Below are 46,721 nucleotides of genomic sequence, written 5' to 3'. Positions count from 1 at the left end.
CCCAGATCTGCCTGCGTTCGGCTGCCGATAAATGATGCCAAAGCCTGACTGTTCTGCTCATGATGCCCACCTCCGTCCCGATTAGACGCTGGTGTTGCACCGACCGGTTGAGATCGCCGGAGGCCGAGTCAGGAAACCCCGCACGCTCACCGGGCCTGAAGGGGCGCAAGCCATAAGACACTGAGCCGCGTAAGCGGCTCCTCCTTTCCCGATGGACACCGCAGGCCGGAGCGACAAGGGCCGCACCCGTCGCCTCGTTCGCCGCCACGCTCACGCGCCGAGTGCGAGGCCGATAGGCGAGCCCTTGCTACCAAGCGGAACGCCTCAACGCCGAGCCCTGCGGAGCGCAGAGTTACACAGGTCGTTTCGTTACGGAGCGATGCGTTTCAACCGGTCGCGCGCGAGGCGCGCTCCTACAAGAGCGGGTGTCACGGTTTGATCGAGAGCATGGCCTGGGCGATGGCTTGCTCGTTGTCGCCGGGGCGCTGGGATAGCAGGGTCGCGGCGCCGATGCGATCTTCGTCGGTGCGGTTCTGGCCCAGTTTCCATTTGCCGTCGATGCGGGTGATGGGAATGCGGATGCCGACGATGGCGCGGTACATTTTTTCGAGGTAGTCGGCGGGTGCATCTTCCACGCGCCATGGCACCGGCTGGCTTGATTCGCGTTCGTTGCGTTCCGTCAGCCGGTCAAGGAGCCAGCGCAGGCGGCTTGCGTCGGTAAAGGTCTCGGCCACGCCGTATGCATGTACGGCGATGTAGTTCCACGTGGGAACCTCGCGACCGTGCTCAGCCTTGCCGGGATAACCGTTGGGCGAGATGTAGGCATGGGGGCCGGCGAACATGGCGAGTACTTCGCCGCCATGTCGCGTGATGTGGTCGTTGGGTCGGGCCACATGCGCATACAGCGTGCCCATCGGCCCTTCACCGGGCTCCAGCACGAACGGCAGGTGGCTAGCCTCGATGCCACCCTCGCCTGCCGTCACCAGTGCGCCGAAGGCGATCCGCTGGATCGCCTCGTGCAGTACGGGCAGGCGTTCCTCGGCGAAAGCGCGTGGCGTGTACATGGCTTACTGGCCGAACTTGATCTCTTCGCCTTCGTGACCGCGATCCCAGCCGCGCAGTTCGTCGCGGATGTGCGCGATGCGCTGGCGGCCGAGGGCGTTGCGCTCCTCGTCCAGCACCAGGCCGTCGAGCAGTTCGGCCAGGCGCTGTGCCGTGGGCAGCATGGCTTCCCAGGCGTCCAGCGCGTTGATCGGGCCCGGCAGCGCCATGAAGAACGACAAGCCCGGCGTTTGCAGGGTGGCGATGCGGGTCATGTCGAAGTTGCCCGGCTTCACGAGGTTCGCCACGCTGAAGATGGGGCCCTGCTCGGGGTGACCATCCACCAGACGGTGGTAGATGCCCATGTCGCCGAACTCCAGGCCCACCTTTTCGGCGGCCACCACCAGATCGGCGCCGCTGAACCTCACGCCTTCGCGCGAGACGACATAAAGGGTAACGATGCGTTCGACCGGTGCGCTGGTGGGACGGCGGCCGAGATCGGAGCGCGGCGGCGCCTTGGCCGGTGCCGGTGCGGCGACGGGAGCCGGCGCAGGCGGCGGAGGCGGTGCGGGCGCAGGTGCCGGTGCAGCAGGCGGATGAGCGGCAACCGGTTCGTCGAGATCGAACGGCAGGTCGAGATCGATGCGTGGCTCGGTACGCTGGGAGTGACGCGGTGCGGGCTCGTCGGGAATCACGGGAGCGGCGGACGCCGTGCGCTCGCCCACGAGCGAAGCGCCCAGGCGTTCCAGTTCGGCGCGCAGGTCGACGTCGAGCTCGCCCTGCTTCGGCGACGGGTTGAACAGCGGGTCGTTGGCGTCGTCGTCGCGGGCGCTGAAGGAATCGTGGCTGCTGAAGGATGCTTCACCCTCGGGCTCGCCACCCTCGCCGAATACCGGCTCACGGCGCTCGCGCGCACGTTCCGGTTGCTCCTGTACCGGCTTGCGGCGCCCCTGCTCCTTGCGCGGCTGGCCGAAAAGCCAGAGCAGCACGAGCACGACGATGCCGACGAAAAGCATCGGGATACCGACGGCGGGGTTCCAGGCGAGACCGATGGCGGGGGTCATGATGTGTACGGTTCCTTGGGTAGTGCTCAGGCGACTCCGGCCAGTTTCGACGCTTCGGCCAGATCCACCTGGACGAGGCGCGAGACGCCCGGTTCGCGCATGGTAACGCCGCAAAGCTGGTGAGCGGCTTCCATCGTGGCCTTGTTGTGGCTCACGAAGATGAACTGCACCTTCTCGCTCATCTCGCGCACCATCGCGGAGAAGCGACCGACGTTGGCCTCGTCCAGCGGTGCATCCACCTCGTCCAGCAGGCAGAACGGGGCGGGGTTGAGGCCAAAGATGGCGAACACCAGCGACACCGCCGTGAGGGCCTTCTCGCCACCGGACAGCAGCGTGATGTTGGACACGCGCTTGCCGGGCGGCCGGGCCATGATGGCGACGCCGGTGTCGAGCAGGTCTTCGCCGGTGAGTTCGAGATAGGCGTGGCCACCGCCGAACAGGCGCGGGAACAGTTCCTGCACGCCGGCGTTGACGCGGTCGAAGGTTTCCTTGAAGCGCTGGCGGGTCTCGCGGTCGATCTTCTTGATCGCGCCTTCGAGGGTCTCCAGCGCGGCGCCCAGGTCGGTGAGCTGCGAGTCGAGGTATTCCTTGCGCTGCGACTGTTCGGCGTGCTCCTGGATCGCGGCGAGGTTCACCGGTTCCAGGCGGGCGATCTTCTGCGCCAGGTCTACCAGCTGCTGCTGCCAGCGGTTGGGTTCGGCGTCTTCGGGTAGCTCGGCAAGCAGGCCTTCCAGTTCGAGACCCGAGGCCGTGATCGCCTGCGCGAGCTGTTCGGCGCGCAGTTGCAGCGCCTGCGCCGCGAGACGCTTCTCGGAGACGTTTTCGCGCACCGCGTTCATCACCTGCTCGATGCGCTGGCGTTCCTGGTCGAGGCGGCGGAATTCCGCATCGCAGTCTTCCACGGCGCGACGCGCTTCCACGAGCTGGCGATCCACCAGCAGGCGCTGGTCGAGATAGGTCTGGCGTTCTTCTTCCAGCTCCACGATGGGGTCGGAACCGGCGGCAAGCTGTTCGTCGATCTCGTCGCGACGGGCCACGACCTGACGCAGCTGGGCATCGAGACGCGCCAACGCCTGTTCCAGCGAGGTGAGCGCGGAGCGCTTGGACTCCATGCTGAGGGCCAGCTGGTGCGACTGGTCGGCGGCTTCGCGCGCATTGATGCGGGCTTCTTCGCGGGCTTCGAGCAGTTCACGGCGCTCGTTTTCGAGACCGCGACGTTCGTCTTCGCGATCGCCCATGTGGCCCACGGCCTCGTCGAGGCGGCCACGGGCTTCGCGGGTCTGCCCTTCCAGTTCGTCGAGCTGTTCGACGAGGGTGGACAGCTCGCCGCCGATCTTCTCGGCGCGGGCGCGGGCGGTTTCCATCTTGCCGCGCTGGCTCTGCAACTGGCCAGCCAGCTCGGAAAGGCGGCGATGCGCGGCGTAGAGATCGCGCTGGGCATCGTCGCGCTGGCGTTCGGTTTCGAATTTGCTGGTGCGCAGGTCTTCCAGCTGGCCGGTGCGTTCTTCGATGGTGGCTTCGAGGGTTTCGATCTGCTCGGCAAGCTGGCGCATGTCGCGCTCGCGGGCGAGCACGCCCACCTGATTGCCCTGCGCGCGCAGCACGCGGGCCCAGCCCGGCCCCATCCACGCACCATCGCGAGTGATTACGGACTGCGGCGACGACAGCGAACCCACGCGGGCGGCGGCATCCTCGACCGTATCGACGACGAACACGTTGCCCAGCAAGGCGACGGCTGCGACCGGGCCACGCACTTGCGCGGCCAGCGTGCCGGCAGCTCCGGGGCCACCCTGCGCGGAGGCGAACAGGGCCACGTCGGCCTGACCGAGACCGGCGAATTCGGGGACCAGCGCTTCGGGCGAATCCACCAGCACGCCGTCGAGCAGGCCGGCGAGCACGGTTTCCACGGCGGACTCGTAGCCGGCGTCGACCTGGAGCGATTCGCCCAGGCGGCGGGCGCTTTCCAGGCCCAGGCGCTTCAGCCAGCCCGTGGCGGCGGATTCTTCCTGGCCCAGTGCGGCGGTCTGCAAGGCTTCGAGCGAGGCCTGACGGCCACGCGCCGTCTGCAATTGCTGGCGCGCGTCGTTCAGGGTGGACTGCACCTGGCGCTCTTCGTCCTGCACGCGCTCGTGGGCCACCTTGTGCTGGTCGAGCACGGTGCCCAGTTGTTCCACGCGCTCGCGCTGGGTCTCGTGTTCGGTATCGAGCTGTTCGGCGGCCGCATCGAGCGAGGCCACGTCGGTGGCACGCTGCTCGGTTTCCAGCGCCTCGCGGCGACGGGACAGGTCGACCGCCTGACGGTCGAGGTAGGCCAGCTTGGTGCGCTCCACTTCCGCCGCACGGGTGGATTCGGAGGCGCCACGGGTATGCGTGTCCCAGCGCTGCTGCCAGTCGGCCAGCCGCGATTCGGTGGCGCGCTGCGCCTCGCCCGTTTCGTCCTGGAACTGTTGCAGCGATTCGAGCTTGGGTTCGCCCTCGGCCAGCGCCATGCGCAGGGTTTCCACCTGCTCGCGGTCGGTGCTGATATGACCTTGCAGTTCTTCGTGCTCGCGCTCGGTATCGGCGCGGGCACGGGTGAGGCGTTCGGCGAGGTCGCGGTTGTGGCGCACCTGCTGTTCGACGCGGGCGATCTCGGCGCCCACCTTGTAGACCTCGGCCTGCACCTGGTTCAGGTGTTCGCTGGCGCCGTGATGGCGATCGCGCACGGCTTCGAGCTGGGCTTCGACCTGGCGCTGGGAGGCGGTGTGCTTCTCGATTTCCAGCTCGGCCTCGCGCAGGCCGGAGCCTTCGCCCTGGCGCTGGCGGTCGAGGGTGCGGTATTCGAGGGCGCGCAGCTCCGCCTCGCGGCGGGTCTGTTCTTCCTTGAAGCCCTTCCAGCGCTCGGCGGCACGGGCCTGGCGGTTGAGGTGATCGAGCTGCTTGTCCACCTCGTCGCGCACGTCGCGCACGCGGTCGAGGTTTTCGCGGGTGGCCTTGATGCGGCTCTCGGTTTCCTTGCGGCGCTCCTTGTACTTGGAGATGCCGGCGGCTTCTTCCAGGTGGGTGCGCAGTTCTTCCGGGGCCGCCTCGATGATCTGGCTGATCATGCCCTGCTCGATGATCGAGTAGGAACGCGGGCCCAGGCCGGTGCCGAGGAACAGATCGGTGATGTCGCGACGACGGCAGCGTGCGCCGTTCAGGTGATAGGACGACTGGCCGTCGCGGCTGACGATGCGCTTGACCGAGATTTCCGCGAAGCTCGCGTACTCGCCCTGGATCGTGCCGTCGCTGTTGTCGAAGATGAGTTCCACCGCCGCCTGTCCCACGGGCTTGCGCGCGCTGGAGCCGGAGAAGATGACGTCGGTGAGGGAATCGCCACGCAGGCGGCTGGCCGCCGACTCGCCCATGACCCAGCGGATGGCGTCGATGATGTTCGACTTGCCACAGCCGTTCGGACCGACGACGCCGGTCATATTGGTAGGCAGGTGCAGCGTGGTGGGGTCTACGAAGGACTTGAATCCCGCCAGCTTGATGGTGGTCAGACGCATGTTTGGTTCCGTTGGGACGCGGCCGTGAGCTCCGGGCAGGAGCCACCCCCTGGCAGATCGGTCACTTTGCCAAAGGGGTCATCCGGGTGCAATACGCGAAACAACGCGAAAAAGGAATTATAACCTATTGATTGTAGGAGCGCGCCTGCGCGCGACCGCTTCACAGGTGAATCGGGTCGCGCGCAAGGCGCGCTCCTACAGGTTATTCGCCGGGGGCCTTGGCGTCGATCGACAGGGCGTGGATGCCGTCGGGCATCATGTCGCCCAGGGCCTGGTAGACCAGGCGGTGGCGCTGGATCGGGTTCTTGCCGGCAAAGGCCGGGCTGACGATGCGGGCAAAGAAGTGGCCCTTGCCCTCGCCCGAGTGCCCGGCATGCTTGTGGCCTTCGTCGATCACATCCAGCTCGACGGGGGCCAGCGCCTCCGTCAGCAGCTGCCGGATGCGCTCGACCTTCTGGGCCGTCACGGCAGGGTGACCCGGAACGGGCGGACGGTCACCTCGCGGTAGACGCCGGCCTCGACATACGGATCGACCGCGGCCCAGGCCTTGGCCGAAGCCAGATCGGAAAACTCGGCCACGATCATGCTGCCGTCGAAGCCCGCCTCGCCCGGGTCTTCCGAGTCGATGGCCGGAAACGGGCCGGCCAGCTTCAGTCGCCCTTCTTCCTGCAGCGCCTTCAGGCGTGCCACATGAGCGGGACGCGCGGCGAGGCGCTTCTCCAGCGAGTTCGGATGATCCAGCGCAACGATGACGTAGTACATCGGGGAAACTCCGGGTGACGAGGCCGATCAGGCCTCGGGACGCATGGTGGGGAACAGCAGGACGTCGCGGATGGACGACGAACCGGTAAGCAGCATCACGAGGCGGTCGATGCCGACGCCCAGGCCACCGGTGGGCGGCAGGCCGACTTCGAGGGCGCGGATGTAGTCGGCGTCGAAGTGCATGGCTTCGTCGTCGCCGGCGTCCTTCGCATCCACCTGGGCCTGGAAACGGGCTGCCTGGTCTTCCGAATCGTTGAGCTCGGAGAAGCCGTTGGCGATTTCCTTGCCGTTGATGAACAGCTCGAAGCGGTCGGTGATGCCCTTGTCGGTATCGCTCTCGCGAGCCAGCGGCGAGACTTCCACCGGGTGATCGGTGATGAAGGTGGGCTGCACCAGCGTGTGCTCGACCGTGGCCTCGAAGATTTCGAGCAGCAGCTTGCCCCAGCCATAGGACGGCTTGACCTGGATGCCCAGGCGCTTCGCGTGCGCGGCCATGGCTTCACGATCGCGCAGCTCGCCCGGCTTGATCTCCGGATTCAGCTCCAGCACGGCGTCTTCCATGCGCCAGCGGCGGAACGCCGGGCCCACATCGATGCTGGCACCGTCCCATTCGATGACCGTGCTGCCGATGACGTCGGTGGCGGCCGAACGGATCAGGCCTTCGGTGATGTCCATGATGTCGTGGTACGTGGCATAGGCCTGGTACAGCTCAAGCATCGTGAACTCGGGGTTGTGCCGGGTGGACACGCCCTCGTTGCGGAAATTGCGGTTGATCTCGTACACGCGGTCGAAACCGCCCACGGTGAGGCGCTTCAGGTACAACTCCGGCGCCACGCGCAGGAACAGCGGAATATCGAGCGCGTTGTGATGCGTGGTGAACGGACGCGCGGTGGCGCCGCCCGGGATCACGTGCATCATGGGGGTTTCTACTTCCATGAAGCGGCGCGGCGCGGCTTCGAGCCAGCGGCGCACGTGGCTCACGATCTTCGAACGCAGCACGAAGGTGCGGCGCGCTTCCTCGGTCACGATGAGATCGACATAGCGCTGGCGATAGCGCTGCTCCACGTCGGCCATGCCGTGATGCTTGTCGGGCAGGCCACGCAGCGACTTGGTGAGCAGGCGGATGGACTCGACCTTGATCGACAGCTCACCCGTCTTGGTGCGCATGAGCATGCCGGTGGCGCCGACGATGTCGCCAAGGTCCCAGCGCTTGAACGCGTTATAGGCGTCTTCGCCCAGCGTGCCCTGGTGGATGAACAGCTGGATGCGACCCGTGCCGTCCTGCATCTGCACGAAGCTGACCTTGCCCTGCCCGCGCATCAGGATGATGCGGCCGGCCACGGCCACCTGACGCGGCGCGGCTTCGATGGCCTCGGCGGTCCAGGTGTCCTTGTCTTCGTATTCGGCCTGCAGGTCACCGGCGAAGCTGTCCACCCGGAAGTCGTTCGGGTAGGCGATGCCCTGCGCACGCAGCGCTTTCAGTTTCTCGCGGCGCTCGGCGATGAGACGGTTTTCGTCGGCGGCGGTCGCGGGAGTGTCGGCGTGGGTGTTTTCGGTCATGGCCTGGGTAGCTGCTTTGGTAAGGAAACGGGGGCGCTCATGCGCCCCCGGAGGTGGATCACGCGTCGACGCGCTTGGAACCGGCTTCGAGGCCGGCCTTCAGGCTGGCTTCCACGAATTCATCGAGGTCGCCGTCGAGCACCTTCTGGGTGTCGGAGCGTTCGATGCCCGTGCGAAGATCCTTGATGCGCGACTGGTCGAGCACGTAGTTGCGGATCTGGCTGCCCCAGCCAATGTCCGACTTGGTGGCTTCCAGCGCGTCCTTCTCGGCGTTGCGCTTCTGCACTTCCAGTTCGTACAGCTTGGCTTTCAGCATCTTCATCGCGCGGTCGCGGTTGGCATGCTGGCTGCGCTCGGTCTGGCACGCCACCACCGTATTGGTGGGGATGTGCGTGATACGCACCGCCGATTCGGTCTTGTTCACGTGCTGACCGCCCGCGCCCGACGAACGGTACACGTCGGTACGCAGGTCGGCCGGGTTGATGTCGATCTCGATGTCGTCATCGACTTCCGGCGAGACGAACACCGACGTGAAACTGGTATGCCGGCGGTTGTCGGAGTCGAACGGGCTCTTGCGGACCAGGCGGTGCACGCCGATCTCGGTCTTGAGCCAGCCGTAGGCGTAGTCGCCTTCCACGCGGAAGGTGGCGGACTTGATGCCCGCGACTTCACCGCCGGAGACTTCCATCAGCTCGGCCTTCCAGCCGCGCGACTCGGCCCAGCGCAGGTACATGCGCAGCAGCATTTCGGCCCAGTCCTGGGCTTCGGTACCGCCGGCACCGGCCTGGATATCCACGAACGCCGCAGCGCTGTCGAGCTTGCCCGAGAACATGCGCTGGAATTCGAGCTTGCTCACGCGGGCGTCGACCTTGTTCAGGTCGTCGATGACGGATTGCAGGGTGTCCTCGTCGCCATCGGCGGCGGCCATGTCGAGCAATTCTTTCGAATCGTCGAGGCTGGCGCTCATCTCTTCGATGCCGGTGACGATGGTATCGAGCTGGGCACGTTCACGGCCCAGGTCCTGGGCGCGCTTGGGATCGTCCCAGACGCTGGGGCTTTCCAGCTCGCGGTTGACTTCTTCTAGCCGTTCTTTCTTGACGGCGTAGTCAAAGATACCCCCTAAGCGACTCGACGCGGCCCTTGAGGTCCGCGATCTGCGCGAGGATCGGATTGGTCTCGATCATGATTGGCTTGCCTGATGGTGCGGCGCGGGAGCGCGCCGACGAAACGCCCGATCTTAGCAAAACCAGACCCTCACTTGTAGGAGCGCGCCTCGCGCGCCACCTGCAGCGACCACCCCCTGTAGGAGCGCGCCTTGCGCGCGACCGGGCCAGAGCGAGGAGCCGACTGAACGGGAGATCATCGCCCTGGTCCGGTCGCGCGCGAGGCGCGCTCCTACAACAGCATCTTGGTCAGACCTCCAGGGCGTCCTTATGGACACCCCGGACCGCCCTGCCCGAGGGATCCGCCGCCGAGGCGAAGGCCGGGTCCCAGGCCAGGGCTGCCGGGCTGGAGCAGGCGATGGACTTGCCGCCCGGCACCGTGTTGGCGCAGGCCTCGCCGGGGAAGTGCCTCTCGAAGATCGTCCGGTAGAAGTACGCCTCCTTGGTGGCCGGGGTGTTGACCGGGAAGCGTGCAGCCGCTGCCGCGAATTCGCGGTCGGAGACCATCGACTCGGCATGTGCCTTCAGCCCGTCGATCCAGCCATAGCCCACGCCATCGCTGAACTGCTCTTTCTGCCGCCACAGGATCGAATCGGGCAGTGCCCCGTCGAAGGCCTCGCGGAGAATACCCTTCTCGATCCCCTTGCGCGCCACCATCTTCGCCTCGGCGTCGAAGGCCATCGCGGTTTCGAGGAATTCCGTATCGAGGAAGGGCACGCGCGCCTCCACCCCCCAGGCGGACATGGATTTGTTCGCGCGCAGGCAGTCATAGAAATGCAGGGCATCGAGCTTGCGCACGGTTTCCTCGTGGAACTCGCGTGCGGACGGTGCCTTGTGGAAATACAGGTAACCGCCAAACACTTCGTCGGAGCCTTCGCCCGAGAGCACCATCTTCACCCCCATGGCCTTGATCCGGCGCGCCAGCAGAAACATCGGCGTAGACGCGCGAATCGTGGTGACGTCGTAGGTCTCGATATGACGAATCACCTCGGGCAGCGCATCCAGCCCTTCCTCGAAGGTGTAACGGAATCCGTGATGCACCGTACCCAGCGCCTCGGCGGCGATCTCGGCCGCCTTGAGGTCGGGCGAACCTTCAAGGCCAATCGCAAAGGAATGCAGGCGCGGCCACCAGGCCTCGCCGCGGTCGTCGTCCTCGATGCGCTTGCGCGCGAAGCTTGCCGCCACGGCCGCCACCAGCGAGGAATCGAGGCCACCCGACAACAGCACGCCATAAGGCACATCGGTCATCATCTGGCGGTGTACGGCCGCTTCGAACGAGGCACGCAAATCCTTCGGTTCAATGCCGTGTCCCGCCGTCACGTCGTAGTCGCGCCATGCAGGGGTCCAGTAACGCACCGCTTCGCCACGCTCGCTGTCGTAGTAATGACCAGGCGGGAACGGCGCGACGTCCGCGCAGACACCAACCAGCGACTTCATTTCCGATGCAACGCAAAGGCGCCCTGCCCGGTCATGCCCCCAATAAAGCGGGCACACACCCAAGGCATCCCGGGCAATGAGATAGCGACGACGCTTCGCATCCCACAGTGCAAACGCGAAGATGCCGTTGAGCTTGCCGAGAAAATCGTTGCCGTGCTCGCGATAAAGCGCGTTGATCACCTCGCAGTCGGAGCCCGTGGTGAACGCGTAATCACTGGCAGCGCGCAGTTCTCGATGGTTGTAGATCTCGCCATTCACCGCGAGTGCCAGCTCGCCATCGAGCGAGCGCAGGGGCTGGGCGCCGCTGGCGGGATCGACGATGGCCAGGCGCTCGTGCACGAGGATCGCGCCATCATCCACGTAGACACCGCTCCAGTCGGGCCCGCGATGACGCTGTCGCTGCGATAACTCCATGGCCTGCACGCGAAGGGCGACCAGATCGTCGCCCGGGGCGAGGCCGAACATTCCGAAGATCGAACACATGGCCTTTCTCTCCTCAAGTAGGTGGATCAAAACGCGCAAAGAAAAAGGCCCGCCTGGTGAGGGCGGGCCTTTGGTGTTTTCGGTGGTTTCTGTTGCAACCGCCTACACGCCGACCCTCCCGATATTCCGGGCGTTATTATTGTTGGCGTTATTGGCGGCAATGCGAATCATGGGCCGACTAGACCATGATTCGCGCTGCGTTGCAACAGGGGCGTAGGCGCTTATTTGGCCGGATCGACAGGGGCGAGGCGCAGGTCCTGGAAGTCAAAGCTGAAGTCGGTGAGCGGCGAGACCGGCTCCATGCGCACCTCGCGGATCTTGCCGTCGGGATCGAGGGCGAAATTGACGAAGGCATCGCCGTTGAGCGAGCGGTCGTTCCAGTGCGCAATGAAAGTGTCATGCTGCCACGGCTCCAGTGTGCCGGTGAGCTGCGCTGTCTTCGTGAAGCGCATCACGAGCTTGCCGCCTTCCTTGTCCACCTTGACATCGCCGTACCAGGGATCGCGATACTTGCCTACGTAGCCATCCAGCGGCAGCGAGGGCTTCGCATTCTTCATGCGCGATGCCTCGTGCTTCTTCATGCTGTCGTCGGCGTTGGCCTCGGCTTTTTTCACACTGGCCGCATAGGCGGCGATCCAGTCGGTCTTCGGCGCATCCATGTAGGCGTCGAGCGCACGCATGGTCACCGCCTGGAAGGCCGCCCCGCTCTCCTGGTTGGTGAGCACCACCACGCCGAGGTTGAGGTCCGGCACGAGGGTAAGGCGCGAGACCATGCCCGGCCAACCACCGGTGTGCCACACGAGCTTGTGACCACGGTAGTCGGACACGAACCAGCCTTCGCCGTAACCGGAGAAGTTCGGCTTCGCCGACTTCAGTTCGGGCACGCTCGGCTCGGGGATGCGGATCGGCGTGATCAGCGACCACATTTCCTTCTGCCGCGCGGCAGAGAACAGGCGCTGCTCCTTGCCGCTGGCATCGGTATACGTGCCGCCGGCCAGCTGCATGTTCATCCATTTGCCGAGGTCGTGGACGCTGGTATAGATGCCGCCTGCCGTCTGGTTGTTGTTCCAGGACATCGGTGCGACCGGCTTCAGGTCCTTGAAGTCGAACTTGGCATGCCCGGTGGCGATATCGTCGCCCGGGCCGATGTGGGTCGGCGCATCGGAGCGCGATTCGGTCATGCCCAGGGGCGCAAAGATCTTCTGGTTCACGAAATCGTGCCAGGACATGCCTGACACCTTCTCGATCACGAGACCCGCCACGCCGAACAGGATGTTGTCGTAGGCGTACTCGGCGCGGAAGCTGTTCGTGATGGGCACGTTGCGCAGGCGCTGCGCCACCTCTTCCGAGGTGTACGACGTGGCCGGCCAGTACAGCAGGTCACCGGCGCCGAGGCTGAGACCGCTGCGGTGGGCCAGCAGGTCGCGGATGCGCATTTCGCGCGTCACGTACGGGTCGGACATCTGGAACCACGGCAGGCGATCCACCACCCGGTCATTCATGTCCAGCTTCTTCTCGTCGGCGAGGATCGCCAGCGAGGCGGCGGTGAACGCCTTGGTGTTGGATGCGATGGCGAACTGCGTATGCGCATCCACTTTCGCCGGCTCGCCGAGCTTGCGCACGCCCGAGCCCATTTCGAGTACGACCTTTCCATCCTTCACGATGGCCACGGCGATGCCCGGCACGTCGAACTGCTTGCGGGTGGCATCGACGTAGGCGTCGAAGTCGGCAAGCGCCTCGGGCTTTGCGGTGGAGGCGGTACCGACGGCCGGCGCCGTCGTGGTGTCCTGCGCCTGCGCGGCGAAGCCAACGATAAAGCTGGTGACGCCGAAGGCGAGGAGGTGGCGAAGGCGCGTCATGGCGGACCCCTTGGAAATGGAAGCCCGAACTATTCCACGCCTTGCCCTCCCGGTGAAAGGGTTCTGTCAGCCCTTGCTTTTCTGGCTGAAAACCACACTGCCCAGGATGATGATGCCCGCGATGGCCATGCTCGGCGACAGCGCCTCGCCCAGGAACAGCCAGCCCCAGCCCACCCCGAACAGCGGCACGAGATAGGTAGCCGTGGCCGCACGCGGCGCACCGATGCGCTGGATCAGGCGGAAGTAGAACGCATAGCCGAGGCCGGTGGAGAGCACGCCCAGCGCGATCACGCAGGCCCACGACTTCATCGGGATGGGCGCGGCCGGCCAGGTCAGGGCAGCGAGAGGTGCCACCAGGATCAGGGCGGCGAACAGGCTGCCGGCTGCCACTGCCGTGGGGGGCAGGTCGGACAGGTAGCGCTTGATGAGGTTGGCCGCGATGCCGTAGCACAGCGATGCCGCCACGGCCGCCAGCGCGGCGGGGGCGATGTTGTCTCCCGCAACGCGCCCGCTGACCAGGATCACCACGCCGATGAAGCCGGCGACCAGGGCGATGGCCTTGCGGGTGCCGATCTTCTCGCCGAAGAACATGAAGGCGATGAGCGCGGCGAAGAGCACCGTGGTGCTGTTGGCGATGGCACCGATACCCGCCGGAGCGCGCTCGGCACCCCAGGCAAACAGGCTGAAGGGAATGGCCGCGCTGAGCGCGCCCACCAGCAGCATCTTCCACACGTGGGACAGGCGGATGCTGTTGCGGGCACGCCACAGCAGGGGCAGCAGGATGACCGAGCCGAACAGCAGGCGGGTGGCGACCATCGGGAACGGGCCGAAGTCGTTGGCGGCCACGCGCATGAACAGGAACGAGCCGCCCCAGGTGGCGCCAAGCGCGATCAGTTCGGCTGGCGTGCGCCAGTCGCGATCTTCCACACCGGGAAGAGGGCTGGCAGGAGTACTGGTAGCGGACGACATGTGAACCTCATTTGTGGCTGAGGCTCATTTTCGCTGGAACCTTACGTCTGGCAAGCGCATTCTTTGCAAGCCAGCCATTCAAATGATTCATGCCTCCATGCGATCTGCCCTGTTACCCGCCCTCGCCGCTTTCGCCTCCGCCGCCCGGCACCAGAATTTCGCTCATGCCGCCGAGGAGCTTCACCTGACCGCCAGCGCGGTCAGCCATCACGTGCGCAAGCTGGAGTCCTCGCTGGGGGTCAGCCTGTTCCAGCGCCATGCCCGCGGCGTGGTGCTCACCCCGGAGGGTCGCCTGCTGGCGGATGCCGCCGGTTCGGCGCTGGCCGAGGTCGAATCGGTGCTGGACGGTTTGCGCCAGCATCGCCGGGACAATGGCGTGCGGATCAGCGTTCTGCCCTCGCTGGGGGCCAGCTGGCTGATGCCCCGGTTGCGCCGCTTCGTCGAAGCGCATCCCACCGTGCGGCTATCGATCGATACGGATCGTTCGCTGGTGCGTTTCGACGAGGGTGGGCCAGACCTGGGCATCCGCTACGGTCTTGGCCAGTGGCCCGGGCTGACCTCACGCTTTCTCATGGACGATTCGCTGCAACCGCTTGCCTCGCCGGAGCTGGCGGCGCGTGTGCGTACCCCTGAAGACGTGGGCACCCTGCCCCTGCTTACCGATATCGCACCGGAAGGGTGGCGTGAGTGGTTCCGTGCGGCCAATGTCCGCTATCCGCGCGGCGGCACGATGCACACGATCAGCGACTCGGCGGATGGGTTGAATGCGGCGGCCACCGGGCTCGGGGCGGTGCTGGCGCGCACGCGCCTGGCTTCGGCGCACATCGGCGACGGACGCCTGGTGCGCCTGCCAGGACCGGAGCTACCGACGCGCTACGCCTATTACGTGGTGCATTCGGCACACCGCCCGCCAACGGCAGCCGCCCTGGCCTTCATCGCATGGATCGAACGCGAAGCCCTGGAACCCCGCGCCTGATGTAGGGGCGCGCCTTGCGCGCGACCGTTCGGGGCGGAACCATCCAGCCATTCGCGACAACCGGTCGCGCGCGAGGCGCGCTCCTACAGGGGTTATTCGACGCCTACGAAGCCGCCGGTCTGGTGGGCCCAGAGTCTTGCGTAGAGGCCGCCCTTTGCGATCAGCTCCGAATGGGTGCCGCTTTCGACGATGGCGCCCTTGTCCATCACGATCAGGCGGTCCATGCGTGCGATGGTGGACAGGCGGTGGGCAATGGCGATCACCGTCTTGCCCTGCATCAGGGTTTCCAGGCTTTCCTGGATCGCCGCCTCGGCCTCGGAATCGAGCGCCGACGTGGCCTCGTCAAGCACAAGGATCGGCGCGTCCTTGAGCAGCACCCGCGCGATGGCGATGCGCTGGCGCTGGCCGCCGGACAGCTTCACGCCGCGTTCGCCGGCATGGGCATCGAAACCCGTACGGCCCTCGCCGTCTACCAGCGTGGGAATGAACTCGTCCGCCCGCGCCTTGCGCACTGCGGAGAGAATGTCTTCCTCGCTCGCATCGGGGCGTCCGTAAAGCAGGTTGTCGCGGATGGACCGATGCAGCAGCGAGGTGTCCTGGGTGACCACGCCGATATGCGAGCGCAGCGACTCCTGCCCCACGCGGGCGATGTCCTGTCCGTCGATATAGATGTGCCCGTCTTCCAGGTCGTAAAGACGCAACAGCACGTTGACCAGCGTGGACTTGCCCGCCCCCGACGGGCCGACCAGGCCAATCTTTTCGCCCGGCCGCACGATGAGATCGAGCCCGCCGATGACACCACCGGCCTTGCCATAGTGAAAATGGATGTCGTCGAAACGCACTTCACCCCGCTCCACGCGCAGCGGCTGCGCATCCGGGTGATCCACCACCGTGCGCTCGCGCGAGATGGTGGTGATGCCGTCCTGCACGGTACCCACGTTGTCGAAGATGCCGTTGACCACCCACATGATCCAGCCGGACATGTTGTTGATGCGGATCACCAGGCCCACGGCCAGCGCCACCTGTCCCGTGGACACCGTGCCGCGGGACCACAGCCACAACGCCAGCAGGCTGGTGCCTGCGATGAGAAAACCGTTGAGCGTGGTGATCGACACGTCCATCGAGGTGATCATGCGATTCTGGTTGCGCACCTTGCCGGTGAGCTCGACCATCGCCTCGCGGGCGTAGGCCTCCTCGCGGTTGGTATGCGCAAACAGCTTCAGCGTCATGATGTTGCTGTAGCCGTCGACGACCCGCCCCATGACCTTGGAGCGCGCCTCGGAAGCCAGCCACGAGCGCTGCTTAACCCGGGGCACGAAGAAAGCCAGCATGCCCACGTAGCCCGCGATCCATACCACCAGCGGCAGCGCCAGCCAGAAGTCGGCCTTGGCGAAAAGATAGATCGCCGTACCGGCATACACCGTGACGTACCACAGCGCATCCACCACCTGCACCGCCGACTCGCGCAGCGACGGTGCCGTCTGCATGATGCGGTTGGCGATGCGGCCGGCGAAATCGTTCTGGAAAAATGACAGGCTTTGTTTCAGCACGTAGCGGTGCTGCTGCCACCGGATCATGTTGGTCATGCCCGGGTTCAGCGACTGGTTCACCAGCAGGTCGTGCAGCCCGATGGAAAGCGGCCTCAGCACCACCACAACGAAGCCCATCCATGCCAGCGTCTTCCAATGGGTGGGGAAGAACCGGGCAGCCGGCGTGTTCTGGGCCATGTCCACCACGCGGCCCAGGAAGTCGAACAGCGCGACTTCGATGAGGGCCACCGCCAGGCCCACGAACAATGCCCAGGCGAAGATCTTCCATACCTGGCGCAGATAGTAGGCGTAGAAACGCAGCACACCCTTCGGCGGGGTGCCCTCGGGCGCCTCGCGGAAGATGTCGATGAGGGATTCGAACCAGCGATAGATCATGCGGGCATTGTATGCCCGCCTGCCGTCGCCGGCACGTGCAGGCTCAGGTAAGGGCCACCCGGCGCGCCAGCGCGCGGTCGGTGGCGATCAGCACCAGCCCCAGCACGACGAAAAGCGCACCCACCATCAGGCAGTCGAACAGCACCTGGGGATAGCCGAGCTGATCTACGTCGAGGAAGGGATACGGGTACTCGTGCACGAGCGCGCCGCGGGCGAAGGTCCACACGGCGAACACGAAGGGAAACAGCAGCCAGCGCGCGGCATGCCCCCACGACAGCGTGCCGTGCGGCAGCAGTGCCATCCACCAGGCCAGGTAGAGGAACGGCACCACGTAGTGCAGCGAACGATCCGCCAGCAGCTGCGCCCCCAGGGGATGCCACAGGCCCTGGAGCATGGCGGCGTAGACCAGGCAGGTAACCATGATCGACACCGCCGCCAGCCCGCGTGCCCCCGGCGTGCGCAGCACGCGCAGGGGCGCCCAGTTGCCGCCGATGACCGAGGCGGCCGACACCAGCCCCACCAGCACGTTCGACAGGATGGTGAAGAAGCTGAAGTAGCGGACGGTCACCTCGCCCAGCGGGCCGGTCCAGATGGTGAGCCAATACTGCAACAGCAAGGTAGGCCACGCCACCGCGGCGACGATCATGGCGAAGAGGTGGGATGCGGCGCTACGGGGTGACATGCGGTTATCAGCGGGGCCAGGTGTCGTTGGAACGGTCGCGATCGGGGATGCGATGGTCGGGGTCGATGGTGGCGGCGACGATGCGCCCCTTGCCCGGCACCACCACGCCGAACGAGGTGTGCTGCTGCCAGGTTTCCACGGGGATGCGGACGTCGCGGGTGCTCTTGTCGTCGAAGGTTACCCGCAGCATGGCCGGCATCACCAGTTGGTCGCGATTCTCGACGGTCACGGTGTTGCCGTCCACCCCCGTCACGGCCATGTCCAGCTGCCAGTTGTTGGCATACCAGCCGCGCCAGAACCAGGACAGGTCCTCGCCCGCCTCGCTCTCCATCAGGCGGAAGAAGTCGGACGGCGTCGGGTGCCTGTAGGCCCAGGTGGCGATGTACTTGCGGAAGGCCGGGTCGAAGCGCTCCGGCCCGATGATTTCCTCGCGCAGCAATACCAGGCCCAGGGCCGACTTGAAGTAGGTGGCCGGGTGGCGGTATTTCTCCTTGACCATGTCCGCACCCATCAGTAGCGGCGGCGCCTCGGGGTCGGCCAGCAACGGCAGGATCTCGTCGACCGGGTTGCCGCCCTTGGGCGCGTATTCACCGTCACGCTTGGGGGCGAACTCGCCACGGTTGAACGCATCGGCCTCGTACACGTCGATGAAGGTGTTGAAGCCCTCGTCCATCCAGGCGTCACGGCGCTCGTTGGTGCCCACGATCATCGGGAACCAGGTGTGGCCGATCTCGTGGGCCGTGACCATGTGCAGCTCCTTGGGCGAAGCTTCCATGGGGTCGAAGACCAGGCCCGGATACTCCATGCCGCTGGCGGCGGAGCCGCCCTCGTTCACTGCCACCGGATACGGATACGGGTACCACTTCGCCGAGAAGTGCTCCACGGAAGCCTTCATGTATTCCGTGGAACGGCTCCACGACTCCTTGCCCGAGCTTTCCACCGGATAGACCGACATGGCCAGGGCCTTGCGTCCTTCGGGCAGGTTGATGCGTGCGGCATCCCACACATAGGCAGTGGATGCGCCGAAGGCCACGTCGCGCGTGTTCTTCATGCGGAACTTCCAGGTGAGCGTGCCACCACGCTTCGGACGGCTGGCCGGGTCGGTCACCTCGGCGGGCGTGCGGATCATCACCGTGGCATCGCTGTCGCGCGCCTTCGCCAGGCGCTGCTGCTGGGTGGTCGTGAGCACGTCCTGCGGATTCACCAGCTCACCGGAGCCGGCGACGATCATGTCCGAGGGCACGGTGATCGCGTAGTCGAAGTCGCCGTATTCGAGGTAGAACTCGCTGTTGAGGTAGGGCGCCGTGTCCCAGCCACGCAGATCGTCGTAGACGCACATACGCGGATACCACTGTGCCATCTCGTAAATGTTGCCGTTCTTCGACGGCGCAAAGCCCGTACGGCCGCCGAAGTCACCGGGCAGGTCGTAGGAATATGCGATGGTGACCGACAGCTTGCCGCCATGTGCTGCCAATGGCTGCGGCAGGCGCACCTGCATGCGCGTATCGGAGACGACATAGCTGGCTTTCTCCACCTTGCCGCCCTGCTCCACCGTGACCGTGGCGATGCGATAGCCATCGGTGTGCCGGGTGGGCATCTTCTTGCCCGAGGTGAAGTTGCCGCGCGCGTCGGCGGTGAAGCGGTTCTCGTCCATCTGCAGCCACAGCACGTCGAGCGCATCGGGGCTGTTGTTGGTGTAGCGGATGGTGGCCTTGCCTACCAGCGTGTTCTTCACCGGGTCGAGGGTAGCGGCCAGGTCGTAGTCGGCATGGTTCTGCCAGTAAAGCGGGCCCGGCATGCCGCTGCCGGAGCGATAGGCCGTGACCGGCTGCGGCCAGGCGAAGGGGGCGAAGGTCTCGCGCGGGTCGTAGGTCGCGGCCGAGGCGCCGAGCGCCCCCGCGATGGCAAGAGCGGCGAGGGAGAGGCGGACTGCGGTTTTCATGGGGACACCCTGTAGACGACACCCCAGCGTACCCGTCATGCCGGAAGCGCCTACTGTGCCGAAAGTCAGGGAGCATGACGAAATTTTCGCCCCCGCTCCTGTACAAGGGCTCGATATTTTTCCGATTCATGCGCGATTGGAGCGATAATCCCGCCTATGGCTTGCATACCACCCGGCAAGCCGCATATTCCCCCCGTTGAATCCATCGAGGACCCCACGCATGAAAATCGGTTTGATCGGTCTGGGCCGCATGGGCGGCAACATCGCCCGCCGCCTCATGAGGGACGGTCACCAGACCGTCGTCTACGACAACAACGCTGACGCACGCGCCGCACTGGCGAAGGACGGCGGCGAAGCTGTCGAGTCGCTCGAAGGACTGGTCAAGGCACTGCCCTCGCCCAAGGTCGTCTGGGTGATGCTGCCGGCTGGCGAGATCACGGAAAACACCATCCAGACCCTGTCCGGCCTGCTGGGCAAGGACGACATCATCATCGACGGCGGCAACACCTTCTACAAGGACGACGCCCGTCGCGCCGAGGAACTGGCTGCCAAGGGCCAGCATTACGTCGACGTCGGCACCTCCGGCGGCGTGTGGGGCCTGGATCGCGGCTACTGCATGATGATCGGCGGCGACAAGCCCACGGTCGACTACCTCGATCCCATCTTCAAGACCCTCGCCCCGGGCGCTGGTGACATCCCGCGCACCGAAGGCCGCGAAGGCCGCGATCCGCGCGTCGAGAACGGCTACATGCATGCCGGCCCGGCCGGTGCGGGTCACTTCGTCAAGATGATCCACAACGGTATCGAGTACGGCATGATGCAGTCGTTCGCCGAAGGCTTCGACATCCTGAAGAACCGCAATGGCACGCAGCTGCCGGAACGCGAGCGCTACAGCCTCGACATGGCCGACATCGCCGAAGTGTGGCGTCGCGGCAGCGTGGTGTCGTCGTGGTTGCTCGACCTCACGGCATCCGCCCTGGCCAAGGGTCCGGAACTGGACAACTACTCCGGCTTCGTCAACGACTCCGGCGAAGGCCGCTGGACGGTGAACGCCGCCATCGAGGAAGCCGTGCCGGCCGAAGTGCTCACCTCCGCCCTCTTCGCCCGTTTCCGCTCGCGCCAGGATCACACCTACGCCGAGCGCCTGCTCTCCGCGATGCGCATGGGCTTCGGTGGACACATCGAAGGCCGTGGCACCCCGCCGAAGGAAGGCGAGCACTCCTGATGCCACTGTAGGAGCGCGCCTTGCGCGCGACCGGATGCATCGTCACCTCCGGTCGCGCGCAAGGCGCGCTCCTACAAAAAACAAAAAAAAAGGCCGCATCGTGAGATGCGGCCTTTTTCATTACGCCTGCGAAGAATTACTTCTTGGCAAACAGGTGCTCGACACCGGCGCGCTCTTCGCGCAGTTCCTTGTTGGTGGCGTCGATGCGTGCCTGCGAGAACGCGTTGATCTCCAGGCCCTGCACGATGGCGTACTTGCCATCCTTGACCGTCACCGGGTAGCCGAAGATCACGCCCGGCTCGATGCCGTACGAACCGTCCGACGGGATGCCCATCGAGACCCAGTCGCCCTCGCCCGTACCCAGGGTCCAGTCGCGCATGTGGTCGATGGCGGCCGACGCAGCCGACGCGGCCGACGAAGCGCCACGGGCCTTGATGATGGCCGCGCCACGCTGCTGCACGGTCGGGATGAAGTCGCCTTCGTACCAGCTCTGCTCGACCTGCTCCAGCGCCGGCTTGCCCTTCACCGTGGTGGTGTGCAGGTCCGGGTACTGGGTGGAGCTGTGGTTGCCCCAGATGGTGAGCTTCTTGATGTCGGTGGAGTGCGTGCCGGTCTTCTCGGCCAGCTGCGACAGCGCGCGGTTGTGGTCGAGACGGACCATCGCGGTGAAGCACTTCGGATCGAGGTCCGGGGCATTCTGCTGGGCGATGAGGGCATTCGTGTTGGCCGGGTTGCCGACCACCAGCACGCGCACGTCGCGCTTGGCGTGGTCGTTGAGGGCCTTGCCCTGCGGACCGAAGATGGCGCCGTTGGCTTCGAGGAGATCCTTGCGCTCCATGCCCGGGCCGCGCGGACGCGCGCCGACGAGCAGGGCGTAATCGACGTCCTTGAAGGCGACGTTGACGTCATCGGTGGCGACCACGCCAGCGAGGGTGGGGAACGCGCAATCGTTGAGCTCCATCACCACGCCCTGGAGGGCCGGCAGCGCCGGGGTGATTTCGAGCAGGTGCAGGATGACCGGCTGGTCGGGACCCAGCATGTCGCCGGCGGCGATACGGAACAGGAGGGCATAGCCGATCTGGCCGGCTGCGCCGGTCACGGCAACGCGAACGGGTGCTTTCATCTTTCGACTCCTCGGGGATATCGCTGTGGACTGACGATCAGGAAAGCTCGGCGAAGAACTCGACGATGCGGGCCATGCCCTTGTCGAGCGCCTCGTCCGGGCAGGAATAGGAAATGCGCAGCGAGCGCGGCTCGCCGAAGGCCGAACCCGGCACGCAGGCCACGCCCTTGGCTTCGAGCAGCGCGGCGCAGAAGGTGACGTCGTCCGTTATTTCCACGCCGTTGTGCTTCTTGCCGAAGGCGACGGAAATATCGGGGAACGCGTAGAAGGCACCCTGCGGACGCGGGCAGACCACGCCCGGAATGGACACCAGTGCGTCGTAGACGCGATCGCGCTTGGCCGCGAACTCCTTGCACATCTTCGCCGGAATATCCTGCGGACCCGACAGCGCGGCGATGGCCGCGGCCGTGGCCACTTCGGGCAGGCTGGTGATGTGGTTGGAATTGAGCGTGGTGACCGCCTTGGCCACTTCGGCCGGCGCGGCGATGAAGCCCACGCGCCAGCTCGGCATGCCGTAGGTCTTCGACAGCGAATCGGTGAACACCGTGCGATCGCGCAGTTCGGGACGAAGCTGCACGAAATTGTGGTAACCCACCCCGTCGAACACCATGGTGTTGTAGATGTCGTCGGTGATGATCCACGTATCTGGATACTTCACGAGCACATCGGCCAGCGCGGCGATTTCATCGCGCGTGTAGACCATGCCGGTGGGATTGGACGGATTGTTGAAGAGGAACACGCGCGGCTTGCGCTTGAGGGCCTCTTCGAGCTGCGCCGGCATGAGCTTGTAGTGCTGCTCGGGCGGGCACGGCAGGATGTTGATCTTCGCGCCGACGATCTCGGCGATGTCGAGGTAGCTGGTCCAGTACGGTGCCGGGAAGACGATTTCATCGCCTTCGTCGAGCATGGCCTCGGCCAGGTTGTAGAGGATCTGCTTGGCGCCCACGCCGGTGCTGATGTTTTCACGGCCGTAGCCGGTGAGACCCAGTGCCTCGATGTGCTTCAGGAAGGCATCCAGCAGCGCATCGGCGCCGCGGTTGCTGCCGTACTGGCCGGAGTCTTTCTCCAGGGCCTCGCGGGCGGCGGCGTAGACGTGCTCGCCGGGAAGGAAGTTGGGGACGCCGATGGAGAAGCTGACGATATCGCGGCCCTCCGCTTTCAGGCGCTTGGCCTTTTCGGCAATGACCATGATCGCACTGGGCTTGGCGCGGCCCATACGCGTGGCGAGCTTCGGCATCGGTTCCTCGGCTTGTGGGGGATGAAGCAAAGGTCCCCATTTTAGCACGCACATCGCCACCCCTGTAGGAGCGCGCCTTGCGCGCGACCGGGTTGGCGGGAACATTCCATGCGCTGCGACACATCCGGTCGCGCGCAAGGCGCGCTCCTACAGAAGCGGGCATGCCCTGGATAAACGAAAACGCCGCCCGGGGGCGGCGTTTTCTTGCCTCGCAAGCGGCGGAAGGATCAGCGCGCGTCGAGCACTTCGTTCCACTTGGCCACGTGGGCAGCCTGCTTTTCAAGCAGCGCATCGACGTCGCCTTCGACGATCACCTTCTCGATGGTGTCTTCCTGGCGAATGGCATCGACCACGGCCTTGTCTTCCGGACCCACGATCTCGCCGAACACGCTGTGCTTGCCGTCGAGCCACGGGGTGGGGCCGTGGGTGATGAAGAACTGCGAACCGTTGGTGCCCGGGCCGGCGTTGGCCATGGACAGGATGCCCGGCTTGTCGTGCTTGAGGCTGGCGTCGAACTCGTCAGCGAAGCGGTAGCCCGGACCACCACGACCCGAACCCTCGGGGCAGCCGCCCTGGATCATGAAGTCGGCGATGACGCGATGGAACGACAGGCCGTCGTAATAGCCACGCTTGGCCAGGTTGACGAAGCTCGCCACCGTCACCGGGGTCTTGTCGTCGTGCAGGCGCAGGTGGATATCGCCCTTGTTGGTCTTCATGGTGACGTTGATGGTCATCGCGGTTCCTGTAACTCGTTGAAAATCCTGTCGGCCACGACCATGGCCGACGCGGGGGACTGCAAAGGCTACCGAAGATGGCGGTCCGGACCCAAGACTTCAAGCAAGTAAATGTGATGAAACCTTCATGCGGGCGGCAAAGCCAGGGCACCGGGGGTCAGTGGGCCGGGGCCACGGGGCCTTGCATCGCGCACCGCCGCATCCTCCGGCAAGGCCCTGCCCTGTGCAACATGCGCCCAGACCCGGTCCAACGCAGCGTAGCCATAAGGCAGCAGGGGTACGAAGCGATCACCGAAATCGGGAAACGACAGGAACGCGTCGAAGTGCTGGGCATGGGGCACTCGCCAGTACACCGGCGCCCGTCCCGCCGCCCGCAACCAGCGCACGTAGGGGTCGGAAGCGAACGCGGCCGGAATCAGGCCATCCGCTGCCCCGTGCACGACGCATATCGGCAGGTCTTCGCGCGGCATCGCCACGGCCGTTTCCGCCACGGCCGCCTTCAGCATGGCGGCATCGTCCCCCGGCCCCTCCCACAGATGGCGCAAGGCCATCTGGCCGGGCAGAACGGGGTCCAGTGAGACATCCGTGCCACCGTCGAGCACGATGCCCGGTCCGGGCGGTAGTCCCGCGCCATCCGACCACCACGCCGCCCGGATGTCTGCCGCGCCCGGCAGGCCGGGCGGCGCCCGGTAGGCAAAGCCCAGCGGCATGTCGCCCAGGGCCCGGCGCAGGTAGGACGACGCATAGGGCACCGAAATGATCCGCCACAGATCCAGCGCCGTGGAAGACGCCGCCGCTGCGAAAGACTCTTCGCGCCAACCACGTTCCACCAGGCGATCCAGGGCCTCGTCGGCCAGTCGCGAGGGCAGCAGGCCCGACATTTTCCCGTGCGCGCGCAGGGATGCCGCCCGCACGGCCCATGCCGGAGGCTGGACCACGCCAGCACGGGCAAATGGCAGATCATCGAAGCGCGACGAGGCCATGGCCGCAGGCATCCACAGGCCCGCCTCCGTTCCGTAGTCGAAAAAAGGCCGCCCCTGCCCCGGCACGTGTACGTTGGGCTCAAGCGCCACCACGGCATCGAGCAGACCGTCCACATCGTCGCCCGCCGCACGCAGCACCGCGCCGCCACCATTGGACAGGCCGGTGGCGATGATCGTGGTGTTCGCTGCGGTAAACGGGGCGTCGTCGGGAAAGGCGCGATCCAGCATGGCAAGCCCGAAACGCGCCGCCTGGAGTACCTGTCGCCCCCAGTCGGCTTCCGGATGATCCCCGGAGTGTGCGTGCTTCACGCCGATGCCGGCATCGGCGGGTGGCGATGCCGGCTCGAACTCCAGTTCGGCTTCGCCCGCTCGCCGACGCGTACCGTCCAACGCCACGCCGGTACCGTCTGCCGTATCGAAATACCCGGCGCCAGCACCTTTATCCGTATAGGCAACGGCGCAACCCTTCGGCAGCCCCCAGCCACCCGCCAGCGCAATGGCACCGTAAATACCTCGCGAACCGGAGGAAGCCGTGACGACAAGGCAACGCTTCGACCGGTCGAATACGTCCGGCACCTGCACAAGCACTCGATGCGTCGAGTGCGCCCCGGCGATGCGGGCAAACGCCGTGTATTCGCGCCCCGGTACGGCGGGCACGGCGCCATAGACGCTACCGAAACCACCCAGTCGCCCCAGATCGGCAATGCCCTTCCAGCTCGACTGGATCGCACGACGACGCAGTTCGGCGGGAGTGGGGCTACCAGGGTTCGCGAAGGGCGCCAGCGTACCGGCAAGCCCGCGCAGACCGAGACCGGCGCTGAGCAGGTCGTCGTCGTGACGGTGCACGGTTTGAAGGATGTCGCCGGATACGTCGAGGGCTTCCATGGGGATTCCTGCTGACAACCCTGCGAAGATGCGCGACGCACACCGGACATGGCAAGTCGTGATCCGCGTACACGCCCGCTTGAGAACGCACTGCTATCCTCCCCGCGCCCGGCAGGAGCCGGATGAATCTAGGGGATACAGAGCAATGACTGCCCGCCGTACCGTCCTGCTGTCCGCCGCCATCGTCGCGGCCCTGGGACTGACCGCCTGCCACAAGGATGGCAACAACACACCCACCGCCGACCCGAAGGCGGTGGCCGCGGCACAGGCCGACATCTCGGCACCGGCCTGGCTGCGCCAACACCTTCCGGCCCAGACCGTGTCCTATGTGCGCATCCCCTCGCCGTGGGTGATGCTGGGTGGCGTGCCGACGGGGCGCGCGCTCGACGCTGCGTTGTCCACCAAGGCACACCTGGACCTGGTTGCGAAACTGCGCGAGAGCATCGCCCGGGACAAGATTCTCGCCGACCTGAAGATCGCCCCCGTGCTCGGCCTGCTGCTGGACGACCTGCGCTCTCCCGTGGAGGTGGCGCTGATCGACCCCGTCGGCATTCCCTCGCCAGCCTCGCGCGTGGTCGTCACCGCGGTGTTGGCCCAGCCGAGCGTCGATGCCGTCAACGCACGACTGGCCACGCTATCCACCACCACGCCGATCCTCGCCGCGCCGCTGGACGCCCAGGGCAACGGCACGCTGTCCAGCGGCGGCGCCGTGCGCTACGACGTGAAGACACGCCGCCTGTGGGTGACCCAGGCCACCAAGGAACCCAGCGACGCGGCTAAGCTCGACGAGCTGATCGCCAGCTTCGGCAACGCGGGCACGAAGGACTCGCCTGCCACGCTGGGCGAGCTTGAATCGCGCATCGACACCTCCGGCGAAGGCTTGTTCGGCTGGGTGACCGTGCGCGGCGTCGGCGCCGTTGCCGCCGCACAGGCCGGCGACAACCCGCTCGGCCGCCTGCCGGCCGACTTTGCCAGCAAGGCCGACGCCATTGCCTTCGGCGCCGGCAGCGTCGACGGACTGGGCCAGATCCGCCTCATCGTCCACGCACCGCAGGCCCGCGCCCTGCAATACCTTGCACCGGTCTCGTTCGCCCCGTCGATCAAGACCGCGGGCGAGCCACGCTGGGTGCTGACCTTCGCCGTGCCTGGCCCGGAGGCCTACAAGCGCTTCGAGGACAACCTGAACCTGGACTTCGGCAGCGACGCCGCCGGTAAATTCCATGCGCTCGACAAGCGGATGCAGGACCGTTACGGGGCCGCGCTGGCCGATTACTTCAAGTGGTTCGGACCCGAGCTGGTCGTGTTTGCCGACGACGCCGGCACCTTCTACGCCCTGCGTACCCGCGACATGAAAGCCTGGCGCGACCACATGGCGGCGATGGGCCCGCGCGGCTGGAAAACCGGCACCTCAAAGATTGACGGCACCGAGGTCCACTGGGTGACGGCGCCGCCCCAGGGCAGCGACGTCCTGCCTGCCGATGCGACACCATCGATGAAACCGCTGGCCGAGCTGATCGGTCGCATGGGTGGCAAGTCGTGGTGGCTGGAAGACGGCGACTGGATCGTGATGGCGGGCGTGCCGCAGGCGCTATCCGACCGCGCGGCCGCCAAGCCGGATACGTCCGTGGCCGACTGGCTCGCCAGCCGCCACTACCCGGGCAACCGCACCCTCGCCGGCTTCACGGCCACGACGCACGGCGCCCAGCGCGACGCCTACTACACCTACATCCAGATCCTGCAGATCCTTGCCTCGATGTCGGGCTCGGAGGCGGATATCGCCACCCTGCCCTCGGCCCATACGCTGGGCCTGCCAGACAAGGGCGTGCTGGGCACGGCCATCGAGGCCGACCAGGACACCCTCGCCCTGTCCTTCACCTACCAGCAGACGCCCTATGAGCTGGTGGATAGCGGCGGCGCCATGAGCATCGCGGTGACGTCGGCCATCCTGGCAGCCATCGCCGTCCCGCAGTACGAGAACTACACGATGCGCGCCCAGGTGAACCTCGCACTGGCCGCGGCCGATCCGGTCAAGGAGGCCGTTGGCAAGAAGCGCCTGGCCACCGGTCGCTTCCCGGCAACCAACGCCGCCGCGGGCCTGGGCAAGCCGGAAACCCTCGGCAACGATATCGCCGGCTCCGTCGAGATCGGCCAGGGCGGCTCCATCACGATCACCCTGGACGCCACCCCGCCGCACAAGGCCGACCAGAAGCTGGACTCGGGCCAGCTGGTTCTCACGCCCCGCGTGGAAGAAGGCCGGGTGGACTGGGCCTGCGAAGGCGACGGCATCGATCCGAAGTACCTTCCGGCCGCCTGCCGCGGCCCGGTGCTGGAACCCTGAACGGGTGCGGCCTGCGGCTCCGTGAACGGAGTCGCAGGCCGTCATGCGAAAATCGCCAAATTCCTTTATAATCGGCGGCTTCCCAAACCAAAGAGGCGATCCGGCTGCACGCCGGCGCATACCGCATGTCGATCGAATTCCTGCGCAACATCGCCATCGTCGCTCACGTCGACCATGGCAAAACCACCCTCGTCGACCAGCTTCTGAAGCAGTCCGGCACGCTGAACGAGCGTACCGTGCTCGCCGAGCGCGTAATGGATTCGAACGACCAGGAAAAGGAGCGTGGCATCACGATCCTTGCCAAGAACACGGCCATCACCTGGGAAGACAAGAAGAAGGGCGTCAAGAACCGCATCAACATCGTCGACACCCCGGGACACGCCGACTTCGGCGGCGAAGTCGAGCGCGTGCTGTCGATGGTCGACACCGTGCTGATCCTGGTCGATGCGATGGACGGCCCGATGCCGCAGACGCGCTTCGTCACCCAGAAGGCCTTCGCGATGGGCTTCAAGCCGATCGTCGTGGTCAACAAGGTCGATCGTCCGGGCGCCCGTCCTGAGTGGGTGGTCGAGCAGGTGTGGGACCTCTTCGCCAAGCTCGGCGCCACCGACGAGCAGATGGAATTCCCGATCGTCTACGCCTCGGCGCTCAACGGCTACGCCTCGCTCGACGAGAATGCCCGCGAAGGCGACATGACCCCGCTGTACGAAGCGATCATGCAGCACGCACCGAAGCCTGACGTCGATCCGGAAGGCGCCTTCCAGATGCGCATCAGCCAGCTCGACTACAACAACTTCGTCGGCGTCATCGGCATTGGCCGCATCCAGCGCGGCACCCTGAAGAAGGGCATGCCGGTTGCCGTGATCGACCGTGAAGGCAAGAAGCGCCAGGGCAAGGTTGTCCAGGTGCTCGGCTTCCTCGGCCTCGAGCGCATCGAGCAGGAATCGGCCGAAGCCGGCGACATCGTCGCCATCTCGGGCATCCCCGAGCTGACCATTTCCGATACGGTCACCGCGCTCGACACGCCGGAGGCGCTGCCGGCGCTGAGCGTCGACGAGCCGATGATCAGCATGACCTTCCAGGTCAACAACTCGCCGTTCGTCGGCAACAAGGACCTCTCGGGCGGCAAGTTCCTCACCAGCCGCCAGCTGCGCGAGCGCCTCGACCGCGAGAAGGTGCACAACGTTGCCCTGCGCGTCGAAGACGGCTCCGACGCCGACAAGTTCCTGGTTTCGGGCCGTGGCGAACTGCACCTCTCGGTGCTGATCGAAAACATGCGCCGCGAAGGTTACGAGCTGGCCGTGTCGCGTCCGGAAGTCATCCTGAAGGAAATCGACGGCCAGAAGATGGAGCCGATCGAAGAACTCGTGATCGACATCGAAGAAGTCCACCAGGGCGGCGTGATGGAGCGCCTCGGCATCCGCAAGGGCGACCTGAAGAACATGGTCTCCGATGGCCAGGGTCGCGTGCGCCTCGAGTATGAAATCCCGGCTCGCGGCCTCATCGGCTTCCAGAACCAGTTCAAGACCCTCACCCAGGGTTCGGGCCTGCTGTTCCACGTGTTCAAGCACTACGGTCCGTATACCCCGGCTCCGATCGCCAAGCGCCAGAACGGCGTGATGATCGCGAACGCCCCGGGCAACACCCCGGCCTATTCGCTCGGACCCCTCCAGGAACGCGGCAAGCTGTTCGCCGCCGAAGGCGACTCGGTGTACGAAGGCCAGCTGATCGGTATCCACGCGAAGGACAACGACCTTACCGTCAACGCGATCAAGCCGAAGCCGCTCACCAACATGCGCGCCTCCGGCAAGGACGACGCGATCCAGCTCACCCCGGCCACCAAGTTCACGCTGGAACAGGCACTGGACTTCATCGACGACGACGAGCTGGTCGAAGTCACGCCGAAGGAAATCCGCATGCGCAAGAAGCACCTGACGGAAGCCGACCGCAAGAAGGCATCGCGCGGCGGCTGATTTCCGCTGACGATGCAATAAAAAACGCCGCTCGAAAGAGCGGCGTTTTTTTATGTCCGCAAGCTGATAACCCCGACACCTTGGTAACCCCGACACCTTGGTAACCCCGACACCGTCGTTCCAGCGAACGCTGGAACCCAGCGCCCCAGTTCACCAGCATGGCCGAACGCCACATCGATGTGCACTCAAGAAGCCAAGCAGGCCACGCCATCGCGAAAACCCACTGCATCGCACTGGATTCCTGCGTTCGCAGGAATGACGGCCCAGGTGTTACCAGCAGATGCCGGCAAGTGGTGCGGGATATGCGCGCCCCGCCCTCACCGGCTGGAAACACGGCGCAGAGAAGTAGAACGCATCACTATCGGTATCCACATGCCACCCCGGCACACCCGACACCGGAAACGGCCGCAATTCCTGCGGATCATTAAGCACCGCCCCGGAAGCAATCGCCCGCGCGCAAACTTCCGCAGCGTCATCCCCCATGACGACCAATGCCTTACCCACCAGCAATTTCTCCGGCGTCAACGCATGCTCCAGCAACGCATGCCCGAACACCTCGACACGCGCCTCACCCGACAACCACGCCTCACGATGCGTGCGGAACAGGCAGAACCAGTCATGCCGATCCCACGCCTCCAGCATGGCCGGATCACGAAGACTGACGATCATCCCGGCTTCGTCGAAATGCGTAAGCGCACACTGCGGCCGCGAACGTTCACGGGGCCCCATGCGTTCGATCTCGCTCACCTGCCGTGCGTTGAGCGCACGCTTGATCGCGCCATGGCGCAGCCAGACGAAGGCATTGAACAGGTCATGCCAGTTGGCGGCACGCGTTGCGACGGCGCCGAGCTGCGCGATGCGCTCCTCGTAATGCAGGCCATCCGCCAGCAAGGCGGCATCCTGCGTAACGAAACGCGTCGTCACGCCCACAGGCCAGAGCGCATTCAGTGCAGAAACCTCAGGCCATTCGTCACCTTCGACGAATGACCTGAATTCATCCCAGTACGCCAGCGGCGGTACCGCGAGCACGCTGCGATCCAGCGCCTCGCGTGTGGGCGCCACGTACCGCATGGGTCAGACCAGGCGACCGTAGAGGTCGTGGGCGTCGGCTTCTTCCACCACCACGTCGACGAACTGGCCCGGCTTCAGCAGCTGGCCGTCATCGATGCGAACGGCACCGTCGATTTCCGGCGCGTCGGCACTGGAGCGACCCCACGCACCGTCGGCATCGATCTCATCGACGAGCACACGAATGGTCTTGCCCACCTTGCGCTGGAGCTTGGCCGCCGAGATCTCGGCCTGCACCGCCATGAACTGCTCCAGGCGATCTTCCTTCAGCTCTTCGTCGACCTGACCCGGCAACTCGTTGGCCTTGGCGCCATCCACCGGCGAATAGGCGAACGCACCGACGCGATCCAGCTCGGCCTCGCGAAGGAAATCGAGCAGCTCGTTGAACTCGGCATCCGTCTCACCCGGGAAACCGACGATGAAGGTGCTGCGAATGGTGAGATCCGGCACGGAACGACGCCAATTCTGGATGCGCTCCAGCGTCTTGTCCACGTTGCCCGGCCGCTTCATCAACTTGAGGATGCGCGGGCTGGCGTGCTGGAACGGGATGTCGAGGTACGGAAGGATCTTGCCCTCCGCCATCAACGGCATCACCTCGTCGACATGCGGATACGGGTAGACGTAATGCAGACGCGTCCACACACCCAGCTCGGAAAGACCCTCGCAAAGCTCGGTCATGCGCGTACGGTACTGCTTGCCCCGCCACTCGCGCTCGGCGTAACGCACGTCCACGCCATAGGCGCTGGTGTCCTGCGAGATCACCAGCAGCTCCTTCACGCCACCCTTGACCAGCTTCTCGGCCTCGATCAACACCTGATCGACCGGGCGGCTGACAAGATCGCCACGCATGGAAGGAATGATGCAAAAGCTGCAACGGTGGTTGCAGCCCTCGGAAATCTTGAGATACGCATAGTGCTTCGGCGTGAGCTTGACGCCCGTGTCCGGCACCAGGTCGAGGAACTTGTTGCGCGCCGGCGGCAGCGCCTTGTGCACGGCACTCATCACCGAGGCGTAATCCTGCGGACCGGTAATGGCCAGCACGTCAGGGTAGCTCTCGCGGATCAGCTCCTGGCGCTTGCCGAGGCAGCCGGTGACGATCACCTTGCCGTTCTCGTGAAGCGCTTCGCCGATGGCGTCGAGAGACTCCTGCACGGCAGAATCGATAAAGCCACAGGTATTCACCACCACGGCATCGGCCGCGCCGTAGCTGGGCACGATCTCGTAGCCCTCGACCTTGAGCTGGGTGAGGATGCGTTCTGAATCGACAAGAGCCTTTGGACATCCAAGGCTGACGAAGCCGATTTTCTGGGTCTGAGCGGCCTGGGACATTGCCGTGGGTACCGGAGCGGGGAAACCGCGCATTATAGCCGGTCCGGCATCCCCCCGCCGAGGCGGGACGACCACCGTGAAGCCGGGTAACCTTCAGGCTTTCTCACCCCGCCGGAGATTCCCCATGGGCCACACCCTCTCCCTCGACACCTCTCGCCCCCACCACGAACACATGGACGCCTACCTCGCCGAACCGCCCAAGGGCGTGGAAGTGCGCGGTGGCATCGTCGTCATTCAGGAGATCTTCGGCGTCAATGCCCATATCCGCAGCGTGGCGGACCGCTTCGCCGCCGAGGGTTTCGTCGCCATCGCACCCGCCCTGTTCGACCCCGTGCAGAAGGGTGTGGAGCTGGGCTACGACCAGGAAGGCATGACCCGGGGCGTGAAGTACATCTCCGAACTCGGCCTGCTGCGTCCCACCCAGGATGTGGACGTGGCAGCGAAGTACCTCGCCCACCACTTCAAGGTGAAGGTCGGCACGGTGGGCTACTGCTGGGGCGGCACCATCGCCCTGCTAGCCGCCCTGCGCCTGGGCCTGCCCTCGTCCAGCTACTACGGCTCGCGCGACGCGCCCTTCCTGGCCGAGAAGGCCAAGGCCAATGTCATTTTCCACTTCGGCGAGCGCGACCACTCCATTCCGCCCGAGATGGTCGAGAAGCATCGCGAACTGAAGCCGGAAATGGATACCTGGGTCTACCCGGCCGACCATGGCTTCAACTGCGACGTGCGCGCCAGCTATGACGAAGCCAGTGCGAAGATCGCGTGGGAACGCACCCGCACCTTCTTCGAGACCGAACTCGCGTGAACACGGCGTTCGACCTCGACCCCAGGCTCGCCGGCGACACCGTCGTCGTCGGCGACCTGCCGCTGTGTCGCGTGCTGCTGATGCGCGATGCGCGCTTTGCGTGGCTGGTACTGGTACCGAGACAGCCCGGACTCGTGGAGGTCACCGATCTCTCCGAGTCCGATCGCGCCACTCTCTGGCGCGAGGTGGATGCGGCAGGCGCCGCGCTGCGTGCCGTCGCCCCCTGCGACAAGCTCAACATCGGTGCGCTGGGCAATATCGTCCGGCAGTTGCATGTGCATGTGGTGGCCCGCACGGAAGGCGACGCTGCGTGGCCCGGCCCCGTGTGGGGCTCCGGCAAGGCCGAGCCGTATGCGGACACCGCACTGGACGAATGCTTGAAGACGTTGCGCTCGCTGCTGGCTCCGCTCTGAATCTGTCGGGCCTAATCCTTACGGGGATCGAGGCATCCGGCCGAAAGCCACTTCACGGCCGGAAATGTACTCTCGGGAACTGCCATCCGGTGTCGGGTCACCCCGGCACCGGACTGATCCAACAGTGCTAACCTAGGAGCGCACCCATGGCCGAGGCCAGAACCATGAGCGACATCGACCGTCTTCAGATCAGCGCCAACATCAGCAAGCTCATGGCAGAAACCATGAAGATCAGCGCTGAAACCTCAAAGATCCAGGCCGAGCAGAAGTACTACCCAGCGGTCGCCTTCGGAGCGATCGTCGTAAGCGCCCTGGGCGTTGCCGCGGCGATCATCGTGAAGTTGCTCTAATCGCAGAGTCATCCGTGGCGCCCTGCTGGCGACACATTGACCACACCAACCCGAGCCGTTGCCGCACAAGGCCCGGAGAGGGTTATCCACAATGTTATGCAGCGACTATCCACACGGGCTGTGGATGAAATGGATGATGGCGATGCAGCATCATCGCGACGGGGATTCGCATGCGCACCCGGGAAACGTCCCACTTCTATCTTGGCCGCGTAACGGATACGGCACGATTCAACGAATTTCTTGCCGAGCACTACGACCGGGACGACGACGAGCCCATCTCCGCCTTCTACGCATCGCAGGGTGAGCGATTCTGCGATCACGACTTCATGGAGACCGGCGAGCGTTCTCCCGGGGCATCACTTGAGGAATTCTTCGCGCCGCATTCCTATGCCTCGGAATGGTCTGCGGCCCTGTGCGAAGCCGCTCGCTCGAAGGGACTGGATGATGCAAACGCATTGCTTTTCATCAACACCGAACAGATAGCCCAGCCTCGTTCAGTGACGTATGAAGGATTCGAACTCGTGTACGTCGGCGCCATCGGATACAGCATCTGACAGCCTGAACTTTGCGTTTTGTCGGCTTTGGCCGAATGACGTGATTAACGCCTCTTACGGACACACGAGCCATTGGCCGAAAGACACGGCAATAGTCGGCCACTATCGTGGCGATAGTGCTGCTTCGCAGGCAGCAACTCCCGGCAACTCGCCGCTTCGATAGTGATAGGCTTGGACAAAACCGATGACCGACGCCCAGACCATGACCCGCGACGAGCGAGAGAAAATCCGAGCCGAAATCGGAAAGCTGATGGCCGAAACGGCGAAGATCAACGCTGAAGCCCGCTGGTATCCATTCGTTGCCACAGCCGGCCTGTTTGCTGCTGCGGTTGGCTTCGTAAAGCTCATGGGGCTCATCTTCTGACAATGCCATCGCCTCATTGGCCATAAAAAAACCGCCGACAACCCGGCGGTTTTTTTTGCCCGGGAACAGGGTGCGATACTCGCACCCTGCCCGCCATCTCACTTAGCCGGCACGCCCATTTCCTTCAACAGGTTATCGGCGTGATCGAGGTGGTGCATCACCCACAACATATACCGCACATCCACCTGGATCGAACGGTTGAGCTTCGGGTTGAACAGCCAGTCGCCGCTCACCGATTCCCAGTTGCCGTCGAAGGCGAGGCCCACGAGGTGGCCTTCGGCATCCAGCGCCGGTGAACCGGAGTTACCGCCCGTGATGTCGAGGTCGGCCAGGAAGTCGACGGGCAGCGTGCCCTGCTTCTTCGAGGCGTACGAGTCGAACGCCTTCGCCTTGATGGCGTCGGTCTCGGCCCTCGGTGCGTTGAACGGCTCTTCGCCGGTGTCCTTTTCGACGATGCCTTCCACCGTGGTGAACGGCGAGTAGCTCACGCCATCACGCGGAGCTACGCCCTGCACGTTGCCGAAGGTGACGCGCAGCGAGCTGTTGGCGTCCGGGTAGACCGGCAGGCCCTGCGATTCCTTCCACGCAATGATCGCCTGCATGTAGCGCGGGCGCAGACGGGCCAGTTCGCCTTCCTGGGCGTCCTGCTGGTCTTCGATCTTCTTCAGGTCAGGCAACAGAGCGTTGGCGAGCTTCAGCATGCTGTCGTCGCTGGCGGCGATGGCCTTGTCGTCGGCCTTGAACCACTTCAGGCGCTCGGCGGTATCGCCCAGCTTGCTGCCCTTGTAGAGGTCGGCCACCTTGGCCTGGATCGCCGGACGGGTATTGGCGCTGCCCAGCCAGTTGTCGAGGCCCGGCAGGCGCTGGTCCTTCGGCAGGGTGACGTAGCGCACCAGGGCGTTGGTGAGCAGGTCCTGGTCGGTCTTGGCGTCGTAGCGACGCTCCATCTGCTTGAGCGCGCCTTCGATGCGCACTTCGTCGCGCTGCTGGTAACCGGCCTCGCGCTGCATATCCGGCTTGGTGCGCTGCTGCGCCAGCTTGGCCAGCCGCACGCCGCTGGAGAACAGCTGGGTGCGCGAGATGAGCGACAGATCGGCGTCGCGCTCACGGGTGCCCTGGTAGGTGGTGAGCTTGGACTTCAGCTCGGCGATGTCCTTGATCAGCGCCTGGTTCTCGGCGCCGCCCTGCTTCTTCAGCCAGGCGTCCAGATCGGCTTCCTGCTTCTGCTTCACGGCCACCGCGTCGGCACGACGCAGGCCTTCGAGCTGGCCGCCGAAGTTCTTCAGGTAGTTGTTGAGGCCGGCGACCATGCTGGCGTACTTCACCGTCACGTCCGGATTGGCCTTGCCGTTCTCGGCGATGGTGTTGAGCTGCTCCTTGTAGAGCTGGATCTGGGTCGGATACACCCAGTCGATGGAGCTCTTCACTTCCTGCGCGAGGCGGTAGCGGTTGGTGCGACCGGGATAACCCACGACCATCACGTAGTCGCCGTTCTCCAGGCCTTCCGGGTTCACCTTGATGACGTGCTTCGGATGATACGGCACGTTGTCCTTGGAATACGTGGCGGACTTGCCGTCCTTCGACACGTAGGCGCGCAGGTAGCTGAAATCGCCGGTGTGGCGCGGCCACATCCAGTTGTCGACGTCGCCGCCGAACTTGCCGATGGATTCCGGCGGCGCGTAGACCAGGCGCACGTCCTTGATTTCCATCTGCTTGATCAGCTGGTAGCTGTAGCCACCATGGAAGGTGTAGACGTCGCAGCGGTAGCCGTCGGTCTCGCAGCCTTTCACCAGCTCTTTCTTGGCCAGGTCGATGGCTTCGTAGCGCTGCTTGCCGCTCAGCTGCGGCGTGACCTTGGCGTTCACTTCCTTGGTGACGTCACGGATTTCCTCGGTGACGAACACGCGCATGTCCGGCGAACCCGGCAGCTCTTCCGCGAAATTCTTCGCGAGGAAGCCCTGCTCGATGAGGTTCTTTTCCTTGGTGGAGTTGTACTGAAGCGCGCCGTAGCCGCAATGGTGGTTGGTCACCACCAGGCCGTCCGGCGACACGAAGGAGGCCGTGCAGCCGCCGAGGCTGACGATGGCACCCATCGGGTAGGCGGTGAGATCGGTGAGCGTCGAGGGATCGAGCTTCAGGCCGTGCTGCTTGAGCGTGCCGGCAATCTTGGGGAGCTGGGCGGGCTGCCACATGCCTTCGACGGCATGGGCGGCGGGGACGAGGCCCGCCGCGAGGGCGGTGGCCAGTGCGAGTCGACGCATTGAGGATTCTCCTGGAGGAACGACAACGGCTCTGCCCCTGGGCATGCCGTTACACAGTAACAGTGGCGCAGCGACCTCCGGCACGGATGTGCCGGAGGTCATGCTGCGGCATCACTTGCCGGGAACACCCAGCTCACGCAGCAGGGCCGGCGACGGGTACACCTTGTCCATCAGCCAGCGCATGTAGCGCATGTCCACGTGGATGGCCCGCTTGTAGCGTGGGTCGTACATCCAGCTGGCGCTGACGGCTTCCCAGTTGCTGTCGAAGTTGAGGCCCACCAGCTCGCCCTTCGCGTTCAGCACCGGCGAGCCCGAGTTGCCGCCCGTGGTGTCGAGGTTGCTGAGGAAGTCCACCGGCATGTCGCCCGTCTTCGGGTCGGCATAGCCAGCGAAGTCGCCCTTGCGGATGGCGTCGAGCAGCGGCTTCGGCGCATCGAACGGTGCCTTGCCGGTGTTCTTCTCGACGATGCCCTTCACGGTGGTGAGCGGCGCGTAGGCCACGGCATCGCGGGCGATCAGCGGCGTGACCTTGCCGTAGCTCACGCGCAGCGTGGAGTTGGCATCCGGATACACGGCCCGGCCCTGCTTTTCGCGGTAACCGATGAGCGCTTCCATGTAGGCCGGGCGCAGGCGCAGCAGGTCGCCGTCACGGCTCTTGCGCTCTTCATCCGTGCGCAGCAAGGCAGGGCGCAGCGTGCGTGCGGCCACCAACAGCGGATCGTTGCTCTTTTCGATTTCGGCCGGCGATGCGCCAAACAGACGCAGGCGCTCGGCTTCGTCGCTGAACTTCGTGCCGGCATAGATGGCATCGAGTGCCTTCGCCAGTTCATCCGGCGTACGACCGAAGACCTTGTCGACCTCGGCGAGATGCTGCGAGGCGGGCAGCTTCTGGTATCGCGTCATCAGGGCCGTGACGAAGGCCTTCTCCACGCGCGGATCGTAACGGCGCTGGATCTGCTTCAGCTGGCTCTGGATCAGTTCCTCGTCGCGCTTCTGGTAGCCGGATTCGCGATCGGCATCGGCCTTCGGCCGCTCCACGGACAGGCGGTCTATCGCAAGTGCGCCGCGCAGCAGCTGGGTCTGGGTGTTGAGCACCGCCAGCAGCAGGTCGCGCTCGCGCGTGTCCTTGCCCTGGGCGATCAGCGTCATGACCTGGTCGATCTGTGGCTTGAGCGTCTTCGCTTCGGGGCGCGTGGCCAGCCAGGCCAGCATCGCGGTTTCGTCCTCGCGACGCGTGGTGACGGCGTCGCTGCGTTCCAGGCCTTCCAGCTCGCCGCTGAATCGCTTGATGCCGTTCTTCAGCGACTGCAGCTGCGAGGCGTAGCGGATGCCGGCTTCCTTGTCGGTCTTGCCCTGGGCTTCGATGATGTCCTGCAGTTCCTTCATCACCGCGACCGTGGTCGGCAGGCGCCACTGCACCTGGTCGGCGAATTCGGCGGCCGTGCGATGACGGTAGGTGATGCCCGGGTAACCGGCCAGCATCACGAAATCGCCCTCTGCCACGCCTTCGGTGGCGAGCTTCAGGTGCGACGGCGGATGGTAGGGCTTGTTGTCCGGCGAGTAGTCGGCCGGCTTGCCATCGGCGCCGACATAGGCACGCAGGATGGTGAAGTCGCCGGCATGGCGCGGCCACACGAAGTTGTCGATCTCGTCGCCGTAGTTGCCGATGGCGCGCGGCGGTGCGTACACGAGGCGCAGGTCGCGCAGTTCGAGTTGCTTCACGAGGTAGAAGTCGCGGCCGTAGAACATGTTGGCCACGCTGCAACGGACGCCCTCTTCCTTCTCGCACTCGGCCACGAGGGCCTTGCTGGCGGCGTCCACGGCATCGTAGTACGCGCGACCGCTCTTGCCCTTCGCGTTGGCGAGGATGCGCTCGGTCACCTTGTCGAAGCCGACGGTGACGCGCAGGCGATAGTCCGGGTTGGCCGGCAGCTCGGCCGCCCGGTCGGCGGCGACGTAGCCGTTGGTGATGAGGTCGCGGTCGGGGCGCGAGTTGTACTGGATCACGCCGAAAGCCACGTGGTGATTGGTGACCACCAGGCCATCGTCGGACACGAAGGAGCCAGTACCACCGCCGACGCGCACCACGGCATTGAGCGGTGCGCGGGTCAGGTCGGCCAGATCACGGGCATCGCCGCGGAAGCCGGCTTCCTTGAGGTTCTTCGCAATGCTGGGCAGCTGCGACGGCATCCACATGCCTTCGTCGGCCTTGGCATCGAGGGCAAGTGCCATCGCGGCGCTGAGTATCATCGTGCGGATTCGCATCGTGTAGGGGACCCCTGTCTGGTTCGCAAATCCTTGCGACCATAGAGGGGTGGGCGTTCGCTGGCAATGGCGCAGCGCACAAGATAGGCGCTTCCGGCACGCCTATAATGCCGGTTTGGTTCGCGTCGCGGACCCTCCCTCCCACGGAATACGAACGACCATGCAGCAGACGATGAAGGCGCTGGTAAAGCGCAAGGCCGAACCGGGCATCTGGATGGAAGAAGTGCCGGTACCGCAGGTCGGCCCGAACGAGGTGCTGATCAAGCTCGAGAAAACCGCGATCTGCGGCACCGACCTGCACATCTACAAATGGGACGAGTGGTCCCAGCGCACCATCAAGCCGGGCCTCACCATCGGCCACGAGTTCGTCGGCCGCGTCGTCGAGATGGGCCCGGGCGTCACCGGCTACAAGGTGGGCGACCGCGTCTCCGCCGAAGGCCACATCGTGTGCGGCCACTGCCGCAACTGCCGCGCCGGCCGCCAGCACCTGTGCCCGAACACCGTGGGCATCGGCGTGAACCGCAACGGCGCCTTCGCCGAATACATGACCATGCCGGCCTCCAACCTGTGGCCGATCCCCGACCAGATCCCTTCGGAGCTGGCTGCGTTCTTCGACCCCTACGGCAACGCCGCGCACTGCGCCCTCGAATTCGACCTGATCGGCGAAGACGTGCTCATCACCGGCGCCGGTCCCATCGGCATCATCGCTGCCGGCATCGCCAAGCACGTGGGCGCCCGCAACGTGGTGATCACCGACGTCAACGATTACCGCCTGAAGCTGGCTGCCGACATGGGCGCCACCCGCGTGGTCAACGTGGCCAACCAGTCGCTGAAGGACGTCGTGAAGGATCTGCACATCGAAGGCTTCGACGTTGGCCTGGAAATGAGCGGCAACCCGCGCGCCTTCAACGACATGCTCGAGTGCATGTACCACGGCGGCAAGATCGCCATGCTCGGCATCATGCCGCGCGGCGCCGGCATCGACTGGGACAAGGTCATCTTCAAGGGCCTCACCCTGCAGGGCATCTACGGCCGCAAGATGTATGAGACCTGGTACAAGATGACCCAGATGGTGCTCACCGGCTTCCCGCTTCAGAAGGTGCTCACCCATCAGATCGCCATCGACGACTTCCAGAAGGGTTTCGACCTGATGGACGCCGGCCATTGCGGCAAGGTGGTCTGCTCCTGGACCTGAGGGCGTAATCCCTCCCCCGCCGCGGCTTCCTGAGTCGCGGCTTACAGCCCCGCTTCAGCGGGGCTGTTTACTATCGCCCCCTCTTTTCAGCCCTGGCAGGGATTACACTGCCGCCAGGGGCCACGGACACGAGGGGCTTCACCATGGACACACCCAGGAAACGGACCATCCACTGGCGGAAAGGGCGCGATGCTGCCCTGGGTGTCTATCGCTCGCGCCGAACCCGGCGCATCGCTCTTGGCGTTGTGATTGCGCTGGTCGTTTTCGGCCTGCTCGGCTTCTTTGCCGCGCCCCCTCTTATTCGCTCGCAACTGGCCAGCCGCCTTGGCGCTGCCATTGATCGTCCGGTGACCGTGGAGCGGGTGAGCCTCAATCCGTTCACCCTGAGGCTCACCGTCGAACGCCTGCATATCAGCGAGAAGGACGCAAAGACGTCCTTCGTGGATATCGGCAAGCTCACCGCCAATGCCTCCTGGAGTTCTGTGTTCCGGCTGGCACCGATCCTGGATTCGCTGACGCTCGACCAGCCCTACGTCCATATCCAGCGCAGCGCGCCGCAGCGCTTCAACTTCACGGACATCGTCGAGCGCTTTGCCACGCCGGCAGATGCCAGGCCCTCCGATCCGGCACGTTTCGCCCTGTCCAACATCGCCGTGCATGGCGGCCGCGTGGACTTCGACGACCGCGTGCTCGATGCCACCCACAAGCTCGACGCCATCGAGCTGGGCGTGCCCTTCATCGCCAACCTGCCCAGCGACGCCGACATCTACGTGCAGCCCTTGCTCACGATGAGCGTGGACGGCAGTCCGTTGCGTCTGCAAGGACAGACCAAGCCCTTCGCCGATAGCCGTGAGTCCGTGCTCGACCTGCGGCTGGATCGCCTCGAACTGCCGCGCTACCTCGGCTTCGTGCCCGTAGACCTTCCGGTCGCCGTGCCCGGCGGCAAGCTGTCCGGTCGCGTGGGCGTGCACTTCCAGATGACGAATACCCAGCCGCGCATCGTCGTCGATGGCCGCCTCGTCGTCGATGACCTGCGCGTGACTGGCAAGGACGGCTCCGCCCTGCTGGGGCTCGGCCATGGTGAGCTGGGCCTCACCGCCCTCGAACCGTTGACGTCGCGCTACCGCCTCGGACAGGTTGCACTGCATGGGTTTTCGCTTCGTTACGCCCGCCTGCCCGGCGGCAAGAGCAACTTCGACGCACTGACGGGGCCGCCCTCGCCGCCCACTCCGGACGCGAAGCCCACGGATGTCAGGATCGATACGCTCACTCTCGACGATGCGCGTATCGAATACGCGGACCTCGCCGCCCCCTCGCCCGCCCACCTGGTCCTCGACCAGTTGCAGGGCACGCTGCGCAGTTTCAGCACGGTCAAGGCGCCGGAAGCCCAGCTCGACGTCAAGGCACGGCTCGCAGGTGGCGCCATCGCCACCCAGGGCAAGCTCGATCTTGCCGCCCAACGCTATGCTGGCTCGCTGGATCTGAAAAACGTGTCGCTGGCGGCGCTCATGCCGCTGACGCCACCGCTGCTCGCCGCCGACATCACCGGTGGCTCCGTAAGCGCCAGGGGTGAACTGAACTTCGACTGGCACGATGCCGTTGCCATCCGCATCACCAGGGCGGACGCCTCCCTCGACGGATTCAAGCTGGTTCCCCACAACGGCAGCGCGTCGCCCGTAGCCTGGAAATCACTGACCGCAAAGATAGCGCTGGTCGATCTGGCCACCAGTGAGGCGCGCGTCGATCAGCTATTGCTCGACGGACTCACGCTCGACCTGAAACGCCTGGCCAACGGCAACCTGGATATCGCCGGCATCATGCCGCCGCCCGCCAGGCCTGCGGCGCGTGCACCGACAGCCAATGGTTCCGCCTGGCGCTGGAGCATCGCCCATGTCGGGCTCAGTGACGGCACCGTGGTCCTGCACGACGCGCGCGCCTCCGGCAGGCGCGACGGCGTGACGTTGCAAGCCAAAGCCTTTGGCATCGACGGCCTGTCCGACGACATGCGCAAGACCGTCAAGCTCGACCTCAAGGGTGCCCTGGGCAAAGGCGATTTCAGCGTCAGCGGTGACGTGAAACCGCAGCCGCTGGATGCAGACCTGCGCATCACCACCACGCGCCTTGATGTTGCACCGCTCCAGTCGCTGGTAACCGTGCCCCTGAACGTGCGCGTGGGCAGCGGATTGCTGAGTCTCGACGGACAAGTGCGGTACACCGATCGCGGCACCCAGTCACCCCTGCTTGCCTACCGAGGCAATGCCACGCTGGGCCGGGTGCGCGTGCTCGACAAGGTTACCGACGACGACTTCCTGCGCTGGTCCTCGCTCAATGCATCGGGCATGACGTTGCGCTTCGGCGACGACGTACCCCATGTCGCCATCGGCGGCCTCGCGCTGGACGATTTCTATGCACGTGTCATCGTCAACGCGAACGGTCGCCTGAACCTCCAGGATGTCGTGGCCCATCCGGAAACCCAGGGTGCCGTGTCGGTGACACAGGCGCAGGCCACGCCCGCACCTGCCGTGCCGAAAGAAGAAACCCCGGCCGTGCAGGCGCCGCCTGCCGATGTCCACATCGGCCGCATCAGCCTGACCAAGGGCAACCTCAACTACACCGACAACTTCATCAAGCCGAACTACACCGCCGACGTCACCGATCTCACCGGCAAGATCGGCGGCTTCGGCACCGACACGGCCACGACGCCCGCCGATATCACCCTGCAAGGCCAGCTCGACGGCAACGCGCCCGTGGATATCGGCGGCACGATCAATCCGCTGACACCCGTGGCCTTCCTCGACATCACCGCGAAGGCCGAAGGCATCCAGCTCGCCAACCTGTCGCCCTACTCCGGCAAGTACGCCGGCTACCCGATCACCAAGGGTCGCCTCAACGTCGATGTCCACTATCTGCTCAACGAGCGCAAGCTCACGGCTGAAAACCACATCTTCATCGACCAGCTCACTTTCGGCGACCGCATCGAAGGCCCGGGCATCAGCCATCTGCCGGTCAAGCTCGCCGTTGCCCTGCTGAAAGACACCCAGGGCCATATCGATGTCCGCATTCCCGTCAGCGGTTCACTCGACGATCCGCAGTTCAGCCTGAGCGGGCTGGTCTGGCGCGCCATAGGCAACCTCATCGTGAAGGCGGTCACTTCGCCGTTCCGGTTGCTCGCTTCCATCGGCGGCGGCCGGGAAGACCTGGGTTACGTGGAATTCGCTCCGGGTTCCGACGTGCTGGATGCCGCCGGCCAGGCCAAGCTCGCCGACATCGTGAAGGTGCTCAGCCAGAAACCCTCGATCAGCCTGGATATCGTCGGCCGCGTCGATCCTGCAAAGGACGAAACGGGCCTGCGCAAGGTCATGGTCGATAACCTCGTCCACGACGAGCAGGTGAAGGACAAGGGCGACGACACCACGCCGCCCACCGCCGACGAACAGGCGAAATATCTCGAACGCGCCTACCGGCATGCCTCGTTCCCCAAGCCGAAAAACTTCATCGGCCTGACCAAGTCGCAGCCGCCGGAGGAAATGCGCACGCTGATGGAAACGAACATGCCGGTGGATGCCGACGCCCTGCGCCATCTCGCCGAGCGCCGGGCCAACGCCGTCCGCCAGTGGCTGCAAGGCAAGGTCGACGACAAGCGCGTCTTCGTCGTGGCGCCCAAGACCGATGCCAAGGGCATCGACGACGCCGGCAAGACCACCCGGGTGGATTTCGGCCTGCACTGAGACCGTCCATGCGCGCGCGAAGGTTTTCCCGGGCGCGCAAAGGCCTCACAATCGGGAGTCTTCCACCCCCTCCCGGACCCAGCACCATGACCTACCCCGGCCAGACGCGTTTCGCCAGCGAACTCGAATCCATCCGTGAACAGGGCCTGTTCAAGAGCGAGCGCATCATCGTCTCGCCCCAGTCCGCCCAGATCGAACTGGAGGGCGGTCGCAAGGTCCTCAACTTCTGCGCCAACAACTACCTGGGCCTGGCCGATCACGCCGACGTGATCCAGGCAGCGAAGGACGCACTCGATACCCACGGCTTCGGCATGGCCAGCGTGCGCTTCATCTGCGGCACGCAGGACCTTCACAAAGAACTGGAAAAGAAGATCGCCGACTTCTTCGGCAAGGAGGACACCATCCTCTACGCCGCCTGCTTCGATGCCAACGGCGGCCTGTTCGAGCCGCTGCTGGGCGAAGAGGATGCCGTCATCTCCGACGCCCTCAACCACGCCTCCATCATCGACGGCATCCGCCTGTGCAAGGCCAAGCGCTTCCGCTACGCCAACTGCGACATGGCCGACCTCGAAGCCCAGCTCCAGGCCGCCGATGCTGCCGGCGCCCGCACCAAGCTGATCACCACCGACGGTGCGTTCTCCATGGATGGCTTCATCGCGCCGCTGGCCGAGATCGTCGCCTTGGCGAAGAAGTACAACGCGCTCGTCCACATCGACGAATGCCATTGCACCGGCTTCCTCGGTGATACCGGTCGCGGCTCGGCTGAAGTACATGGCGTGCTCGACCAGATCGACATCATCACCGGCACCCTGGGCAAGGCCCTTGGCGGCGCGCTCGGTGGCTTCACCACCGGCCGCAAGGAAGTGATCGAGATGCTGCGCCAGCGCTCGCGTCCTTACCTGTTCTCCAACTCGCTGCCCCCGCACGTCGTGGCTGCCGGCACCAAGGTGTTCGACATGCTGGCCGCCGCTGGCGAACTGCGCGAGAAAGTGAAGGAAAACACCCGCTATTTCCGCGAAAAGATGACCGAAGCCGGTTTCGACATCCGCCCGGGCCAGCATCCGATCGTTCCGGTGATGATCTACGACGCCAAGCAGGCGCAGCAGATGGCTGCTGAGCTGCTTGACGAAGGTATCTATGTCACGGGGTTCTTCTTTCCGGTGGTGCCCCAGGGCAAGGCCCGCATCCGCACGCAGATGAGCGCAGCGCACACCCGCGAGCATCTCGACAAGGCCATTGCGGCGTTTACCAAGGTAGGTAAGAAGCTGGGCATCCTGAAGGCCTGACCATCACCTTGTAGGAGCGCGCCTTGCGCGCGACCGGGTTTCGCGATAGCCGGTCGCGCGCAAGGCGCGCTCCTACAGAGGGGTGAGGTTGTCGTTGGTTGGGGTCGCGCGCAAGGCGCGCTCCTACAGGGGTGAGGTTGTCGTTGGTTGCGCGCGCACGGGCGCGCTCCTACGGGCGGCGGCGGAGGGTCTGGATTTCTTCGGGGGTCAGGTGGCGCCATTGACCCTTGCCCAGTTCGCCCAGGGCCAGGTCGCCGATTGCCACACGGAACAGACGCTGCACCTCGAAGCCCAGGGCTGCCATCAGGCGGCGGATATGGCGGTTGCGGCCTTCATCGAGGGTCACTTCCAGCCAGGCGGTTTTCTCGCCACGCCGAAGCACCGAGGCGCTTCCTGCCCGCAAGGCCTCCCCTTCATCCACCACCCCTTCCAGCATCGCCGCCACGGTGGCTTCGTCAGGCTGGCCGGATACCTGGACGTGATAGGTTTTGGGCACATGAGTCGCCGGGTCCGTGATGCCCGCGGCCCATACCGTGTCGTTCGACATCAGCAGCAGGCCTTCGCTGGCCTTGTCGAGCCGGCCTACCGCGCCCAGCCACGGCAGGCCGGCGCCTTCCAGCAATGAATACACCGTATCCCGGCCGCGCTCGTCGGCCGCCGTGACCACCAGCCCGCGTGGCTTGTTCATCACGATATAGACCGGCGCCGCCGACTGCGCGCCTTCGCCGTCCACCTCGATCCGCTCATGACCCGCGATGGGAAACTCCGGGTCACGGATCACGCGCCCATCCACGCGGACCCGCCCCTCCCTGGCAAGGCGTTCGCCCTGGCTGCGCGAACAGATGCCGCGCTTGGAGAGAACCCGGGCAAGGCCGAAGACGGGTGTAGACGGTGCGCGGGTGGGCCGCGAGGGGCGCACAGGACGGGGAGGACGAGCAGGCATCGGCCAAGCATACCCGCGCATCACCCCCTGTAGGAGCGCGCCTTGCGCGCGACCATCCTTGCCCCGGTCCCCATCTGCGCAAGGCATGTGCGTCGTCGCATTCACCGGTAGCGCGCAAGGCGCGCTCCTACAGGGAGTTCGCGGATCGAGGGGCCAAAAAAAACGGCATGCCGAAGCACGCCGTTTCGGAAATATACGTTGAAGGGTACCCGTCAGATCTTGGAGATGCCTTCGGGACGCTTGGCGCCCACGAAATGCTTGGCCCAGTAGGC

35 protein-coding genes (1 of these 35 cut by a window edge) are annotated in these 46,721 nt (G+C 65.2%); 12 read left to right on the top strand and 23 right to left on the bottom strand.

What is annotated here, in order from left to right:
* Positions 1–428: 428 nt before the first annotated feature.
* The 10 genes from HBF25_RS14645 to HBF25_RS14600 form a co-directional block, all read right to left on the bottom strand.
* Positions 429–1,064, bottom strand: coding sequence for an FMN-binding negative transcriptional regulator (locus HBF25_RS14645; RefSeq protein ID WP_166949634.1), 636 nt, complete (start codon positions 1,062–1,064; stop codon positions 429–431).
* Positions 1,065–1,067: 3 nt separating this feature from the next.
* Positions 1,068–2,105 carry a cell division protein ZipA gene (gene zipA, locus HBF25_RS14640; RefSeq protein WP_166949632.1) on the bottom strand — a complete coding sequence of 346 codons (1,038 nt, stop codon included), beginning with the start codon at positions 2,103–2,105 and terminating at the stop codon, positions 1,068–1,070.
* 26 nt (positions 2,106–2,131) lie between these two features.
* Positions 2,132–5,632 carry a chromosome segregation protein SMC gene (gene smc, locus HBF25_RS14635; RefSeq protein ID WP_166949630.1) on the bottom strand — a complete coding sequence of 1,167 codons (3,501 nt, stop codon included), beginning with the start codon at positions 5,630–5,632 and terminating at the stop codon, positions 2,132–2,134.
* Between the two features lie 202 nt (positions 5,633–5,834).
* Positions 5,835–6,098, bottom strand: coding sequence for a BolA family protein (locus HBF25_RS14630; protein WP_166949628.1), 264 nt, complete (start codon positions 6,096–6,098; stop codon positions 5,835–5,837).
* Positions 6,095–6,394 carry a YciI family protein gene (locus HBF25_RS14625; protein ID WP_166949626.1) on the bottom strand — a complete coding sequence of 100 codons (300 nt, stop codon included), beginning with the start codon at positions 6,392–6,394 and terminating at the stop codon, positions 6,095–6,097. Before HBF25_RS14625 ends, HBF25_RS14630 begins: the two co-directional genes overlap by 4 nt.
* Before the next feature lie 27 nt (positions 6,395–6,421).
* Positions 6,422–7,954 (bottom strand): lysine--tRNA ligase, encoded by a 1,533-nt coding sequence (lysS, locus tag HBF25_RS14620; RefSeq protein WP_166949625.1) that lies wholly within the window; start codon positions 7,952–7,954, stop codon positions 6,422–6,424.
* A 58-nt stretch (positions 7,955–8,012) separates the two neighbouring features.
* A protein-coding gene (gene prfB, locus HBF25_RS14615; RefSeq protein ID WP_166949623.1) for a peptide chain release factor 2 occupies positions 8,013–9,138 on the bottom strand; the annotation gives its coding sequence in 2 pieces (ribosomal slippage) (positions 8,013–9,062 and positions 9,064–9,138; 1,125 coding nt in all).
* A 228-nt stretch (positions 9,139–9,366) separates the two neighbouring features.
* Complete coding sequence (gene asnB, locus HBF25_RS14610; protein WP_166949621.1) at positions 9,367–11,037, bottom strand: asparagine synthase B; 1,671 nt, start codon at positions 11,035–11,037, stop codon at positions 9,367–9,369.
* 221 nt (positions 11,038–11,258) lie between these two features.
* Positions 11,259–12,896, bottom strand: a complete 1,638-nt coding sequence (locus tag HBF25_RS14605) for a serine hydrolase (RefSeq protein WP_166949619.1) — start codon at positions 12,894–12,896, stop codon at positions 11,259–11,261.
* A 66-nt stretch (positions 12,897–12,962) separates the two neighbouring features.
* Entirely contained in the window at positions 12,963–13,865 is a 903-nt protein-coding gene (locus HBF25_RS14600; RefSeq protein ID WP_166949617.1) for a DMT family transporter, read from the bottom strand.
* 97 nt (positions 13,866–13,962) lie between these two features.
* On the opposite strand from HBF25_RS14600, the gene HBF25_RS14595 reads away from it, so the two are divergent.
* Positions 13,963–14,841, top strand: coding sequence for a LysR substrate-binding domain-containing protein (locus tag HBF25_RS14595; protein WP_166949615.1), 879 nt, complete (start codon positions 13,963–13,965; stop codon positions 14,839–14,841).
* A gap of 92 nt (positions 14,842–14,933) precedes the next feature.
* Here HBF25_RS14595 and HBF25_RS14590 read toward each other — a convergent pair whose 3' ends face one another.
* The 3 genes from HBF25_RS14590 to HBF25_RS14580 are packed head-to-tail and all read right to left on the bottom strand — an operon-like array spanning position 14,934 to position 19,390.
* Positions 14,934–16,766 (bottom strand): ABC transporter ATP-binding protein, encoded by a 1,833-nt coding sequence (locus HBF25_RS14590; RefSeq protein WP_166949613.1) that lies wholly within the window; start codon positions 16,764–16,766, stop codon positions 14,934–14,936.
* 43 nt (positions 16,767–16,809) lie between these two features.
* Positions 16,810–17,448 (bottom strand): Pr6Pr family membrane protein, encoded by a 639-nt coding sequence (locus HBF25_RS14585; protein ID WP_166949611.1) that lies wholly within the window; start codon positions 17,446–17,448, stop codon positions 16,810–16,812.
* A gap of 7 nt (positions 17,449–17,455) precedes the next feature.
* Positions 17,456–19,390, bottom strand: a complete 1,935-nt coding sequence (locus HBF25_RS14580) for a M1 family metallopeptidase (protein ID WP_166949609.1) — start codon at positions 19,388–19,390, stop codon at positions 17,456–17,458.
* 220 nt (positions 19,391–19,610) lie between these two features.
* Between HBF25_RS14580 and gnd the strand changes: the two genes are divergently transcribed.
* Positions 19,611–20,615, top strand: coding sequence for a phosphogluconate dehydrogenase (NAD(+)-dependent, decarboxylating) (gnd, locus tag HBF25_RS14575; RefSeq protein ID WP_166949607.1), 1,005 nt, complete (start codon positions 19,611–19,613; stop codon positions 20,613–20,615).
* Between the two features lie 136 nt (positions 20,616–20,751).
* Here the strand turns inward: gnd and HBF25_RS14570 are convergent, their stop codons facing one another.
* From HBF25_RS14570 to HBF25_RS14555, 4 genes are all read right to left on the bottom strand, one after another.
* Positions 20,752–21,738, bottom strand: coding sequence for a malate dehydrogenase (locus tag HBF25_RS14570; protein WP_166949605.1), 987 nt, complete (start codon positions 21,736–21,738; stop codon positions 20,752–20,754).
* Positions 21,739–21,775: 37 nt separating this feature from the next.
* Positions 21,776–22,975, bottom strand: a complete 1,200-nt coding sequence (locus tag HBF25_RS14565; protein WP_166949603.1) for a pyridoxal phosphate-dependent aminotransferase — start codon at positions 22,973–22,975, stop codon at positions 21,776–21,778.
* Positions 22,976–23,202: 227 nt separating this feature from the next.
* Complete coding sequence (locus HBF25_RS14560) at positions 23,203–23,709, bottom strand: peptidylprolyl isomerase (RefSeq protein ID WP_166949601.1); 507 nt, start codon at positions 23,707–23,709, stop codon at positions 23,203–23,205.
* 125 nt (positions 23,710–23,834) lie between these two features.
* Positions 23,835–25,577, bottom strand: coding sequence for a 3-hydroxybutyrate oligomer hydrolase family protein (locus tag HBF25_RS14555; RefSeq protein WP_166949599.1), 1,743 nt, complete (start codon positions 25,575–25,577; stop codon positions 23,835–23,837).
* A 145-nt stretch (positions 25,578–25,722) separates the two neighbouring features.
* Here HBF25_RS14555 and HBF25_RS14550 point away from each other — a divergent pair, with 145 nt between their 5' ends.
* On the top strand, positions 25,723–27,915 hold the full coding sequence (locus HBF25_RS14550; RefSeq protein WP_166949597.1) for a pilin: 2,193 nt from the start codon (positions 25,723–25,725) through the stop codon (positions 27,913–27,915).
* 125 nt (positions 27,916–28,040) lie between these two features.
* Entirely contained in the window at positions 28,041–29,888 is a 1,848-nt protein-coding gene (gene typA / locus HBF25_RS14545) for a translational GTPase TypA (RefSeq protein ID WP_166949595.1), read from the top strand.
* 270 nt (positions 29,889–30,158) lie between these two features.
* On the opposite strand, the gene HBF25_RS14540 is transcribed toward typA, so the two are convergent.
* Together HBF25_RS14540 and rimO are read right to left on the bottom strand one after the other, a co-directional pair.
* A complete protein-coding gene (locus HBF25_RS14540) occupies positions 30,159–30,959 on the bottom strand; it encodes a DUF3025 domain-containing protein (RefSeq protein WP_166949593.1) in 801 nt (266 codons plus the stop codon).
* A 3-nt stretch (positions 30,960–30,962) separates the two neighbouring features.
* Positions 30,963–32,285: a 30S ribosomal protein S12 methylthiotransferase RimO gene (rimO, locus tag HBF25_RS14535; RefSeq protein WP_166949591.1), complete on the bottom strand. Its 1,323-nt coding sequence runs from the start codon at positions 32,283–32,285 to the stop codon at positions 30,963–30,965.
* A 124-nt stretch (positions 32,286–32,409) separates the two neighbouring features.
* Between rimO and HBF25_RS14530 the strand changes: the two genes are divergently transcribed.
* From HBF25_RS14530 to HBF25_RS14510, 5 genes are all read left to right on the top strand, one after another.
* Complete coding sequence (locus HBF25_RS14530; protein ID WP_166949589.1) at positions 32,410–33,090, top strand: dienelactone hydrolase family protein; 681 nt, start codon at positions 32,410–32,412, stop codon at positions 33,088–33,090.
* Positions 33,087–33,503: an HIT domain-containing protein gene (locus HBF25_RS14525; protein WP_166949587.1), complete on the top strand. Its 417-nt coding sequence runs from the start codon at positions 33,087–33,089 to the stop codon at positions 33,501–33,503. Before HBF25_RS14530 ends, HBF25_RS14525 begins: the two co-directional genes overlap by 4 nt.
* A 146-nt stretch (positions 33,504–33,649) precedes the next feature.
* Positions 33,650–33,853: a hypothetical protein gene (locus tag HBF25_RS14520; protein ID WP_208392587.1), complete on the top strand. Its 204-nt coding sequence runs from the start codon at positions 33,650–33,652 to the stop codon at positions 33,851–33,853.
* A gap of 170 nt (positions 33,854–34,023) precedes the next feature.
* On the top strand, positions 34,024–34,407 hold the full coding sequence (locus HBF25_RS14515) for an immunity 22 family protein (protein ID WP_166949585.1): 384 nt from the start codon (positions 34,024–34,026) through the stop codon (positions 34,405–34,407).
* A gap of 184 nt (positions 34,408–34,591) precedes the next feature.
* The gene (locus tag HBF25_RS14510; protein WP_166949253.1) at positions 34,592–34,771 is read left to right on the top strand and encodes a hypothetical protein; all 180 of its coding nucleotides are present in this window, start codon (positions 34,592–34,594) and stop codon (positions 34,769–34,771) included.
* 98 nt (positions 34,772–34,869) lie between these two features.
* Here HBF25_RS14510 and HBF25_RS14505 read toward each other — a convergent pair whose 3' ends face one another.
* Together HBF25_RS14505 and HBF25_RS14500 are read right to left on the bottom strand one after the other, a co-directional pair.
* Entirely contained in the window at positions 34,870–37,032 is a 2,163-nt protein-coding gene (locus HBF25_RS14505) for a S46 family peptidase (RefSeq protein WP_166949583.1), read from the bottom strand.
* A gap of 111 nt (positions 37,033–37,143) precedes the next feature.
* On the bottom strand, positions 37,144–39,297 hold the full coding sequence (locus tag HBF25_RS14500; RefSeq protein ID WP_243853237.1) for a S46 family peptidase: 2,154 nt from the start codon (positions 39,295–39,297) through the stop codon (positions 37,144–37,146).
* A 160-nt stretch (positions 39,298–39,457) separates the two neighbouring features.
* Here HBF25_RS14500 and tdh point away from each other — a divergent pair, with 160 nt between their 5' ends.
* From tdh to kbl, 3 genes are all read left to right on the top strand, one after another.
* Positions 39,458–40,492 (top strand): L-threonine 3-dehydrogenase, encoded by a 1,035-nt coding sequence (gene tdh, locus HBF25_RS14495; RefSeq protein WP_208392586.1) that lies wholly within the window; start codon positions 39,458–39,460, stop codon positions 40,490–40,492.
* A 143-nt stretch (positions 40,493–40,635) separates the two neighbouring features.
* Positions 40,636–44,220, top strand: coding sequence for a DUF748 domain-containing protein (locus tag HBF25_RS14490; protein WP_166949581.1), 3,585 nt, complete (start codon positions 40,636–40,638; stop codon positions 44,218–44,220).
* A gap of 86 nt (positions 44,221–44,306) precedes the next feature.
* A complete protein-coding gene (gene kbl, locus HBF25_RS14485; RefSeq protein ID WP_166949579.1) occupies positions 44,307–45,506 on the top strand; it encodes a glycine C-acetyltransferase in 1,200 nt (399 codons plus the stop codon).
* A gap of 169 nt (positions 45,507–45,675) precedes the next feature.
* On the opposite strand, the gene HBF25_RS14480 is transcribed toward kbl, so the two are convergent.
* Positions 45,676–46,449, bottom strand: a complete 774-nt coding sequence (locus HBF25_RS14480; RefSeq protein ID WP_166949577.1) for a pseudouridine synthase — start codon at positions 46,447–46,449, stop codon at positions 45,676–45,678.
* 212 nt (positions 46,450–46,661) lie between these two features.
* Positions 46,662–46,721, bottom strand: partial view of a C40 family peptidase gene (locus HBF25_RS14475; protein ID WP_166949575.1) — the 3' end only. The gene runs 642 nt beyond the window's last position; the window shows 60 of its 702 coding nt (coding positions 643–702); the start codon falls outside the window, past its right edge; the stop codon is at positions 46,662–46,664.

The organism is Luteibacter anthropi, from assembly GCF_011759365.1.
GTDB classification, from domain to species: Bacteria; Pseudomonadota; Gammaproteobacteria; order Xanthomonadales; family Rhodanobacteraceae; genus Luteibacter; species Luteibacter anthropi.
The sequence above is the reverse complement of the archived record's forward strand: the minus strand, read 5'-3'. Positions and strand labels throughout refer to the sequence as shown.

Excerpts from the sequence above, each read along its gene's own strand:
- gnd (WP_166949607.1), top strand. The coding sequence starts at position 19,611 with ATGAAAATCGGTTTGATCGGTCTGGGCCGCATGGGCGGCAACATCGCC.
- tdh (WP_208392586.1), top strand. The coding sequence starts at position 39,458 with ATGCAGCAGACGATGAAGGCGCTGGTAAAGCGCAAGGCCGAACCGGGC.
- HBF25_RS14625 (WP_166949626.1), bottom strand. The coding sequence starts at position 6,394 with ATGTACTACGTCATCGTTGCGCTGGATCATCCGAACTCGCTGGAGAAG.
- typA (WP_166949595.1), top strand. The coding sequence starts at position 28,041 with ATGTCGATCGAATTCCTGCGCAACATCGCCATCGTCGCTCACGTCGAC.
- kbl (WP_166949579.1), top strand. The coding sequence starts at position 44,307 with ATGACCTACCCCGGCCAGACGCGTTTCGCCAGCGAACTCGAATCCATC.
- HBF25_RS14565 (WP_166949603.1), bottom strand. The coding sequence starts at position 22,975 with ATGCCGAAGCTCGCCACGCGTATGGGCCGCGCCAAGCCCAGTGCGATC.
- HBF25_RS14530 (WP_166949589.1), top strand. The coding sequence starts at position 32,410 with ATGGGCCACACCCTCTCCCTCGACACCTCTCGCCCCCACCACGAACAC.
- HBF25_RS14505 (WP_166949583.1), bottom strand. The coding sequence starts at position 37,032 with ATGCGTCGACTCGCACTGGCCACCGCCCTCGCGGCGGGCCTCGTCCCC.
- asnB (WP_166949621.1), bottom strand. The coding sequence starts at position 11,037 with ATGTGTTCGATCTTCGGAATGTTCGGCCTCGCCCCGGGCGACGATCTG.
- HBF25_RS14540 (WP_166949593.1), bottom strand. The coding sequence starts at position 30,959 with ATGCGGTACGTGGCGCCCACACGCGAGGCGCTGGATCGCAGCGTGCTC.
- lysS (WP_166949625.1), bottom strand. The coding sequence starts at position 7,954 with ATGACCGAAAACACCCACGCCGACACTCCCGCGACCGCCGCCGACGAA.
- HBF25_RS14480 (WP_166949577.1), bottom strand. The coding sequence starts at position 46,449 with ATGCCTGCTCGTCCTCCCCGTCCTGTGCGCCCCTCGCGGCCCACCCGC.
- HBF25_RS14645 (WP_166949634.1), bottom strand. The coding sequence starts at position 1,064 with ATGTACACGCCACGCGCTTTCGCCGAGGAACGCCTGCCCGTACTGCAC.
- HBF25_RS14560 (WP_166949601.1), bottom strand. The coding sequence starts at position 23,709 with ATGACCATCAACGTCACCATGAAGACCAACAAGGGCGATATCCACCTG.
- HBF25_RS14520 (WP_208392587.1), top strand. The coding sequence starts at position 33,650 with ATGGCCGAGGCCAGAACCATGAGCGACATCGACCGTCTTCAGATCAGC.
- HBF25_RS14550 (WP_166949597.1), top strand. The coding sequence starts at position 25,723 with ATGACTGCCCGCCGTACCGTCCTGCTGTCCGCCGCCATCGTCGCGGCC.
- rimO (WP_166949591.1), bottom strand. The coding sequence starts at position 32,285 with ATGTCCCAGGCCGCTCAGACCCAGAAAATCGGCTTCGTCAGCCTTGGA.
- zipA (WP_166949632.1), bottom strand. The coding sequence starts at position 2,105 with ATGACCCCCGCCATCGGTCTCGCCTGGAACCCCGCCGTCGGTATCCCG.
- HBF25_RS14570 (WP_166949605.1), bottom strand. The coding sequence starts at position 21,738 with ATGAAAGCACCCGTTCGCGTTGCCGTGACCGGCGCAGCCGGCCAGATC.
- HBF25_RS14510 (WP_166949253.1), top strand. The coding sequence starts at position 34,592 with ATGACCGACGCCCAGACCATGACCCGCGACGAGCGAGAGAAAATCCGA.
- HBF25_RS14500 (WP_243853237.1), bottom strand. The coding sequence starts at position 39,297 with ATGCGAATCCGCACGATGATACTCAGCGCCGCGATGGCACTTGCCCTC.
- HBF25_RS14490 (WP_166949581.1), top strand. The coding sequence starts at position 40,636 with ATGGACACACCCAGGAAACGGACCATCCACTGGCGGAAAGGGCGCGAT.
- HBF25_RS14555 (WP_166949599.1), bottom strand. The coding sequence starts at position 25,577 with ATGGAAGCCCTCGACGTATCCGGCGACATCCTTCAAACCGTGCACCGT.
- HBF25_RS14585 (WP_166949611.1), bottom strand. The coding sequence starts at position 17,448 with ATGTCACCCCGTAGCGCCGCATCCCACCTCTTCGCCATGATCGTCGCC.
- HBF25_RS14605 (WP_166949619.1), bottom strand. The coding sequence starts at position 12,896 with ATGACGCGCCTTCGCCACCTCCTCGCCTTCGGCGTCACCAGCTTTATC.
- HBF25_RS14595 (WP_166949615.1), top strand. The coding sequence starts at position 13,963 with ATGCGATCTGCCCTGTTACCCGCCCTCGCCGCTTTCGCCTCCGCCGCC.
- HBF25_RS14515 (WP_166949585.1), top strand. The coding sequence starts at position 34,024 with ATGCGCACCCGGGAAACGTCCCACTTCTATCTTGGCCGCGTAACGGAT.
- HBF25_RS14590 (WP_166949613.1), bottom strand. The coding sequence starts at position 16,766 with ATGATCTATCGCTGGTTCGAATCCCTCATCGACATCTTCCGCGAGGCG.
- HBF25_RS14580 (WP_166949609.1), bottom strand. The coding sequence starts at position 19,390 with ATGAAAACCGCAGTCCGCCTCTCCCTCGCCGCTCTTGCCATCGCGGGG.
- HBF25_RS14600 (WP_166949617.1), bottom strand. The coding sequence starts at position 13,865 with ATGTCGTCCGCTACCAGTACTCCTGCCAGCCCTCTTCCCGGTGTGGAA.
- smc (WP_166949630.1), bottom strand. The coding sequence starts at position 5,632 with ATGCGTCTGACCACCATCAAGCTGGCGGGATTCAAGTCCTTCGTAGAC.